Source organism: Paenibacillus sp. 481 (assembly GCF_021223605.1).
Taxonomy (GTDB): domain Bacteria; phylum Bacillota; class Bacilli; order Paenibacillales; family Paenibacillaceae; genus Paenibacillus_B.
In genome coordinates this window covers 461,372-519,042 of the sequence record NZ_CP075175.1, presented here as the reverse complement: position 1 = coordinate 519,042, position 57,671 = coordinate 461,372, and the positions used below count along the sequence as shown (strand labels likewise).

General features: G+C 46.4%; 51 protein-coding genes (2 of these 51 running past the window's edge). 45 read left to right on the top strand and 6 right to left on the bottom strand.

What is annotated here, in order from left to right; translation table 11 throughout:
* The 5 genes from KIK04_RS02165 to coaD form a co-directional block, all read left to right on the top strand.
* Positions 1 to 402, top strand: partial view of a GAF domain-containing protein gene (locus KIK04_RS02165; RefSeq protein WP_232276714.1) — the 3' portion only. 414 nt of this gene lie to the left of the window's left edge; only the last 402 of its 816 coding nucleotides appear in the window; its start codon lies beyond the left edge, outside the window; its stop codon occupies positions 400 to 402.
* A gap of 298 nt (positions 403 to 700) precedes the next feature.
* A complete protein-coding gene (locus KIK04_RS02160; protein ID WP_232276713.1) occupies positions 701 to 1,912 on the top strand; it encodes an MFS transporter in 1,212 nt (403 codons plus the stop codon).
* A 515-nt stretch (positions 1,913 to 2,427) separates the two neighbouring features.
* On the top strand, positions 2,428 to 3,012 hold the full coding sequence (locus tag KIK04_RS02155; protein WP_232276712.1) for an NAD(P)H-dependent oxidoreductase: 585 nt from the start codon (positions 2,428 to 2,430) through the stop codon (positions 3,010 to 3,012).
* Positions 3,013 to 3,212: 200 nt separating this feature from the next.
* Positions 3,213 to 3,770 (top strand): 16S rRNA (guanine(966)-N(2))-methyltransferase RsmD, encoded by a 558-nt coding sequence (rsmD, locus tag KIK04_RS02150; RefSeq protein WP_232278555.1) that lies wholly within the window; start codon positions 3,213 to 3,215, stop codon positions 3,768 to 3,770.
* A gap of 101 nt (positions 3,771 to 3,871) precedes the next feature.
* On the top strand, positions 3,872 to 4,387 hold the full coding sequence (gene coaD, locus KIK04_RS02145) for a pantetheine-phosphate adenylyltransferase (protein WP_232276711.1): 516 nt from the start codon (positions 3,872 to 3,874) through the stop codon (positions 4,385 to 4,387).
* A gap of 38 nt (positions 4,388 to 4,425) precedes the next feature.
* Here the strand turns inward: coaD and KIK04_RS02140 are convergent, their stop codons facing one another.
* Entirely contained in the window at positions 4,426 to 5,712 is a 1,287-nt protein-coding gene (locus KIK04_RS02140) for a nucleoside recognition domain-containing protein (RefSeq protein ID WP_232276710.1), read from the bottom strand.
* Between the two features lie 158 nt (positions 5,713 to 5,870).
* Here KIK04_RS02140 and KIK04_RS02135 point away from each other — a divergent pair, with 158 nt between their 5' ends.
* Complete coding sequence (locus KIK04_RS02135) at positions 5,871 to 6,923, top strand: YlbL family protein (protein WP_232276709.1); 1,053 nt, start codon at positions 5,871 to 5,873, stop codon at positions 6,921 to 6,923.
* Positions 6,924 to 7,215: 292 nt separating this feature from the next.
* Here KIK04_RS02135 and KIK04_RS02130 read toward each other — a convergent pair whose 3' ends face one another.
* Entirely contained in the window at positions 7,216 to 8,601 is a 1,386-nt protein-coding gene (locus KIK04_RS02130) for a tRNA(Met) cytidine acetate ligase (RefSeq protein WP_232276708.1), read from the bottom strand.
* 262 nt (positions 8,602 to 8,863) lie between these two features.
* Here KIK04_RS02130 and KIK04_RS02125 point away from each other — a divergent pair, with 262 nt between their 5' ends.
* The 12 genes from KIK04_RS02125 to ftsY all read left to right on the top strand — a co-directional run bounded on the left by KIK04_RS02125 (position 8,864) and on the right by ftsY (position 21,844).
* On the top strand, positions 8,864 to 9,376 hold the full coding sequence (locus KIK04_RS02125; RefSeq protein WP_232276707.1) for a YceD family protein: 513 nt from the start codon (positions 8,864 to 8,866) through the stop codon (positions 9,374 to 9,376).
* A 47-nt stretch (positions 9,377 to 9,423) separates the two neighbouring features.
* The gene (gene rpmF / locus KIK04_RS02120; protein WP_019424932.1) at positions 9,424 to 9,597 is read left to right on the top strand and encodes a 50S ribosomal protein L32; all 174 of its coding nucleotides are present in this window, start codon (positions 9,424 to 9,426) and stop codon (positions 9,595 to 9,597) included.
* Between the two features lie 478 nt (positions 9,598 to 10,075).
* Complete coding sequence (gene fapR, locus KIK04_RS02115; RefSeq protein WP_232276706.1) at positions 10,076 to 10,705, top strand: transcription factor FapR; 630 nt, start codon at positions 10,076 to 10,078, stop codon at positions 10,703 to 10,705.
* Positions 10,689 to 11,690 carry a phosphate acyltransferase PlsX gene (gene plsX, locus KIK04_RS02110; RefSeq protein WP_232276705.1) on the top strand — a complete coding sequence of 334 codons (1,002 nt, stop codon included), beginning with the start codon at positions 10,689 to 10,691 and terminating at the stop codon, positions 11,688 to 11,690. Before fapR ends, plsX begins: the two co-directional genes overlap by 17 nt.
* 10 nt (positions 11,691 to 11,700) lie before the next feature.
* The gene (locus tag KIK04_RS02105) at positions 11,701 to 12,687 is read left to right on the top strand and encodes a beta-ketoacyl-ACP synthase III (RefSeq protein ID WP_232276704.1); all 987 of its coding nucleotides are present in this window, start codon (positions 11,701 to 11,703) and stop codon (positions 12,685 to 12,687) included.
* Between the two features lie 61 nt (positions 12,688 to 12,748).
* The gene (gene fabD, locus KIK04_RS02100; RefSeq protein WP_232276703.1) at positions 12,749 to 13,687 is read left to right on the top strand and encodes an ACP S-malonyltransferase; all 939 of its coding nucleotides are present in this window, start codon (positions 12,749 to 12,751) and stop codon (positions 13,685 to 13,687) included.
* Positions 13,688 to 13,823: 136 nt separating this feature from the next.
* Positions 13,824 to 14,570: a 3-oxoacyl-[acyl-carrier-protein] reductase gene (fabG, locus tag KIK04_RS02095; protein ID WP_232276702.1), complete on the top strand. Its 747-nt coding sequence runs from the start codon at positions 13,824 to 13,826 to the stop codon at positions 14,568 to 14,570.
* A 104-nt stretch (positions 14,571 to 14,674) separates the two neighbouring features.
* Complete coding sequence (gene acpP, locus KIK04_RS02090) at positions 14,675 to 14,911, top strand: acyl carrier protein (protein WP_232276701.1); 237 nt, start codon at positions 14,675 to 14,677, stop codon at positions 14,909 to 14,911.
* A gap of 190 nt (positions 14,912 to 15,101) precedes the next feature.
* A complete protein-coding gene (fabF, locus tag KIK04_RS02085; RefSeq protein ID WP_232276700.1) occupies positions 15,102 to 16,340 on the top strand; it encodes a beta-ketoacyl-ACP synthase II in 1,239 nt (412 codons plus the stop codon).
* A gap of 12 nt (positions 16,341 to 16,352) precedes the next feature.
* A complete protein-coding gene (rnc, locus tag KIK04_RS02080) occupies positions 16,353 to 17,051 on the top strand; it encodes a ribonuclease III (RefSeq protein ID WP_232276699.1) in 699 nt (232 codons plus the stop codon).
* Positions 17,052 to 17,239: 188 nt separating this feature from the next.
* On the top strand, positions 17,240 to 20,812 hold the full coding sequence (gene smc, locus KIK04_RS02075) for a chromosome segregation protein SMC (RefSeq protein WP_232276698.1): 3,573 nt from the start codon (positions 17,240 to 17,242) through the stop codon (positions 20,810 to 20,812).
* Positions 20,813 to 20,824: 12 nt separating this feature from the next.
* Entirely contained in the window at positions 20,825 to 21,844 is a 1,020-nt protein-coding gene (gene ftsY, locus KIK04_RS02070; protein ID WP_232276697.1) for a signal recognition particle-docking protein FtsY, read from the top strand.
* 67 nt (positions 21,845 to 21,911) lie between these two features.
* On the opposite strand, the gene KIK04_RS02065 is transcribed toward ftsY, so the two are convergent.
* Positions 21,912 to 23,123 (bottom strand): MFS transporter, encoded by a 1,212-nt coding sequence (locus tag KIK04_RS02065; RefSeq protein ID WP_232276696.1) that lies wholly within the window; start codon positions 23,121 to 23,123, stop codon positions 21,912 to 21,914.
* Between the two features lie 215 nt (positions 23,124 to 23,338).
* Here KIK04_RS02065 and KIK04_RS02060 point away from each other — a divergent pair, with 215 nt between their 5' ends.
* The 26 genes from KIK04_RS02060 to KIK04_RS01935 all read left to right on the top strand — a co-directional run bounded on the left by KIK04_RS02060 (position 23,339) and on the right by KIK04_RS01935 (position 54,198).
* Positions 23,339 to 24,301: a GNAT family N-acetyltransferase gene (locus tag KIK04_RS02060; RefSeq protein ID WP_232276695.1), complete on the top strand. Its 963-nt coding sequence runs from the start codon at positions 23,339 to 23,341 to the stop codon at positions 24,299 to 24,301.
* 62 nt (positions 24,302 to 24,363) lie between these two features.
* Positions 24,364 to 25,713, top strand: coding sequence for an ABC transporter substrate-binding protein (locus KIK04_RS02055; RefSeq protein WP_232276694.1), 1,350 nt, complete (start codon positions 24,364 to 24,366; stop codon positions 25,711 to 25,713).
* Positions 25,714 to 25,726: 13 nt separating this feature from the next.
* Positions 25,727 to 26,680: a carbohydrate ABC transporter permease gene (locus KIK04_RS02050; RefSeq protein ID WP_232276693.1), complete on the top strand. Its 954-nt coding sequence runs from the start codon at positions 25,727 to 25,729 to the stop codon at positions 26,678 to 26,680.
* An 11-nt stretch (positions 26,681 to 26,691) separates the two neighbouring features.
* The gene (locus KIK04_RS02045; protein ID WP_232276692.1) at positions 26,692 to 27,561 is read left to right on the top strand and encodes a carbohydrate ABC transporter permease; all 870 of its coding nucleotides are present in this window, start codon (positions 26,692 to 26,694) and stop codon (positions 27,559 to 27,561) included.
* 47 nt (positions 27,562 to 27,608) lie between these two features.
* Positions 27,609 to 28,796 carry an exo-beta-N-acetylmuramidase NamZ family protein gene (locus tag KIK04_RS02040; protein ID WP_232276691.1) on the top strand — a complete coding sequence of 396 codons (1,188 nt, stop codon included), beginning with the start codon at positions 27,609 to 27,611 and terminating at the stop codon, positions 28,794 to 28,796.
* Between the two features lie 166 nt (positions 28,797 to 28,962).
* Positions 28,963 to 30,132 carry an N-acetylglucosamine kinase gene (locus tag KIK04_RS02035; RefSeq protein ID WP_232276690.1) on the top strand — a complete coding sequence of 390 codons (1,170 nt, stop codon included), beginning with the start codon at positions 28,963 to 28,965 and terminating at the stop codon, positions 30,130 to 30,132.
* A gap of 4 nt (positions 30,133 to 30,136) precedes the next feature.
* Positions 30,137 to 31,057, top strand: a complete 921-nt coding sequence (murQ, locus tag KIK04_RS02030) for an N-acetylmuramic acid 6-phosphate etherase (protein ID WP_232276689.1) — start codon at positions 30,137 to 30,139, stop codon at positions 31,055 to 31,057.
* 140 nt (positions 31,058 to 31,197) lie between these two features.
* Complete coding sequence (locus KIK04_RS02025) at positions 31,198 to 32,067, top strand: MurR/RpiR family transcriptional regulator (RefSeq protein WP_232276688.1); 870 nt, start codon at positions 31,198 to 31,200, stop codon at positions 32,065 to 32,067.
* An 81-nt stretch (positions 32,068 to 32,148) separates the two neighbouring features.
* Complete coding sequence (locus tag KIK04_RS02020; RefSeq protein WP_232276687.1) at positions 32,149 to 33,168, top strand: zinc-binding alcohol dehydrogenase family protein; 1,020 nt, start codon at positions 32,149 to 32,151, stop codon at positions 33,166 to 33,168.
* Positions 33,169 to 33,523: 355 nt separating this feature from the next.
* Positions 33,524 to 39,736: a fibronectin type III domain-containing protein gene (locus KIK04_RS02015; RefSeq protein WP_232276686.1), complete on the top strand. Its 6,213-nt coding sequence runs from the start codon at positions 33,524 to 33,526 to the stop codon at positions 39,734 to 39,736.
* 343 nt (positions 39,737 to 40,079) lie between these two features.
* The gene (locus KIK04_RS02010) at positions 40,080 to 41,927 is read left to right on the top strand and encodes a glycoside hydrolase family 19 protein (protein ID WP_232276685.1); all 1,848 of its coding nucleotides are present in this window, start codon (positions 40,080 to 40,082) and stop codon (positions 41,925 to 41,927) included.
* A gap of 92 nt (positions 41,928 to 42,019) precedes the next feature.
* Positions 42,020 to 43,747, top strand: coding sequence for a glycoside hydrolase family 19 protein (locus KIK04_RS02005; RefSeq protein ID WP_232276684.1), 1,728 nt, complete (start codon positions 42,020 to 42,022; stop codon positions 43,745 to 43,747).
* Positions 43,748 to 43,964: 217 nt separating this feature from the next.
* Entirely contained in the window at positions 43,965 to 44,324 is a 360-nt protein-coding gene (locus tag KIK04_RS02000) for a putative DNA-binding protein (RefSeq protein ID WP_232276683.1), read from the top strand.
* Between the two features lie 19 nt (positions 44,325 to 44,343).
* Entirely contained in the window at positions 44,344 to 45,717 is a 1,374-nt protein-coding gene (gene ffh, locus KIK04_RS01995; RefSeq protein ID WP_232276682.1) for a signal recognition particle protein, read from the top strand.
* A 33-nt stretch (positions 45,718 to 45,750) separates the two neighbouring features.
* On the top strand, positions 45,751 to 46,023 hold the full coding sequence (rpsP, locus tag KIK04_RS01990) for a 30S ribosomal protein S16 (RefSeq protein ID WP_232276681.1): 273 nt from the start codon (positions 45,751 to 45,753) through the stop codon (positions 46,021 to 46,023).
* Between the two features lie 23 nt (positions 46,024 to 46,046).
* On the top strand, positions 46,047 to 46,277 hold the full coding sequence (locus KIK04_RS01985; protein ID WP_232276680.1) for a KH domain-containing protein: 231 nt from the start codon (positions 46,047 to 46,049) through the stop codon (positions 46,275 to 46,277).
* Positions 46,278 to 46,380: 103 nt separating this feature from the next.
* Entirely contained in the window at positions 46,381 to 46,899 is a 519-nt protein-coding gene (gene rimM, locus KIK04_RS01980; protein ID WP_232276679.1) for a ribosome maturation factor RimM, read from the top strand.
* Positions 46,899 to 47,666: a tRNA (guanosine(37)-N1)-methyltransferase TrmD gene (gene trmD / locus KIK04_RS01975; RefSeq protein ID WP_232276678.1), complete on the top strand. Its 768-nt coding sequence runs from the start codon at positions 46,899 to 46,901 to the stop codon at positions 47,664 to 47,666. The genes rimM and trmD overlap by 1 nt, the downstream gene beginning before the upstream one ends.
* A gap of 502 nt (positions 47,667 to 48,168) precedes the next feature.
* Entirely contained in the window at positions 48,169 to 48,375 is a 207-nt protein-coding gene (locus KIK04_RS01970; protein WP_232276677.1) for a hypothetical protein, read from the top strand.
* A 210-nt stretch (positions 48,376 to 48,585) separates the two neighbouring features.
* Complete coding sequence (gene rplS, locus KIK04_RS01965; protein WP_232276676.1) at positions 48,586 to 48,927, top strand: 50S ribosomal protein L19; 342 nt, start codon at positions 48,586 to 48,588, stop codon at positions 48,925 to 48,927.
* Between the two features lie 142 nt (positions 48,928 to 49,069).
* Complete coding sequence (lepB, locus tag KIK04_RS01960) at positions 49,070 to 49,693, top strand: signal peptidase I (RefSeq protein WP_232276675.1); 624 nt, start codon at positions 49,070 to 49,072, stop codon at positions 49,691 to 49,693.
* A gap of 30 nt (positions 49,694 to 49,723) precedes the next feature.
* Positions 49,724 to 50,602, top strand: coding sequence for a ribosome biogenesis GTPase YlqF (ylqF, locus tag KIK04_RS01955; RefSeq protein ID WP_232276674.1), 879 nt, complete (start codon positions 49,724 to 49,726; stop codon positions 50,600 to 50,602).
* Between the two features lie 90 nt (positions 50,603 to 50,692).
* Positions 50,693 to 51,343 (top strand): ribonuclease HII, encoded by a 651-nt coding sequence (locus KIK04_RS01950; RefSeq protein ID WP_232276673.1) that lies wholly within the window; start codon positions 50,693 to 50,695, stop codon positions 51,341 to 51,343.
* A gap of 89 nt (positions 51,344 to 51,432) precedes the next feature.
* The gene (locus KIK04_RS01945) at positions 51,433 to 53,520 is read left to right on the top strand and encodes a TrbL/VirB6 family protein (RefSeq protein ID WP_232278554.1); all 2,088 of its coding nucleotides are present in this window, start codon (positions 51,433 to 51,435) and stop codon (positions 53,518 to 53,520) included.
* Positions 53,517 to 53,822, top strand: coding sequence for an EscU/YscU/HrcU family type III secretion system export apparatus switch protein (locus KIK04_RS01940; RefSeq protein ID WP_232276672.1), 306 nt, complete (start codon positions 53,517 to 53,519; stop codon positions 53,820 to 53,822). Before KIK04_RS01945 ends, KIK04_RS01940 begins: the two co-directional genes overlap by 4 nt.
* The gene (locus tag KIK04_RS01935) at positions 53,815 to 54,198 is read left to right on the top strand and encodes a YraN family protein (protein ID WP_232276671.1); all 384 of its coding nucleotides are present in this window, start codon (positions 53,815 to 53,817) and stop codon (positions 54,196 to 54,198) included. The genes KIK04_RS01940 and KIK04_RS01935 overlap by 8 nt, the downstream gene beginning before the upstream one ends.
* A gap of 251 nt (positions 54,199 to 54,449) precedes the next feature.
* Here KIK04_RS01935 and KIK04_RS01930 read toward each other — a convergent pair whose 3' ends face one another.
* The 3 genes from KIK04_RS01930 to KIK04_RS01920 all read right to left on the bottom strand — a co-directional run bounded on the left by KIK04_RS01930 (position 54,450) and on the right by KIK04_RS01920 (position 57,426).
* Positions 54,450 to 55,244, bottom strand: coding sequence for a heparin lyase I family protein (locus tag KIK04_RS01930; RefSeq protein ID WP_232276670.1), 795 nt, complete (start codon positions 55,242 to 55,244; stop codon positions 54,450 to 54,452).
* Between the two features lie 124 nt (positions 55,245 to 55,368).
* Positions 55,369 to 56,928 carry a YifB family Mg chelatase-like AAA ATPase gene (locus tag KIK04_RS01925; protein ID WP_232276669.1) on the bottom strand — a complete coding sequence of 520 codons (1,560 nt, stop codon included), beginning with the start codon at positions 56,926 to 56,928 and terminating at the stop codon, positions 55,369 to 55,371.
* A gap of 285 nt (positions 56,929 to 57,213) precedes the next feature.
* Positions 57,214 to 57,426, bottom strand: a complete 213-nt coding sequence (locus KIK04_RS01920; RefSeq protein ID WP_232276668.1) for a hypothetical protein — start codon at positions 57,424 to 57,426, stop codon at positions 57,214 to 57,216.
* Between KIK04_RS01920 and sucC the strand changes: the two genes are divergently transcribed.
* A protein-coding gene (gene sucC, locus KIK04_RS01915) for an ADP-forming succinate--CoA ligase subunit beta (protein WP_232276667.1) crosses the window boundary here: on the top strand, positions 57,415 to 57,671 show its beginning. Its footprint extends 904 nt past the window's final position; only the first 257 of its 1,161 coding nucleotides appear in the window; it begins with the start codon at positions 57,415 to 57,417; its stop codon lies beyond the right edge, outside the window. The two genes, KIK04_RS01920 and sucC, sit on opposite strands and share 12 nt — an antisense overlap.

Sequence of the window (57,671 nt, the reverse complement as noted above, 5' to 3'; positions counted from 1 at the left end):
CTAGCTACTGAGCAAATGTTGACGCTGCGATTTGCGTCCGCTGGCTTTCCCAAGCACTACGTAGGTGAGCGTCAGTTGCACGTCGATCGTTCGATCGCAGGTCGCTCATTCCGCAAGCAAGTGGTCATTCAATGTGTGGATGTGACAAAAGATGAAGACTGGGAGCGGAATGTCGAGTCAAAAAGTCCGTATCGCTCGCTTATTTCGATTCCACTTGGCGAATATGGGGTGCTGACGATGGATGGTTTGCAGCCATTTAGCGAATCATGCCGTACGATTGGCGAAATGTATGCGGCTGTGGCGACTGGTGTTATAGCTGAGCATGTGGCGGCTTTTGTCCGCTGGTCGCAAGCGAATGGCGTGCAAGAGCCGGATCTCATTAGCGCGGATAGAAGGGTTTAACGTTGCATATCACTGTATGTCGTTGTATAGGGCGATTTGAGCCGAATTGAACAGAATCGAACTAAACTGAACCGAATAAAACCAATTCAAACCAAATCAAACCAAATCAATTTAAACCAAATCAAACCGATCCGAGCCGCAAAACCAATGTTATGTTTGCGGCTTTTTCGCGATCAATTGTGAAAACTGATGCAAACAAATGTACGTATTCTTTTTGTTGCTGCCCATTTTCAGAACTGCTATGATATTGAAAAATACATAAACACGACATGTATAAAAGAATCGGGGACAATTGATCATGTGGAGTAATCGCAACGTTTGGATCTTGTTAGGGGGCGAATTTTTCGCTGGTTTAGGCTTGTGGTCATCGATCATCGCCAATCTTGAATTTATGCAGCGGCATATTCCATCTGATTTTATGAAATCGTTAGTATTATTTGTGGGATTGTTAGCGGGGGTGTTAGCTGGGCCTTTTGCGGGAAAAATAATTGATTCCTATTCAAAAAAGAAAGTGCTCATTTATGCAGGATTCGGTCGTCTCATCAGCGTTTGCTTTATGTTCTTGGCCATCGGGATGGATTCCGTATGGTGGATGGTCATGTTTGCGATTAGTTTGCAAATCGCCTCTAGCTTTTATTTTCCGGCGTTACAAGCCGTCATTCCTCGTATCGTTAACGAAAAAGATTTGTTAACACTGAATGGTGTCCATGTAAATGTAGGAACTTTGGCTCGGATACTAGGTACAACTTTAGCGGGCATCCTGCTCGTCACGATCAGTTTGTCTGAGCTGTATGTCATTTCGTTTGGGATGTATGTGATATTGTTGATATCAACATTCTTTTTAGACATCGAAGAGACACCAGCGGCAGAAGGGGCGCAGCGAAAAGGAAAAGGTAGCGGTAGCTTTAAAGAAATATGGCCGATTTTAAAAGGAATGCCAGTTGTTATTATGATGCTTTGTATTGGCATTGTGCCCACTTTGTTTATCGGTAGCTTTAATTTGATGGTTATCAACATTAGCGAACTGCAAAATGATCCGCAAATTAAAGGTCTTTTGTATGCGGTTGAGGGAATTGCGTTTATTGTTGCCGCCTTTTTAGTAAAACGCGTTTCAGGCAAACATAAATTGCTGAACATGCTGTTTGTGTTCGCCTTTTTTATGGCGATTGCCCAAATGCTGTTGTTCTTTGCAGATATTAAAGTGATGTCCTTGCTAGCGTTCGGGCTATTTGGCTTTGCGATGGGCTGCTTTTTCCCATTGTTCTCAACGTATATGCAAACCGCGATTCCGAAGGACTTTCATGGGCGATTCTTTTCGTTCCGCAGCATGCTAGATCGGGTGCTGTTCCAAGTCGTGCTGCTAAGCGCAGGCTTTTTACTTGATGCGATCGGATTGAAATATATGGTGCTCGTATTCGGCAGCGTTTCTCTTGTGTTTGTCGTATATGCAGCCTTACGTTCAGGCAAAATTATTGCCCGTTTAGAACGTGCAAATGGCAGTGCGTCGTAACAAAAATGATCATTTGATGTATAATTTGGCCCTGATGGGCAATCCTTTAATTATCGACATTTTGAATGTCGTAGACAACCGCGGAGAAGACTTACGTTTCCCCATAAGCTCTTCGTCCGGTTTCTCCTCTCCCATGAGGGCGTCCCGTAAGGGGCGCCCGATTATTTTTTATGGACAACTGTATCTTGCTTAGGTTTTTCAATTGAATCGATGACAAACAAAGATTACGTTGGGGACGGATTGGGGACACACATGGAGAATATGTGTCTTTAAAGATCTACCGCACGGTGATCGCTGAGATGATTATAGTCAAGAAAGAGCCCTAGGGATAAACCTGGGCTCTTTCCATTTTTAAGACAAAATTAAGGAAAAATCAGTTGTGTTCTTGGGTACTCGTCTGAGAAATCGGTAAAAAAATTGACTTACTGTAACTAAATCAGTTATAGTATATGCATGGAATCATCTTTCACCATAAGAAGATGTAGCTAGGCTTAATTACGAGGAGGAAGAACACAATGAAGAACTTAGTCCTATACGCACACCCTAACCCGCAAAGCTTTAACCACGCTATTTTGGAGACGGTAACGAATAAATTAAAAGCAAACGGTCATGAAGTCGAAGTTCGCGACTTGTATGCAATGAACTACAATCCTGTATTGACAGGCAATGATTTTGAAGGATACGCTTCTGGAAATTTGCCGGAAGATATCGCTACAGAGCAAAAATGGGTAACATGGGCCGACCATATTATTGTTATTTATCCCGTATGGTGGACGGGTTTGCCGGCTATTTTGAAAGGCTACTTTGATCGTGTGTTTTCTCACGGTTTTGCTTATCGCTATACGGCTACAGGGATTGATAAGCTATTGTCTGGTAGATCGGCAACGCTCTTTACGACACAAGGCAATGCAGCAGAGCTATACGAGCTGAACGGAACGACTAAAGCGATGCAGCTAACGTCTGATGTAGGTATTTTTGAATTCGTCGGTATGAATGTACTTGACCACCGTTTCTATGCGGCTGTGCCATTGGTGGATGATGCTGCGCGTAAAGAGATGTTGAAAGATGTAGAGCGTGTCATCGACGAGCAAGTGAAGTAATTGTATATAATGGGCAGTTAAATAGCCTTAATGTAGTAAACATAAGCAAAAAACGCTCTTCCACACTAAATAGGGAGGGGCGTTTTTTGTGGTTTAGAAATCGGTTTCTTTTTCAAAATGACGCGAAATATGGTACGATAAACGACGTGAAATGTTATCGTTGTGTAAGCAACGCAGATCAAAGAATGGGTGAAGATATCGTGAGAGTGATTTCGGGAACGGCGAGAGGTCGTTCACTTAAAGCTGTACCCGGTTCGGGCACGCGTCCAACGACAGATAAAGTCAAGGAAGCGCTATTTAGTATGATCGGACCATATTTTGATGGAGGTAACGTGCTTGACTTATTTGCGGGTACAGGTGGATTAGGTATCGAAGCATTGAGTCGCGGTGCTGACAAAGCGGTATTTGTTGATATGGATACGAAGGCGATTGATGTGATCCGCCACAACGTACAAGCAACAGGTATGGAAGGACAAGCTGAAATTTATCGCAATGATGCAAGAAGAGCCATTAAGGCACTCGTTAAAAGGGAAATGACATTTGATTTATTATTTCTGGATCCCCCTTATCGGTTGAAAGATGCTGACGATATGTTGCGTGAAATGTTGGAAAAAGGGCTTATTTCCCCGGATGCCACCGTTGTCGTCGAGCATGACGCACAGCATACTTATCCAGAAAGTGTGGACTCGCTTGTCGTATGGAAGCAGGCACAATACGGCGATATTGCGATAACCATTTACCGCGTCGAAAATGAGTAGCCATTTACGATATATCAGAAATTAAAATTTGCAGCAATACGGAGATGGCGACTTCAGTAAGGTAACGCTGGAGCGCCAAACAGGAAGGAGCAGCACAGAGTATGACACACAATAGCAAACAGCCTTGTGAGCCACGCATCGCTGTATATCCAGGTAGTTTTGATCCGGTAACTTTGGGTCATATAGACATTATTCAACGAGCTGCAAAGCAGTTTGATAAACTAATTGTAGCAGTATTAAACAATTTGAGTAAAAATCCGCTGTTTACCGTTGAAGAGCGCAAGGAATTGCTGCGTCAAACAACAAGCCATATTCCTAATGTTGAGATTGACAGTTTTCGGGACTTACTCGTGAACTATATGGATGACAAGCAAGGTCATGTCATTGTGCGCGGTATCCGTTCCGTAACTGATTTTGAATATGAGTTGCAGCTAGCCTCTACCAACCAGAAGCTCAATCCAAGAGTAGAAACGATTTTTATGATGACAAATCCTAAATATTCGTATCTTAGTTCAAGTATGGTCAAAGAAATTGCTCGTTTTAAAGGTGAGGTAGTCGAATTAGTTACACCTGAAGTCGAAACAGCATTACGTGAAAAATTCAATAACATTGATTAATGCACCTTTCATGAATGTATGACGCATCGTAATATCCGCTAGCGTGAACGCGCAAACAAAGCGATGATTCGTGAAACGATGAATAAGCTTGCGACGAAAAGTACACATAGCGGCATTAATACATACCATTCGCTAACATGAATCCATTCAAGAGCTCCCTCAGGGGAGCTTAAGCTATTTGCGGCCTGATCGTGAACAGAGGCGCTGCTGGCTCCCGCTTCTTCTATCGGTCCAGTTGCAGCGAAGACAGCAGCAGCTTCATCTTCGTGATGAAAAATGGAGCGAAGCGGTCTCCAGAGCACGTAGGTCAATACAAACGCCATGCCGGCGTGTAGCAGACGGGACAACATAAATGTGCGATAGCGTATATCTGTACCTTTAATGATGCTGTGAATTTGTAAATGGGCACTAATGCCACTCCATGCTACGACAGCACCAATTAAGGCAGCTTGAAATATAGGTGAAGTAAACGTTGCTGAACCGAGTGTGTAAGCACCTAAATTCACCTCTAGCAATCCGTTCATCATATAATTGCCGAATTGCTGTGGGATAGCGAGGCGCAAGACTTGAGCGATCACAGAAAACATCATCATATATCCGCCAATCATCATCAGCGTATGGACGGCTGATGTAACCGATTCACCCAGCAACTTGCCAAACGGTCGACCGTCACGGCGATGAGCATGCTCCATCGCTTCTAGTACACGCTGTAACAGACTTGACGACGACTTGGGCTTCATGCTGGTCGCATGTTCTGTTGCCAAGCGATAGGTCGTTATATCTGGAGCGCTCTTATCGCATAGACGCAATACAAAGATGGATAAAAGAGCGGATATCCAGTGTACAATAGCGATAACTAAACCGAGTTCGGCTTGCTGCATAAACCCGACGCCAATAACGGCAATCATAAAAATGGGATTGTTAGCGTGCGACAAGCTCAACAGGCGCTCTGCTTCCCGTCGCGACAGTGCCTCTTGGTGGCGAAGCTTAACGACAGCTTCTGCTCCTGCGGGGTAACCAGCGGTCCAACCGATGGACCAAGCCCAGCCTCCAACGCCTGGTAGACGAAACAGCAAGCGCATTAACGGGTCGAGCAACACGCCGAGACCATGAACCCAGCCGTAAGCGATCAGCATCTCAGATAGCACAAGAAACGGCAGCAGGGCAGGAAAAATAATATTCCACCATATTTTCAACCCCTGTAATGAGGCATTAAAGGCTTGATCGGGATAAGAAACGATGCAAACAACGAGCAATGCAGCCATACAACCGAAAATAAGCGTAAAAAAAGGATGTTGGCTGAACGGAGTGCGAAAAGAGAACATAGAAGTCACCTCACTGGAATATACGTCAACCATTCATGTTCTACACCACATATATGTACGTAAAAAGGACTAGCTTTAGACCAAATGGAAGTTAGGCTACTTAGGCTCTTTCGGATGAAGAGTCTGTGAATAGGTTCATGATAGGAGGTAACAGGACGTTGGAAACTGGTAATAGACAGCATTCGCATACTCATCGAGGGATGTCTTATTTTTGGAAATGGTTTTTTGCTGGCCTGTTCACGATTTATGTGACCGTTTATATGCCAACCCCGTATGTCATTTACACGCCTGGAAGTGCTGAAGATGTAAAGCCAATGGTGAAGGTAGACAAGGGAGATCAGGTTGAAAACGGTACCTTTATGCTCACAACGGTACGACGGGCATATGCAAATATCGCGCTCATCGTGTGGAAAGCATTTGATCCTCATGCTGACTATGGGAAAAAGGCAGACTCGTTGCAAGGGCGATCGGAAGAGGAATATGTGACGGATCAGCTTTTTAATATGACAGATTCTCAATTTGATGCGATTAGTGCGGCGTATAACAAAGCAAAAGTACCTTATAAAGTGATATCAAAAGGCGTATATGTCATTTATAACTACCCAGATGTTGCTAAAAATGATTTTAAAACAGGGGATCGGATTACACATATCGATGGGCAACCGATTCAGCAATATGAAGATTTGAAACGAGCACTTATGCATAAAAAAGCGGGCGAAACGGTTCAGGCTAAAGTGGAACGGGATGGAAAATCCGAGCACGTTAAAGCAACGCTAATTGAATTATCAAGCACAGAGAAACCGCAAAAAAAATGGGTTGGCTTTGGTTTGAAGTACGGGGAAAAGAAAGAAGTTGCTCCCATAGATAGTGGAAAAAAAGTTGGGTTTAAAGAAAGCGACATCGGTGGACCGTCGGCAGGACTTATGTTTACGTTAGAGATCATTAACCAATTAACACCTAATGATTTGACGAAAGGTTTCCGGATTGCGGGAACGGGTACGATTACACCCGATGGTAAGGTCGGGGCAATTGGTGGCGTCAAATATAAAGTGGTGGCAGCAGATCGAGAGCAGGCCGCTTTGTTTTTAGTGCCCGAGCAAAATTATGCAGAAGCTAAGGCGAAGTGGGATACGTTAGATACGAACATGAAGTTAGTTTCTGTGCGTACGCTAGACGATGCATTGGCTGCAATTGCTTCACTTGGCAAGTAATGAAATGCTAATAGGCGCATGAAGAAAGAGCCGCCGTCCATTCGTGGACAGTGGCTCTTTCGTATGTGTGCTCGTATGTGTAGGGGGATTCGCACTTGAAACAGCTCGTGTGCGTTCAAATGAACTTAAGCGAATCCAAATTAATCGAAAAGAACCCAAAAAAACCCAAAAGAACCCGAAAGAACCCGAAAGAACCCGAAAGAACCCGAAAGAACCCGAAAGAACCCGAAAGAACCCGAAAGGAACCGAAGTTATCCCAACGTTACGAGCCGCTGAGATTGACTGTGAATGACTACTCCTTCGAGAACGAGCGACGTGGAGGCTCGTAATAATCCCGCAGAGCCGCCTTTGCGTCCCAAGGAGAGAAAGCGCCTGCGTACACAGCTGTAGCGCGTACATCGGCTGTTAAGCCGTTAGCACCACCTAAGGAACAGTTATCGCGTGTCACTTGACTCACAATAGGAAGCGCTGCGCTGCGCTTCATCTGCTTCAACAACTCTCTTCCCCGTTCTGAGAAGCCTAGGACCCGAATATAGGCTGGGCCGCGTTCCAATGCAGTCCGCCCAAATGCGGACGCATGATGGTTCAGCAGCACGTGCGCAAGCATGCGCTGTAGCTTCGTTCGTGTGTACCGCTTCGTCTTTAACGCTTGTAGCAACGCTTCGACAGTTGGAGTCTCGATGCGTGTTAGCGCTTGCTTCACGCGATGTTCTAGTCCTTCTGTCACTTCTAAATATTGCTTGAGCTCTTCATGCGAAGCGGACGTAAGGCGGTACAACAACTCGCGCGAATAACGCTCCCAGCTAATCGGCGCTCTGCCGTGCGCAAGCTCCCGCTCCAGAAGCGCGAGTGTCGTTGGCGGCACATAACGCGCGATGTCGTTAAAGCCGCCCTCATCAAGCATGAGGCGGCGTATAGCGGTCGCGCTTGCTATGGTACCGGCAGCTGGCGCGGTCATGTCGTGGTAGCCAGCTTGCTGCCTCGCAATCGTAAGCGGCTCGATTGAGCTGCGCAAGCGCCGCAACGCCATTACATAATGCAAGCCTAAGGAATTGTTCGGCTGCTCCATCCAGTGCTGCTCCCTTACGTTGCTTTCCGCAACCGCATCTCCATCCGCATTCGCATTCGCATCTGCACCGACTGCTCCGCCATCATTTATTTTTGCCAAATCATGAGAATTTACCGCTGCTATCTGATCCGTATTCGCATGTTCCTGTGCATGATTTGAACAAGCTGCTGCGGCAGCCGCATAAGCTGCAGGATAGTTGCGGCCAGCTTTCAATTCTGCCTTTAAAAGGGCACTGAACTGTGTCGTCTCTTCCGTCAGATTATCTGCTGCTTGCAGCAGTGGTTGCAAGCTTCCTTCTTCGCTGCCGAAGCAAAGGGAATTCACGACTCCAGTAGCATGTAACGTTGCTACAGCGCCGTATGCGAACCATTCCGCAGGTTGCACTGCATAGGCAACCGGAAGCTCTAGTACGAGATCAACGCCTTGGGCAAGAGCCATTTCCGTCCGTGTCCATTTATCGACAAGCGCAGGTTCGCCTCGTTGTAAAAAATGTCCGCTCATTACCGCGACAGCAGCGTCGGCTTGCGCTAATTTTAGCGATTGTTGGAGATGATAAAGATGACCGTTGTGTAGAGGGTTATATTCGACAACGATACCGACCGTTTTCATCTTACTCTTCCTTTCCGTCATCGAATAAGGTAATATGTTAGCTTAGCCTTTTTGATCAGCTTAAGTTCATTCGATATCTCATTAGATATGTATATCTTATCACGAAGTGAGCAGTAAAGTATTTGATTGAGCCCTTAACGAATGAAATTGTCGACAATGACATCGATAGGCTGCTTTCTCCCAAAAGGAGTGTCAAACGAATTTGGTTGACAAAGCATAACAGAAGTCGATATAATTAATTTTGTTTGTTTGGAGTGATGTTATGTACTTTCATTTTCGGGACGTTTCCGCAAAAGGTCATGAACCCATCGTTCGCGAGACATTCGCTGCCGATACTATCGTGCGCGATCGCAGCGATATTCGTGCCATTAAACCGGTTGACGTCGAATTGACGGCAAAGGCGGAAGACGACGGATTGATCGATGTGCAAGGGCAACTTACTGCAACGGCAGAGCTTACATGCTCACGTTGTTTGGTGCCGCATACCGAAACATACGTTATTCCGTTTCATGAGCAGTTTAAGCTGACGGACTCTACTGATCTTCCCCTAGACGATGAGGGAGATGTCATTTATGTGACAGACGACCGCGTCGATCTAACGCCATTTGTGGAAGAAGCGTTATTCGTTCACTTGCCGCTGACGTCGTTTTGCGATGAAAGCTGCAAAGGTTTGTGCGCAACTTGCGGAACAAACCGAAACGAGCAATCATGTGACTGCTCGAACGAGCGCATCGATCCAAGATTGGCAGGGTTGAAAGATTTCTTTAAGAAATAACAGACGACAGTAGAAGCAATATGTAACTTGGGTAAGGAGGTGTAAACATGGCAGTTCCTCAAAGAAGAACGTCTAAAACACGTCGTGACAAGCGCCGTACGCACTTCAAATTGTCCGTACCGGGCATGGTAAAATGTGAGCAATGCGGCGAGTTGAAATTGGCGCACCATGTATGCAAAGTGTGCGGAACATACAAGGCGAGAGAGATCATTAAGCAATAATTGATTTTTCGACCGACAAAAAAGTAGTATCTCATCCTTGGTGAGATGCTATTTTTTTTGTTTTTTGTCGTTAATAGAAGTTGAAATAAGGCGAATGATAGAGTGAGTACCATATCGCAAAAAAGGTCGAATCCCAGTGTGTGAGCGGCTTTAAACGAGTGCTGGATATAGATGGATGATGTTTTTTTGCAATAACACTTTTCAATGTTGTAAGTTTTATATATAATGTGTTTAGTATCAGGTTCTAAAATCAGACTATAAACGTTTTATATATGAGCAATTTTTTCATTTTTTTCATAAAGTATTTTAAATCCGATGCGAAATAGATACAATTAAGAAGAATTATATCTAAATGATGTAAATTTTCCGAGATGAATCTAGGCGAACTTTGTAGACGCTACCTACAGTGAGGCAACGAGTGTGTTGATTCAGAATGGTCAGCATGGAGTCAAAGCTTCTAAGACAGTAGCATCGCCGCATGAGCAAAGGGGTGCGAAACATCGAACGTTTACCGAAGCGTCAACGTCAGCAACAATTAGTACAGATTATAGAAAACAATCCGTTTATTACGGATCAAGATTTAACGCGATTATTAAATGTGAGTATTCAAACCATACGCTTGGACAGAATGGAGCTGGGCATTCCCGAGCTGCGCGAACGATTGAAATTGATGGCCGAACGTTCCTATGATGAAGTTCGCTCACTTCCACCCGATGAGGTGTTTGGAGAAATTGTAGATATCCAATTGGACAAGAGCGGTATTTCGATATTTGAAATTCGGGAAGAGCATGTGTTTTCTCGCACACATATTGCACGTGGACATCATTTATTCGCGCAAGCGAATTCTTTGGCTGTGGCAGTCATTAATGATGAAATTGCTTTGACGGCGACTGCAGATATCCGATTTATCCGTTCTGTAAAGCTTGGTGAGAAATGTATTGCCAAAGCCTATGTACGTTCTGTTAGTGGAGAGCGGGGCAAGGCGAAAGTGGAAGTGTTAAGCTATGTAGGCGATGAACTAGTGTTCCAAGGCCACTTCAACATTTTCCATTCAGCCGGCGAGGTGAGTGGCAACGAAGGAGGAAATGAGCATGAGAATCGCCATTGATGCGATGGGTGGTGACCATGCACCAAAGAGCATTGTCGAAGGTGCATTGGCTGCTGCTGAGTCATGGAAAGATATAGAAATTATACTTGTCGGCAACGAAGAGAAGCTGAAGCCGTTTATGACGACACAGCCGAGTAACGTTCGGATCGTACACGCGGCTGAACTGATTGAAGCGGATGACGAACCGGTAAAGGCAGTACGCCGTAAAAAAGATGCTTCCATGGTCGTGGCTGGAAGAATGGTACGTGAAGGTGAAGCCGATTGCATGATTTCGGCTGGAAATACAGGTGCATTGATGACGACCGGACTGCTCGTTGTAGGACGAATGGACGGAGTAGAGCGTCCGGCATTAGCACCAATGCTTCCAACGATGGACGGCCGAGGCGTATTGGCGTTAGATTTAGGGGCAAACATGGACGCTAAGCCAGAGCATTTAGCGCAGTACGCTAGCATGGGAAGCGTTTATCGGGAAAAAGTGCACGGTATTGCTAAACCGCGTGTCGCGTTGCTAAATGTCGGCACAGAAGCAATGAAAGGCAACGAATTGACGAAAGCAGCTTACCCGTTAATCGAGCAATTGCCTATTCATTTTATTGGCAACGTTGAAGCGCGTGATATGTTGGAAAGCAATTGTGATGTACTTGTATGCGATGGCTTTGCTGGCAACGTGATGTTGAAGACATTGGAAGGTACGGCAGGCTCATTGTTCAATGTCCTTAAACAAGTATTTACGCGTTCATGGGCAACGAAGTTGGCGGCAGCTGTGCTGATGCCAGGTTTGAAGAGCTTGAAAAGTTCGTTGGACTACAAAGAGCACGGAGGAGCACCGTTGCTCGGGCTGAAGGGCCTAGTCATTAAGGCGCATGGCTCGTCAGATGCTCGTGCAATGACAAATGCAATCCGCCAAGCACGAACAGCGATACAGAACGATCTTATCAAGACCATTTCGGCTGAACTAGAGAGAAATTCAGCTAACGGGAAGTGAGTGATAGACGATGAGTTTGCGTTCGGTAGGCGTCTTGGGAACCGGTAAATACGTACCTGAACGTGTGTTGACCAATGCTGAACTAGAAAAAATGGTTGATACGAATGACGAGTGGATCGTATCCCGAACAGGGATTAAGGAGCGTAGAATTGCTGCTGAGCATGAAGATACATCGGATTTGGCATTCCGTGCGGCGGAAGTAGCTTTAGCTGCGGCAGGGATTACAGCCGAACAGTTGGATCTTATCGTAGTTGCTACGGTGACGCCGGACATGGCATTTCCCGCAACGGCTTGTATCGTGCAAGAGCGGTTAGGTGCAAAAAATGCGGCTGCATTCGATTTGTCGGCTGCATGTTCCGGATTTATATATGGGCTTGCGAATGCGTCGAATTTTATTGCGACGGGTATGTACAACTATGCGTTAGTTATTGGCGCAGAATGCTTGTCGCGTATTACAGACTATACTGATCGCAATACATGTATTTTATTCGGAGATGGTGCAGGGGCTACAGTGCTAGGTCCTGTAGAAGCAGAGCGTGGTTTTAAGTCTTTCGTACTCGGTGCAGACGGAACAGGTGGCGAGTTGCTAAAAGTAGAAAAGGGCGGTTCAAGTTGCCCGACTTCGGAACTAGCAGCGGAAGCGAAGCCTAACTCCATCTATATGAACGGCCGCGAGGTGTTTAAATTTGCTGTCCGTATTATGGGAAGTGCAGCTGAAGAAGCACTCTTAAAAGCCGGTAAGACGAAAGAAGATATCGATTTGTTAATTCCGCATCAAGCCAACACGCGTATCATCCATGCTGCGCTTGAGCGATTGAATTTGCCAGAACATAAATGTGTGATTAATTTACCTTATTATGCGAACACATCTGCTGCTTCTATTCCGATTGCATTGGCAGAAGCGGTTGAGCAAGAGCGCATCTCACAAGGTGATACGCTCGTACTCGTCGGATTTGGTGGCGGCTTGACATGGGGTGCATCTGTACTCGTGTGGTAAATATAATGCAATGGCTATAGTACGCGATTATACGTAACGTTATCGATAAGGAGTGAACGAGTTGGGGAAAATCGCATTGGTGTTTCCAGGCCAAGGCGCGCAAGCAGTTGGCATGGGCCGCGATGTATTTGACAATGTTCCGGCTGCGCGTGACATATTTGATGCAGCTGACCGCGAGCTAGGATTTAAGCTGACGGAGCTTATGTTTGACGGTCCTGATACAGAGTTAAAGCAAACGATTAATACGCAGCCAGCGTTGCTCACAACGAGCTATGCCCTTTACAAGGCGCTACAGCAGCACGAGATTCAACCGGACTTTGTCGCAGGACATAGTTTAGGTGAATACAGCGCGCTTGTTGTCGCAGGTGTAATGAGCTTTGCGGATGCCGTATCCATTGTCCGCAAGCGTGGGCAGTTCATGGAGGAAGCAGTGCCGTTTGGACAAGGAGCGATGGCTGCTGTGCTTGCCGCTGATCGCACTCAACTCGGTGCACTTTGCGATGACATTTCATCACTTACCGATACGGCTACCGTTCAATTAGCAAACGTCAATTGCCCAGGTCAAATTGTCATTTCAGGTACAGTGGAAGGTGTACAAGCTGTAGCTGAACGGGGAAAAGAAGCTGGAGCAAAGCGGGTGAAGCTGCTCGAAGTAAGCGGTCCGTTTCATTCCACGCTGATGAAGCCTGCAGCAGAACGGCTAAGTAAAGAGCTGCTTGAAGTAAGCATGCGCGACGCGAGCATTCCTATCGTCGCTAATGTAACTGCTCGTGCAGAACAACAGGCAGACGCGATCCGTAACCTGCTTGTGGAGCAAGTGTATTCACCAGTACTGTGGGAAGATAGTGTTCGTTATATGATCGACCAAGGGGTTGACACTTTTATCGAGATTGGTTCAGGCAGCGTATTGTCAGGATTAATTAAAAAGATTGACAATTCCGTTCGAATTGTAACTATTAATAGTCTTGCAGCTGTTGAGTCGTTTAAACTCGAATCTTAGCGTTTAATTCTGACGGAGAACGATTAGCACTGAAGTCATAACGTTTATGGTGAGGATGGTAAATTGTCACCGTGCATCCATGCTAGATGAAGATCGTTGTGACTTATGTCCATTACATGTCATAGGAGGGATATCCTTGTCCAATCTTGAAGGGAAAGTTGCGCTCGTTACTGGTGCTTCGCGTGGTATTGGTCGTGCCATTGCATTAGAACTGGCCAATGCGGGAGCGAATGTTGTCGTCAACTATGCTGGCAGCGAGGCGGCGGCGGCGGAAGTCGTAGCAGAAATAACTGCTGGCGGACGCCAAGCGTTAGCCGTAAAAGCAAACATCGGTAAGGTAGATGAAATGGACCAACTCGTAAAAACGACTTTGGAACATTTTGGTCGAATAGACATTTTGGTGAATAATGCCGGCATTACAAGAGATAATTTAATTATGCGTATGAAGGAAGAAGAATTCGATCAAGTCATTGAAACGAACTTAAAAGGCGTATTCAATGGTGTCAAAGCGGTGACTCGTCCGATGATGAAGCAACGTTCTGGCCGTATTATTAATATTTCTTCCGTAGTAGGCGTACTAGGCAATCCAGGTCAAGCTAACTATGTAGCTGCGAAAGCAGGCGTTATTGGCTTGACGAAGGCGACTGCACGTGAGCTTGCCTCAAGAGGCATTACAGTAAACTGCGTCGCGCCTGGCTTTATTGAAACCGACATGACGGATGCTCTGCCTGTGGAATCTCGCGAACAGTTGCTTGGCCAGATACCGCTAGCGCGACTTGGCAGACCTGAAGACATCGCTAAGGCAGTTCGCTTTTTGGCGTCTGAGGACGCACAATATATGACAGGCCAAACGATTCATGTCGATGGTGGTATGTACATGTAGGCTTTCCAGTCTATGAACGTAGACTTTAAGCATATTTTAGAGGCCGTTTTGATATGGCAATTTATGAGTTTATCTCGTATAATACCATGGAGGAGGTGAACCGGATGTCAACAGAAGTATTTGACCGTGTAAAGCGCATCATCGTGGAGCGCCTTGGCGTTGATGAGGCAGAAGTAGCCCTGCAATCATCTTTTAAAGATGATTTAGGTGCTGATTCCCTCGACGTGGTGGAATTGGTAATGGAATTGGAAGATGAGTTTGATATGGAAATCTCTGATGAAGATGCAGAGAAAATTGCTACAGTTGGTGATGTAGTGACTTACATACAAGCTCAAAATTAACTTGTATCTAAAGTCCCGTTCGTTCGTAACGGGACTTCTCCTCATTATAAGTTAAATTATCAGTCCGAGTATTTTCTCTAGACGTTAACGACCTCTGTATGTAAGGTCTAAACGGTCAACACATCCAAGATGGCGGAGGATCAATTAGAGACCATTACTGCGGATAATGCGAATATAGAGGTGATATCGTTTGAAACAAAGAGTTGTAGTGACAGGAATGGGTGTTGAGACCTCTCTTGGCTCGGATATTGAGACGTTTTGGAACAGCTTGCTGGAAGGCAAATCAGGCGTTTCGACGATTGAATCGTTTGACACGTCGGATTATCCGACTAAAATTGCCGCATCGATTAAAGAGTTCAATCCAGAGCTATATATGGATAAAAAAGACGCGCGCCGATTGGATCGCTTCGTACAGCTTGCATTAGCAGCTAGCAAAAAAGCAGTTGCGGATGCAAATCTTAACCTGCCTGAAAATGCAGATCCTGACCGTGTCGGCGTCATTGTTGGCTCGGGCATCGGCGGCTTAGGTACTTGGGAAGAGCAGTTTGAAATCATGCAGGAAAAAGGTGTTAGACGGATGAGTCCGTTCTTTATTCCGATGATGATTGTAAACATGGCTTCTGGTCAAGTGTCTATGGCAGTAGGTGCTAAAGGTCCAAATACCGCAGCGGTTTCGGCCTGTGCAACAGGTACACATTCCATTGGCGATGCATTTAAAATTATTCAGCGTGGCGATGCGGATGTTATGATTTGTGGCGGTGCGGAAGCGACGATTTTGCGTAGCGGAATGGGTGGCTTCTGTGCGATGAAGGCGATGTCGACGCGAAATGATGAACCAACACGTGCAAGTCGCCCATTTGACATTGACCGTGATGGTTTTGTTATGGGTGAAGGTGCGGGTGTGCTCGTTATTGAATCGCTAGAGCATGCGATTAAACGTGGTGCTAAGATCTATGCCGAAGTGGCTGGCTACGGAATGAGCGCAGATGCGCATCATATTACAGATCCAGATCCGGCAGGAGCAGCACGTTGTATGAAGCAAGCGATTGCAGATGCAGGACTCGAGCCGCAAGACATCGATTATATTAATGCACATGGTACATCGACTCCTGTCGGTGACAAGTCTGAGACTGTTGCAATCAAAAAGGCGTTTGGCGAACACGCTTATCAAGTTGCAGTTAGTTCAACAAAGTCGATGACTGGACATTTGCTTGGCGCCGCGGGCGGTGTGGAAGCAGCCATTTGTGGCTTAACGTTGTATCATGGCATCATCCCACCGACGATTAACTTGGAAAACCAAGATCCAGAGTGCGATTTGGACTATGTACCTAACGTTCCGCGTAAGGCCGATGTGCAGGTGGCGATGTCGAATTCGTTTGGATTCGGTGGACATAACGCCACAATTATATTAAAGAAATACGAAGCGTAAGGGGTTAAACGGGTGAGTGCAGAATTGAAACAGTTACAGCAGAAGCTGAACATTCATTTTCGAAATCGACAGCTGTTAAAACAGGCGTTTACCCATGCTTCCTACGTGAACGAACATCGCTTTGGTCATCATCAAGACAATGAGCGTTTAGAGTTTCTTGGTGATGCTGTGTTGGAATTGACGGTATCTGAATATTTATTCCATCAATGCCCGACACGGCCTGAGGGAGAGCTGACGAAGATGCGTGCTTCCATTGTATGTGAGCCGTCACTCGTCAAGTTTGCGCATCAATTAGATTTTGGACAGTACGTTATGCTTGGCAAGGGTGAGGAACTTACCGGTGGGAGAACTAGGCCGGCCTTGTTGGCAGATGTGTTTGAGTCATTTATTGGTGCCCTTTATCTTGATCAGGGGCTGGACATCGTTAGAGAATTTTTGCGAGTGCATATTTTCCCGCAAATTTCACTTGACGGTAAATTGCAGACGAACGACTACAAGACACAACTACAGGAATTGACACAACATCATAACTTGGGTGTATTGGAATATCGCATCGTCGAGGAACGTGGTCCAGCGCATGAGCGAGAGTTCGTATCCGAGGTAATTATGGGCGATGACTGTCTAGGTCGCGGTATGGGTCGCTCGAAAAAAGAAGCGGAACAGCATGCGGCAGCACAGGCGCTTCAGCATATAGTCATTCCGAAATTATAACGTACTGTATGGCCGGCGGGCTGACGCCGGCCGGTTTCGCAGAAAGAGCAAAGAGCAGCGTGCGAGCCAGCTGGTTTTTGCTCTTTCTTTGTCCCCATCCATTTATTGGATGGGGCATCTAGGGGCGAGATACGACGTCATGACAATAGACGATATGGTACAATAGACGTTGAGGTGAATGAACGACAATGTTCTTGAAACGGTTGGAACTGACGGGCTTCAAATCGTTCGCTGATCGAACGGAAATGGAGTTCGTGCAAGGAATTACTGGTGTCGTAGGTCCGAACGGCAGCGGTAAAAGTAATATATCGGATGCCGTTCGCTGGGTACTTGGCGAACAAAGTGCGAAATCGTTGCGCGGTGGCAAAATGGAAGACATTATTTTTGCCGGTAGCGATGCGCGAAAAGCAGTCAACTACGGTGAAGTGTCACTAACGCTGGACAATAGTGATCAGGCGTTATCACTTGATTTTAATGAGGTTACCGTCACACGCCGCGTGCATCGTAGCGGAGACAGCGAATATTTTATTAACAAACAGGCGTGCCGATTAAAAGATATTACAGAACTGTTTATGGATACGGGTATCGGTAAAGAAGCGTACTCGATTATCGGACAGGGACGTATTGAGGAAATTTTGAGCACACGTTCAGAAGATCGTAGAGGTATTTTTGAAGAGGCATCAGGTATCGTAAAATACAAAACGCGTAAGCGCGACGCTCAAAAAAAGCTGGATGAGACCGAGCTTAATATGCTGCGTATCCACGACCTTGTCGTCGAGTTAGAGGAGCAAATCGGTCCGCTGCGCGAGCAGTCAGAAAAAGCACGTCATTACAAACAGTTGCGTGAATGGTTAAAAACGAAAGAAATTGCCGTTTACGTACATCAAATCGAACAGTTGCATCTGGCTTGGCAGCAAGCAAATGCTAAATTGAACGAATTGAAAGAGCGCGAATTAGGGCTTGCAGCTGTTGTTAGTGAGCATGATGCTCAGTTAGAGGGGCATCGCTTAGCACTGCGTAAGCTAGAGGAAGAGCTCGAACGATTGCAGGCGTCGCTTCTTCATTACAGTGAAGAATATGAGAAATGCGAAGGTCAAGGTGAGGTACTGCGCGAGCGTAAGCGTAATTTAACAGCTAATGAGCAGCAGTTAAAGCACTCGCTGGCGACAGCTTCAGAGCGTATGCAGCTCAAGCAGTTAGAAGCTCAAGGCGTACGCGAGAAGCTTACAGCCGTAGAACAAGAGCTAGCTGAGACGCGTCGCCTCATTCAAGCGGAGGAAGCAACGTTAGTTGGGGTAGTCGGTGGAACAAGTTCCGACGCGGAAGAAAATTTAAAAGGCCAGTTGCTTGAAGTCATGAATCAGATGGCGCAACAGCGCAATGACATCCGTTACTATGAGCAGCAAAAAGAAGCACTGCAAAAGCGGCTCGATAAAATGCGTACTGCTCGTTCTAAGCGTGAAGGAGAGCGGCAGGAGCTGAGTAAGCGTATGGAAGATACCAAGCGCCGTATGGAAACGTTGACGGATGACTTGGCTTACATACGTAACCGCTATTTGCAGGAAAGCGAGCAAATTAAGCAAGACGAAAAGTTGCTTGAAGAAACGCAAGTGGCGACACGTAAATGGCAGCAAAAGGCAGATGCACTCGTCTCACGTCGTGATACGATGCAAGAGCTGCAGAACGACTTTGACGGGTTTATGCTCGGTGTACGTGAAGTGTTGAAAGCTTCGCGGCGCACGAATGGCCTTCAAGGTGTGCACGGTGCTGTCGCGGAGCTTATCCGCGTACCGGAAGAGTTGGAAACAGCGGTAGAGACCGCGCTCGGAGCAGCGTTGCAGCATATCGTCATGGAGAACGAGGCGATGTCCCGAACTGCGATTCAATTTCTGAAGCAGCGTCAGCTTGGACGAGCTACGTTCTTACCATTGGATGTTATTCGCCCTCGTTCGATTCATGACACGGATCGTCGAATTGTAGAAGGAATTGAAGGCTTTGTTGGCGTAGCTGCCGATCTCGTAACATCAGACAAGCCTTACGCTCACATCGTGGGCAGTTTGCTTGGCAACGTCCTTATCGCCGAGACATTGGAAGACGCGAACCGCATTGCAGCCAAGCTGCAATATCGTTACCGTGTCGTCACGCGTGAAGGCGATATCGTCAATGCAGGTGGTTCGATGACGGGCGGTAGCTTAAACAAAAAGAGCGCGAATATTCTTGGCCGTCAGCGTCAAATTGAGCAGTTGGCAGCGGAAATTAAAGACACAGAGTCTCAATTGACGCAGTTGACCGAATCTGTGGCGGAGCTTAAACATCGTACGACTACGGGTGTGAAGCGATTAGACGACTTGCGTGAGCAGGGTGAAGCGAAGCGGATTCATGAACAGCAATTGTCGACCGAATACACGCAGCTAGAGAAGGAAGCCGTTCAACTCGGTGAATTGCTAGCCATGGAAGCGCAAGAATTAGGGCATGCGCAAGAAGAGTTGACGACGCTGAATGCAGGCACGATGACTGCGGAAGCTAGGCTAGCTGAACTCAAGGTGGATGAGGATCGTTTGCACGTATCTATTCAAACTGCTGAGGTAGCGCGTAAAGCGAATGAATCCGCTAAGGAAGAGCTGCAATCGAGTTTGACGGATATGAAAGTACGTCAAGGGAAGCTCGATCAGGAGTCGTTCTCGCTGACCGAGCAGTTGAAGCGGGCTGACTTGGATGCGACTGCGTATGAACGTGAGTATACGCAACTGACTCAATCGCTTATCCAAGTTCAGATCGACTTGGAGACGGTGGAACGCGAAACGATGAAGCAAACCGAAGATCTCAACCACTACGGTGTGAAAAAACAGGAATCGTCGAAGCAAATTGAGTTCAAGCGTGCGGACCGAGCGGAAATGGTTCGACAGCTGGAGCTGGCTGAAAGCGATACTCGCGAGCAGCGTACCGAGTTGAAACAGGTTGAAGAGTCGATGCGACAAACGGAAATTCAAGCAACTCGTCTTGACGTGGAGCTGGATAACATTCTTCGTAAGCTTAGCGACGAGTACGAAATTAGTTATGAGTTGGCGAAGCAGCGCTATCCGGTGCCTGAAAATATAGATGAAGCGCAAGACGCGGTAAAAGACTTGAAGCGTCAAGCTTCTGCGCTTGGTGAAGTGAATTTAGGCGCAATTGAGGAATTTGAGCGTGTTAATGAGCGCTATCAATATTTGAGCGAGCAAAAAAATGACTTGATGGAAGCGAAGTCGACATTGTATCAAGTCATTAAAGAGATGGATGACGAAATGTCGAAACGGTTTAAAGCGACATTTGAAGCGATTCGAAAGCAATTTGTCATCGTGTTTGCGAAGTTGTTCGACGGAGGACGGGCTGATCTTGTGCTCATTGATCCCGAGCGTGTATTGGATACGGGGATTGACATTGTTGCGCAGCCACCAGGCAAGAAGCTGCAGAACTTGCAGCTATTATCTGGCGGTGAACGTGCCTTGACTGCGATGGCGCTGTTGTTTGCGATCTTGCACGTCAAGCCGGTTCCATTCTGCGTGCTGGATGAGGTCGAAGCGGCGCTGGATGAATCGAACGTTACCCGTTTTGCGTTATATTTGCGTGAGTTTGCGGAAGAGACACAATTTATCGTCGTCACGCATCGCAAAGGAACGATGGAAGAAGCAGATGTATTGTACGGTGTGACGATGGAAGAAGGCGGGGTATCAAAGCTCGTCTCCGTCAAACTGGAAGATGACGAAGCAATCATTGCATAGCGGAGGGACACTATGAGCTTTTTTAAAAAGTTAAAAGAGAGCATTGCAGCGAAAACGGAGCAAGTGACGAATATTTTCAAAGAAGGACTAGAAAAGACACGCAAAGGCTTAGTTGAAAAAGTTACCGAACTTATTACACGTCGTAAAAAAATTGATGAAGCGTTCTACGAGGAATTGGAAGAAATCTTGATCGGTGCTGACGTTGGCGTGACAACGGTAATGAACTTGATCGATGAGCTGCGCGACGAAGTCAAGAAGCGCAAAATCGAAGAAGCGGCAGATTTGCAGCCGATTTTGTCTGAAAAACTGATTGGCTTGTTACGTAGTGATGAAGCGAATAAGCTGAACATGAACCCGAACGGGATGACGGTTATATTGTTCGTCGGTGTGAATGGCGTTGGTAAAACGACGACGATCGGCAAATTGGCACATCGCTTTAAGAAGGAAGGGAAGTCCGTTTTGCTAGCTGCGGGCGATACGTTCCGTGCTGGTGCGATCGAGCAGCTTGAAGTGTGGGGTCAACGCGTCGGTGTTGATGTTATTAAGCAGCAAGCGGGATCTGATCCCGCTGCGGTTATGTTCGATGCTGTTCAAGCAGCGAAGCAGCGTGGTGTAGACGTATTGTTATGTGATACGGCAGGACGTTTGCAGAACAAGTCGAACTTAATGGAAGAGCTAAACAAAATTTTCCGTGTCATTCAGCGCGAAGTTCCTGATGCACCACACGAGGTGTTGATGGTATTGGATGCGACGACGGGACAAAACGCATTGTCGCAAGCGAAGTTGTTCGGTGAGAAGAGCGGAGTTACAGGTCTGGTCTTGACCAAGTTGGATGGAACCGCAAAAGGTGGTATCGTCATTGCGATTCGTCAAGAGCTGAACTTGCCGGTTAAGTTCGTCGGCTTAGGTGAAAAGATGGACGATTTACAGGAGTTTGACTCGGAGCAGTTCGTGCACGCGTTGTTCGCAGGGCTTGTTCAAAGTGAAACGGACGAAGAGGCTGCAACTGAAGACGAGCAAAAAACGGAGTAACAACTATAACATCAAGGGGCATGCCGAATTTGTATGATTCGAGCATGCCCTTTTTTTTGCACCTTTTTCAACTGATGTCGGACTGTTGTTGCGAGCGTCGCAGTACGAATGCGGACGCAGCAGAGAGAAAATAAAGCGTTCCACCTAGTATGTATACGACACGAGGGCCGAATAAGTCTGCTAACGTTCCAGCGATTAAGACGGACAAACCAAATGCGATAAAGGAAATCGTATGTTGAGCGGCAAATACGTTGGGCTGATCGTCAAGCGGCGTATGTTGCTGAACATACGTACTTTGCGCGATGTCCCGCAACTGATAGAAAGGTCCCATAATGAGGACGAGTGTTAAGGCTACATACGGATTTGAAACGAATGCATAGGCAAACACGAAAATACTAACACCAAATGAGCCGATAATGATCGTTGGGATAAGCTGTTTATTAATACGCTGAGATAGCTTCATCGTGAGAATTCCGCCTAATATGGTTCCCATATAGTAAGCGGTGTTAATATACCCCCACCATGCTTCATCTTGTAACAGAGCCTCTTGCACAAAGACGAGCGTAATACCGCCGATCCATATGCCCATCGTCAGTCCTTCAACAATGTCCATCCAAGTAATGATGCGTAACTTGGGGTGCGTAAATAAAAAGCGCCAGCCATCCCAAGTGGACGAATTTGCTTTAGCTGCTGGTTCTGCATGTTGTTTATCGCGAACGATACTACTAATGATATAACCAATGAGTAAAAGTGCTGTGGACACTTGCAGGACGAACACATTACCAAGCTGAGCGACGAGTATGCCGCCTACGGTCCAAGCAAACATCGATAACATTTGTCCTGTTGTGGAAATAAGGCTATTACCTTGAACGCGCTTGTCATCAGGCATAATACGAACATAAAGGGCTCTTGCAGCAGCGGAGGAACAGCCTTCCATGTAAGCAATTAACGCCATTGCGACAAAGATAAAGACCATAAATGCGGGTCCGGTAGGTGTCTCTGATAGGAAAGGCAAGCTTAAAGTCAGCGTAGCTGATAAACTAAAATTGACGAGTAAAAAAAGGTTCGCTACCGTAGATAAGCCGAATTTTTTATACCAATAAGGGAGCGTCAGGCCGCTGCATAAAATAGCTATTGATCGAACAAATGATACGAGTCCGGAAAGTGCCGCAGAGCCAGTAAGGGTGTATACGGTGGCGACAATCGTCATTAAATAGAGTGAGCTTGCTAAATTAGCGAGGGAGCGTCCTGAGAGCATGGTGTAAAAGGTTCGATTCATAGTCTCTCTCCTTGATGATAGTTATTATTAAAAAATTATAATTTTCAAAGTATAGCATAAATCTTAGAAGTGAAGTGGGTAAAATTGGGTGTTGTTCAAAAATAAAAATAGAAATTAAAAAATAAATGACAAAACAGGAATTGAAATAATTAATCGAAATAAATATAATATATATGAATTAATATTTTATAACTTGTTGTGAGGAGGAGTTACTTGTGCAATGGGGTCCACTGGAAGAGAGTTGGCTTGACGCGATCTGCGAGTTATGGAATCGCGAGCTGGGACAACATTTTCCGATGCGTAAGGAACTTTTCATGCAAAATTGCTTTCGCGATGTAAATGTTTACGCACCTGCTTCTCGAATTGTTCGAGATGACGCGGGGGAGCTATGTGGGTTTATTGTCGCCAAACAGTGGCAGGAGAGTACATATGACGTACAGTATGGAGAAGGCTCCGGTTGGATTCAAGCACTCGTCGTACGCGCAGATACACGTAATAAGGGGCTTGGTGGACAACTGCTGCTCCATGCGGAGGCCTCATTACGAGAGGCGGGGGTAGAGCGAATTTATTTGGGGCGCGATCCGTGGCACTTTTTCCCTGGAGTTCCGAAAGCGCTATCACACACGCGGCCTTGGATGGAGCGAAGAGGATATACGGCTTTATATGACGTGCACGATTTAGTTGCTACGTATCATAAGAATGAACATATAGTAGAACCTACTGTGGCAGAAGACATTCAGCTACGTTTGCTAGATCACACAGATAAGGACAAAATGATCGCATTTTTCCGCGCCTGCTTTCCGGGGAGATGGGCTTATGAGGCTCTGCGTTACTGGGAGTTGAATGGCTCAGGAAGAGAGTTTATCGGTTTAGTGAAAGGTGAGCAAATGATCGGTTTTTGTCGCGTCAATGATGCTCGTTCGCCTTTTATCGCACAGAACACATACTGGGCTCCTAGCTTTGATGAGGAATTGGGAGGTATAGGCCCACTTGGGGTAGATCCGGCCTATCGAGGCCAAGGACTTGGAGTAGCTCTTGTGGAAGCGGGAGTTGCTGAACTTCGTCGTCGGGGTCTTACGAGCATCGTGATTGATTGGACGGAGTTAGTTGATTTTTATGCCAAATTTGGGTTCCAGCCATGGAAATCGTACGATCTGATGGTCAAATCGTTCAAGTAGTCCAATTGCTGTGCAAGTTGAAAGCGCAATCATAAATACGTATACGTTAAGGGGAGATTGAAATGATGATGAAGCAACCTGTGCGTACGTCGCGCAAACTTATGCTCATTACGCTTGTGTTCGTTATGTTTGTATTTTCGATTGTAATGACGGGCTGCGGTTCTGGTTCTAAAAGTGAAGATGGTGACGCGGTAACGATATCGTGGCTAGTCACCTCGAATCCGGCGAAAATGCCTTGGTATGAGCAGACAGTGAAAGATTTTGAGGCGAAGCACCCGAACATTAAAGTAAAGCTAATGACGTTCCCATACGCACAAATTGATCAAAAAATTCAGACGATGATTTCGGGCAAATCGATGGCTGACGTATGGTCAGCGAACTGGAGTCAAGCGGGCTTTGCTAGCTTTAAGCAGCTGGATGTGCTGATGGATTTAACGCCTTACGTGGAAAAAGAGCCGAACGTGGTGAAAGGCATCGATCCACGCTTGCTGGACATTTATAAAATGGACGGGAAGATGTACGGTTTGCCGATGCTGAACTACGGAACGTTCTTGTTCTACAACAAAGATTTGCTGGATGCTGCCGGTTTGCCTTATCCGCCTGCTGACTGGGAAGATAAGTCTTGGAATTGGGATAAGATGGTCGATTATGGCAAGAAGCTGAACGATAAAAGCAAGCAGCAGTACGGATTGTTGTATGATGAAATGCCGAATAAACGGGCATGGCTGTTCGGTGGAGATTTTTTCAGTGCGGAAGCTTATAAGACAGGGAAAATGGGCGAGCCTGCTATTTTGAAAAATCCCAAAAATATGGAAGCGATGCAAAAAAATGCGGATCTGGTGCTGAAGCATCAAATTTCACCTAACCCATCGCAAATCGAAGCGATGAATCAGTTAGGCAACCCATTTATGACAGGAAAAGTGGGGATGATGATTGGCGGAGGCTGGGGCTTCCAGAACTTCAAAAAGGCAGAGTTCCGTTGGGGAGCGGCTGCACTGCCATATGTGGAAGGACGTCAAATTTCACTTTACGTCGACCCATGGAACATTTACAAACATACGAAGCATCCAAAGGAAGCGTGGACATTTGTGAAGTTCTTGATGGACCCGAAAGGCGCTGCCAAAACGTATGCTGAAAATACAGGTGCTACACCTGTGTTCGATGAGCTGTTGAAAAAATGGTACGAAGACACAGCAAAGGCGATGGAAATGAAACCGGAAGATGTTCGACGCTTGAATGAGGGTGTGATTCAATATGGACGGGAGTCGGATAATCATCTGATCGCCAAGTTTGAAAGCATTTTAAAAACGACGAATCAGACGATGGGTGCTGTAAACAGCGGCACAAAATCGGTGGAAGAGGGCCTCAAAGATATTGATCGAAATTTACGTGCATTGAAGCTGAATGAGTGAGGAGGGGAGCCAATTGAACAGTCCGCAACAACTTGCAACAGATCGTACAATGAAGGTGCATAAAAAGAGTCGGCGTAATTCGGAGCGGGCCAAGGAAGAGCGGGCGTTTTGGTTGTTTACATCACCATGGATTATCGGCTTTCTGCTGTTTACGGGAGGGCCGATGATCGTATCGCTCTGGTTAAGCTTCACCACATATGATGTGGTAACTGCCCCGAAATTTGTCGGCTTGGAAAACTTTACTGCCTTGTTCCAAGATGCGCTCTTTTTCAAGTCGCTCACGGTGACGACTTATTACGTCGTGTTAGCTGTTCCGTTTACGATTATTTTGTCGTTAATTATCGCGGTGCTACTCAATCAAAACATAAAAGGTTTAATGTTTTTTCGCACGATGTTCTATGCGCCGTCTATCATATCCGGTGTTTCGGTCGCTTTTTTATGGTCGTGGTTGCTTAATCCGGACTTTGGTTTTGTGAATAACTTGCTACAGCAATGGTTTGGAATTCAAGGTTTAGGTTGGTTTTCCGATCCTGATCTTGTCATACCTTCCATGGTGCTGATGCAGTTGACAGGGCTCGGTGGTACGATGGTTATCTTTTTGGCGGGGCTACAATCTTTACCTAAAGAATTGTATGAGGCAGCCGATTTGGACGGGGCAGGAAGTGCTCGGAAGTTTTTCCGCATTACCGTTCCGTTGCTCTCGCCTGTTATTTTGTTCAACTCGATTATGGCGATTATTGCTTCTTTTCAAATTTTTACGCAGGCTTACGTGATAACAAAGGGTGGGCCAGAGTGGAACTCGTATTTTTACGTGTACTATTTGTTTGATACGGCGTTTTCACAGTTCCGTATGGGATATGCGTCAGCACAGGCGTGGATCTTGTTCTTCATTATTTTTGCGCTGACGATGTTGTCGCTCTATGTCTCGAAACGCTACGTCTACTATGAATATTCGAGCCGCAAATAGGGGGGACAGTGATGAAACAAAATCAGATGAAGCCAAAATCGTATGCCTACGGTGAGTTGTCTATTATGCAAAAGACGGTGCTATATACGGTATTAATGCTGTTGCTAGTCCTATTCTTGTTTCCGTTGTTCTGGATGGCTTCGACCTCGCTCAAAACGATTGGTCAAGTGTTTAAGCTGCCCATGGAATGGATTCCGGCTGTACCACAGTGGAGCAATTATGTGGAAGTGTTTAACGTCTCGCCATTTGGTACTTATTTATGGAATACCGTATGGTATACCGGAATAACGGTGTTTGCAACGGTACTATCTTCCTCGCTTGTGGCGTTTGCATTTGCTAGATTACGTGCACGAGGAAGTAAAGTTATGTTTGGACTTGTGTTGAGTACGATGATGCTGCCGCCGCAAGTTGTTATGATACCGCAATATATGTTTTTTAATAAATTAGGCTGGGTTGACTCGTATTTGCCGCTTGTCGTGCCGTCGTTTACCGCGAGTGCATTTTTAATTTTTTTGCTCCGTCAGTTCTATCTAGGTATTTCGCAAGAACTTGACGAAGCGGTCAAAATGGATGGCGGCGGATATTTTACGCTTTATGCGCGTATTTTGCTGCCGTTATCATTGCCTGCGTTGGCAACGGGGGCTATTTTGGAGTTTATGTACCGCTGGAACGATTTGATGGGGCCGCTTATTTATTTGAATAGTGCTGAGAAGTATCCGCTGTCGCTAGGCTTAGCGAACTTTACAGCTTCGTATGGCTCGACACCGTGGCACTTGTTGATGGCTGCCTCGCTCATCGCTGTAACTCCGCCGCTGCTGTTGTTCTTTTTTGCACAAAAACATTTTATACGCGGAATTGTCATTTCAGGCTCCAAGGGCTAGGTTATTGCCTCGCTTGGTTGGATAAAGGTGTAGTAGGAGGAATCGCGATGAAGCTGGGCTTGGAATGCTTGTTAGAACATTCGATGTCGCGCTTACAAGGAAAGCGGATCGGTTTAGTTACGAATCACACGGGTGTAAACGCCCGGTTAGTGTCGGTTATCGATCTTTTTCATGAACGTACAGAACTGCAATTAACGGCATTGTTCAGTCCAGAGCACGGCATTCGTGGCGATGCGAAAGCAGGAGAAGATGTGCGGTCATCTATAGATAAGCATACTGGTCTGCCTGTGTACAGTTTATATGGAGACACGCGTAAGCCTACTCCCAAAATGCTAGAACAGATTGAGCTTATGGTCGTTGATTTGCAGGATATTGGTACGCGTTACTACACCTATACGTACACGATGGCGAATGTGATGGAGGCGTGTGGAGAGCTGGGCATTCCTATCATCGTCTTGGATCGTCCGAATCCACTGAATGGGCTTTCAATAGAAGGAAATATCGTGGAGTTATCGTGTCGTTCCTTCGTTGGTCAATACCCGCTTCCGGTCAGGCACGGACTTACAATCGGTGAACTTGCACAGTTGTTCTGTCATGAATTCGGCGTACGCTGTGAGCTAGCGGTTATTCAGATGGAGGGGTGGTCACGGAGTGATTATTTTGACCAGACAGGGCTGTTGTGGGTTCCACCATCACCGAATGCAACGGGATTGGACATGTGTTTGCTATATCCAGGAACGTGTTTGTTGGAAGGGACCAATTTGTCTGAAGGCAGGGGAACGTCTAAGCCTTTTGAGATGATTGGAGCGCCTTTTATGGATGGATATCGTCTGGCTGCACAGTTAAATGAACGGACAATGCAAGGAGAATCAGCTAAACGAGAAATGAATGGAGCTATGAGCGGAGCAATGGACGGGGTAATTGCTAGACCTGTGTCATTTGTGCCTACTTATCAAAAGTATGCAGGTCAATTGTGCGAAGGTGTTCAGCTGCATATTCACAATCGTGATCGCGTACATCCATTTGCCCTTGGTTTGTATGTGCTGGAGACGCTTTTGCGGTTGTATCCAGAGCAGATTCAATTTGCGGAGGCAACGCATTTCCAGCAGCTTGCTGGAACGAGCGAATTGCAAGGGATACTTCAACGAGGCGAGGCTGAACGATATTTGGCTGGACTGGATAATGAATTGGCACAGTTCCGGCAGATGTCGGCACCTTATTTGCTATATCGGTAAGGGTAGTGAATAAGAAGCAGGAGCTCGCTGACTACGTGAAGAGGAATAGCTCGCAGGCGGAAAAAGTGTACGGAGATAGGCAAAAGATTAAGTATGAAGCTTTAAAGTAAGGTTGAGTTCAGAGTCATGCTTGGATGAGAGTCGTGTTGAGATAGAGGTGTAAAAAATGGCTGTTATCGGTGTTGATGGTGGAGGGACGAAGACGGTTGGTGTGCTGTGCGCATTAAGCGGAGAGGTGCTTGCATACTGTGCTGCTGGTCCGTCCAATATGAATGGACCGGATCGCAACCATGCCATGGAGCAGGTGGGGGCTGTTGTTAGGCGCTTGCTGCAGTATGCAGAGCGATCGGCTGTACAGGTACAAGGAGTGTTTGCAGGAATTGCGGGCATCGAACAGGGAGATAACCGTGACGAATTGTATCGATATTTAGGGGAACTCGACGATTTAAGGAGACTAATAGAACTAAGAGAACTAAGTGAGCTAAGGGAACGGATTCCTGCAAGGCCTATATTTATTGTGATCGACAATGATGCGGTAACTGCCCTTTATGCAGGTACGTATGGTCAGCACGGCATTGTACAAATAGCGGGTACAGGGTCGGTTACGTACGGCATTGATGAGAGCGGAGCACGCGCGCGAGTCGGCGGATGGGGTTATTTGCTCGGTGACGAGGGGAGCGGCTACGCGCTGGGTAGGGAGGCGCTTGCAGCTATATTTGCAGCGCTAGACGGTATAGGACCGCCTACGGCGCTAACGGATATGTGCCTCCGTGCGGGAGATTGGCTTCACGTAAGAGAGATTATTCCGTTTATATACGACCATGCTGCGCGGCTGCGTATTGCTTCCTTTGCACCTTGTGTGCTGGAAGCAGCGGAACGGCATGATGAAGTAGCGCTGGGAATTGTCCGGCACGCAGGGGAGCAAATGGGGCGTTCGATCGTTGGATTGCGCCGTAAGTTGTTCCCGCAGCAGCCTGTTCTATCGATTCCAGTCGTGCTAGCGGGCGGACTTTTCAATTGCGCGCATTTGTTTGTACCTCATATTGAGCGAGTGTGCAAGGAACTAGGGGAGCTGCATGTTCATTTTGTTATTCCGGCAATACCGCCTGTAGGTGGAGCGGTCGTGGCAGCGCTTCTGCAAACGGGCACTACATTTCAAAAGAGCACGGTCGTTCAGCAGGGTGAACGGTTAAGTGAACAGTTAAATGAGCAATTAGGTGAGCAACAGAGTGAACAGATAAGTGAGCGATTAGATGAGCAGATGAAAGTGCGGTTAAGTCAGCAATTAAGTGAGGACAGCTTGGCCGCCAAACGACTAACAACGGATGGGATGTGAGGTTATGGAAACAAAAAATACGGGGCGCATCATTTCAGAGCTGCTAACCGAACAGCGAAATCCGCGCACGATGCAAATTGATACGTGGGATACAGGCGCGATTGTACGTGCGATTCATGAGGAAGATCGCTTCGTGATGGAAGCGGTAGCGCAGGTGCTGCCACAGGTTGAGGCAGCTGTAGAGCACGTGTATGCTGCTTTGGGTCAGGGAGGGCGGTTATTTTATGTGGGCGCAGGGACAAGCGGGCGTATTGGCTTTGTTGACGCATCGGAATGCCCCCCAACTTACAGCACTGCGCCGGAAATGATTCAAGCGCTAATCGCAGGTGGAAACAGCGCTCTCTTTGCCGCTGTTGAAGGCGCAGAAGACGATGTAGAGCAAGGCGCAGCCGATTTGCGCAGTCGTAACCTGAGCGCAGCCGATGTGGTCATTGGTATTGCTGCAAGCGGACGCACCCCGTATGTAATCGGTGCCTTGACGTATGCCAATCAAGTAGGCGCGGCCACAATCGCACTATCGTCTAACAAGCAGGCGGCGATTAGCAAGCAAGCGACTGTTGCGATTGAAGTGCTCGTCGGTCCTGAAGCCGTTACAGGTTCTACGCGGATGAAAGCAGCGACGGCACATAAATTAATTTTGAATACCATTTCAACGACCGTAATGATTAAATTGGGTAAAGTGTATGAGAATTTAATGGTAGATTTAAAGGCGAGCAACTTCAAACTTATGGAACGAGCGAAAAGCATTGTGATGACCGTAACGGGCGTAGGGCAAGAGATGGCTGAAACGATGCTGGAGCAGGCGGATTATGAAGTAAAGACAGCAATCGTGATGCTGCTCATTCATACAACGGCTGAAGAAGCGCGTCGCAAGCTTGCTGCTTCCAATGGTTTTGTGCGACGTGCCATTATAGACGTTTGTTAGGCGGATTTTTTTGAAATTGTACATTTGTTCACGTATTGAGATAGGCTGTACTCCGTGTTAACATGATCGAGACGACAATTGTGATTCGCGAAAGAGGTAAGAAAGCTAATATACACATACTGCTAAAAGGAGGAGGATAGATGAACGGTTCAACGACTAAGGGTGGGCTCATTATGCTGTCAGACATTCTAACTAGCTTGCCGCAATCTGAACAGAAGATTGCGCGCTATATTCTCGAGTTTCCGGAAGAAGCAGTAACCTATACAGCTTCTGAATTAGGAGAAAAGTGCCATGCAAGCAGCGCGGCCGTGATTCGGCTCTGCAAATCTTTAAAGTTAAAGGGCTTTCAAGAATTGAAGCTGCGCATTGTTGGTGATTTGCACAAAAGTGAGGTAGAAGGCTACCGCGACATTAAACCACATGAGTCGATCGCTTCTGTGCTCGCCACGACAACGAACAATGGCATTCAAGCGCTGCGCGAAACGTCAGAGATCGTTAATATGGATGCCGTCTCGCAAGTGGTAGACGCTTTAATCAAAGCGCGCCAAATTTTATTTTTTGGGGTAGGCGCTTCTTCCATTATTGCATTGGACGCACAGCAAAAATTTTTGCGTATTAATAAGCCCGCTTCCGCTTTTACGGACGTGCATATGGTTGCGATGCAAATTGCCAATATGACGGCAGAAGACGTCATTTTCGGCATTTCGTATTCAGGTGAAACGTCTGAGGTTGTGGATGTATTAAAGTTGGCCAATTCAAAAGGATGCCGCACAGTTAGCCTTACTCAATTCGGAAACTCTCCCGTCGTAAGCATAGCGCACATGAATCTATTTACGAGCGCATCGAAGGAAGCGACTTTTCGCAGTGCAGCGACATCTTCACGTCTCGCACAACTGCATATGATTGATGTGCTATTCATGTGTGTGGCATCCGAGCAGTATGAAGAGACGATACAATACTTGGACGGCACACGTGAGGCTATTCGATTTATGAAGACGCAGCGGCGATAATGAACGCTCTAATTCTATTCTATGGCATACGATAATCAGTCTATCAGGAGAGGGATGATCTTAACATTGACTACACAACGAATGAAAGCGGTAGGATTGCATCGTTACTTGCCTATTTCAGATGAGGATAGCTTGCTGGATGTAGAAGTGGCAAAGCCGACACCTAACGGACACGATATTTTAGTTCAAGTGAAAGCGATTTCGGTTAATCCAGTCGATACAAAAGTCCGGAAGCCGAAGGACACGGTTGAACAAGAACCGAAAATATTAGGCTGGGATGTAGCCGGAATTGTGGAACAGGTTGGACCGGGAGTGACGTTGTTCAAGTCTGGTGATGAGGTGTATTACGCGGGGAGCATTACTCGAGCGGGTGGCAATAGTGAATATCATTTAGTAGACGAGCGTATTGTCGGAAAAAAACCTGCATCGTTGGACTTTGCCCAAGCAGCGGCGCTTCCACTGACAGCGATAACAGCTTGGGAGTCGTTGTATGACCGCCTCGGTATATCAGGTCATCAGGATCTTAATCAGCAAAAAACGATATTAATGATCGGTGCGGCAGGTGGAGTAGGCTCCATTGCTACGCAGTTCGCTCATCTTGCTGGCCTGACGGTGATTGGAACGGCTTCGCGTCCGGAATCGGTAGAGTGGGTTAAACAGCAGGGCGCTGCTCATGTTATTAATCATTTTGAACCCTTTATGCCGCAATTACGTCTGCTTGGCTTCGAGTCTGTCGATTATATTTTGTGCTTAAGCCATACCGATCTCCATTGGGCAAACATGGTGGATGCTATCGCGCCACAAGGGAAAATTTGCTCGATTGTCGATTCGCCTGTACCGCTTGATCTATCACAGCTCAAAAACAAAAGTGCAACCTTCGTTTGGGAGTTCATGTTTACTAGGCCGATGTACAATACGTTGGATATGATAGAGCAACATAAGCTGCTAAACGCGGTGGCTGATCTTGTGGACGCAGGTAAAGTGAAGACAACGGTAACGGAGCGGTTAACGCCAATTAACGCATCTAATCTTCGCCTTGCCCATGCCAAGTTAGAAATAGGTCGAACGATAGGGAAAATAGTGCTAGAACATTTTGAATAGATGTTTACTATCCCAAGCAAGAGGTGTCATTTATGTCAAGTTGGAAAGTATCGACTTGCGAAATGGCGCCTCTTTCGTGTTCGTTTTGCTTATAATCCATACGATCTGTCGTGACTTTAATCAACAAGAAAGGTCTTCCTTATTGTTATTTACTCTATTTACGTAGTAGGTTTACGGGCTTTCTTTATGCCTGTTCACAAAAATAATATAACTAGATATTGCCTTAGTATAATTTACATATTATTTTAGATACCTGTTCTTAATTTTCATAAATATGTTGGAGGTGATAAATGTATCAAAAATATATGAATATTTACTTATATGATCACTAAAGAAAACAAAAGGGGAAGACTACATGCTAGAAAGAAAAAAGAAAAAGACAAAAAAAGCAGTCGTGGCATTAATGCTTACGGTTTTAATGTTATTAGCGTTACCGATAACATCTGCTTGGGCCACACAGGCTACATACGTTAGCCAAGATGGAAGTTTGATCCTAGTGAAAGATCAACGCGGGGATTACATCGTAAACGGAAGTCAAATTTCGTCTGGGCAACAGATGTCATGGTCTAGGGCGTTCTCAAATAGCTGGAGAGGCGGTTCGATTTCTCGTTCCCAGACGGTGTCCTTTATTGGCGACAGAAGTTACGTTTCAAAAGTGGAGTTTGGCGAATATACATCTCCACATGCAGGTCAAATTAAAAATGCGGTTCGTTTAAAAGTAGAAGAAGTTCATTACATGTACAATGAACGTAGCTACTCTCAGTCCGGAATGGAAGTTGGACAATGGCAATCCAGTACTACTGATGTGACAGGGCAATCTACACCTAGACACACGAATTATTCAGACCCTGCTGCTTATTTCATTGTCAATGCAGATACAGGTAGTGTAGTTGATTTTGACTCTGAACTCAATTACTACTATGGCAATGATATTGAAGGTAGAAAAGGAATATTTACACCTGCGCTTAACGAAATTAAGCCTGTTGATACTGCCCCTCCAGTTGTAGAGGAGCCTGCCTTGTTTGATACAAAGATTCAATTGAAATGGTCTCTAGTGCCGTTTGCTGAGTCTTATGATATCGATGTAAACGGAAGCGTAGAGAACTCTATTTCACGTTCTCGTATGATTTCTGGTTTACAGCCTAACACAGAGTATCAAGTGAAAATTCGTGCTAAAAACAGATTAGGCGAAGGTACATGGAGCAAAGTCAACACATACAAGACTAAAATGCTTACTCCTACTGTGCAAGGATCCAGTACAACGAATTCGGTTTCGCTAAACTGGAATGCAGTTCCTGATGCACAAAGCTATGAAGTGGATGCAAACGGTACGATCGTAAATATAGGTAACGCTACTACCTATACAGCTGATAGTTTACCAACGAACACCAACTTTACATATAAAGTAAAAGCAAAAGGTGTGGACAACGAAAGTAATTGGACAAATCCTATTGTAATTTCTACGTTTTTCCCGAAAGTTACAGGTGTGACATCGACACCACTATTCAATACCGTAGATTTTAAATGGGATGCTTTGAAAGGTGCTTCTGCCTATGATATTGAGGTAGATGGTGTTGTTAAATCTTCTCCAACTACGAATCAGTATAAATTGACAGGATTAACACCAAATCAAGAGCTCTCCATTAGAGTGAAAGCTAAAAGTGGAAAAATAGATGGAGAATGGTCTGACCCGATTAAGGTCAAGACACTATTGGCAACACCTGTTGCTAAAACAACATCAGCAAGCAGTGAAATTACAGTAGCTTGGGCTGATATTGTAGGTGCTACATCTTATGAAATCGAGGCAGATGGTGTTGTTCAGACTGTAAATGGCCCGAGCTACACGCATACAGGCCTGACTCCAGCAAGCACACATAAGTACAAAGTGCGTGCAAAGAATGATACGAATGAGAGTACATGGAGCACCGTGATTACAGCTAACACTGTACCTGCAGGAACTGGAACGGTTACAGGGAAGGCAACAAGCAATTCGGTTGTACTGAATTGGACAGCGGTTCCAGGAGCAACGAAGTATGAAGTTGAGCGTAACGGAGTAGTTGTACAGACTGTAACGGGTGTTACAACTACACAAAGTGGGCTTCAGCCGAACACGGATTATACCATTCGTGTGCGTGCCAATAACACAGGCGGCGTAGGTGAGTGGAGCGCACCGATTAAGGTGAAGACGCTACTTGTGACTCCAGTAGCGACAGCTACTTCCACAAGTACAGATGTAACAGTGACATGGCCAGCTATTGCTGACGCAGCATCGTATGAAATCGATGCGGATGGTGTAGTACATGTCGTTAACGATACAAGCTATATGCATACGGGCTTAGTGCCAGCTAGTTCCCATACGTACAAAGTACGTGCAAAGACTGATAGCAACGCAAGTGACTGGAGCAAGCCAGTTACTCGTTTCACAGTACCGACAGTCGTTACAAATGTGACGGCAGGAGCGACGACATTTAATACCATTAGTGTATCTTGGCCAGCTGTTACGGGAGCAACGTCTGGATATGATATCGAGTACAATGGGAAATTGATTGGTTCGAGCGCTGTGACGTATGTACTGCGCAGCTTAACGCCGGATACGGATTACACGATTCGCGTGCGTGCGAAAAATGCAGGTGGAACAGGTGAGTGGAGCACGCCGATTACGGCTAAGACACAATTACCGACGCCAGTTGCTAAAGCGGCAGCTACTTCACCGAATGAAGTAGCGTTAACGTGGGCGGAAGTTCCAGGCGCAACATCATACGATGTTGATGCAGATGGTATCGTCCATCATGTTAAAGGAGCGAGCTATTCGCATATAGGTTTGATACCTTCAAGTGCACACACATATAAAGTGCGTGCAAAAAGCGATACCAACGAAGGCGCATGGAGCGCTGCGATTACAGCACACTCATTGCCGGCAGCAGCGGAGCAAGCCAAAGGCACAGCAACAAGTACGACCATCGTGCTGAGCTGGCCAGCAGTGCCAGGCACGACAAGATATGAAGTCGAGCGCGACGGAGTACTTGCTGCGACTGTATCTACTCCAGCTTCGACGTTAAGCAGCTTGCAGCCGAACATGGACTACGTGATTCGAGTACGTGCTAAAAATACAGGTGGCAACGGAGAATGGAGTCAGCCAATCACGGTAAAAACGTTACTGGCAACCCCAGTTGCAACGGCTACTTCTACGAGTACAGAAGTTACAATAACGTGGCCTGCGGTAACAGGTGCAACATCTTATGAAGTTGAAGCGGATGGCTCCGTACAGATTGTAAATGGTCCGAGCTATACGCATACAGGATTAACACCAGCAAGCTCACATACGTACAAAGTACGTGCGAAGAGCGATAATAACGTAAGTGATTGGAGTAAACCTGTAACTCGTTTCACTGTACCAGCAGCTGTTACAAATGTTGCGGCAGGGCTATTGACGTTTAATAGCGTTAACTTGACTTGGGTAGCAGCTCCAAGTGCAACATCGGGATATGAAGTCGAGTACAACGGAAAGACAATTGCAGCGAGCACAACACCTTATGTGCTGCGCAGTTTAACCCCAGATGCAGACTACACAATCCGCGTCCGTGCAAAAAATGCAGGTGGTGCAGGTGAATGGAGTGAGCCAATTATGGCTAAAACTCAACTCACAACACCAGTACCAAAAGCGACATCTACAATTCCTAACGAAATTACACTAGCTTGGGCAGAAATACCAGGAGCAACATCGTATGAAGTTGAAGTCGATGGCGTGATCCAAACGGTAAATAGTGCGAGCTATACGCACACAGGCCTAGCGCCAGCAAGCGCACATAAGTACAAGGTGCGCGCGAAGTCCACGGTGAATGAAGGTGCGTGGAGCACATTAATTACAGCTCATTCTGTACCTACTGGAACAGGAGTCGTGACAGGAAAAGCAACAAGCAACAGCATCGTTCTAACTTGGACAGCGGTTCCTGGGGCAACTAAATACGAGATTGAACGCAATGGAGCAATTGCACAGTCTGCAACGGGAGTGACAGCTACATTAGGCAGCCTAACACCGAATAAAGACTACACAATTCGTGTACGTGCAAATAATACAGGCGGCTTCGGAGAATGGAGTCAGCCGATTACAGTTAAGACATTGCTGACTACGCCAGTTACTACAGTTAAATCAACAAGTACGGAAGTAACTGTGACATGGGTAGCAATTGCTGATGCAACAGCTTATGAAGTTGAGGCGGATGGAGTCGTTCATGTTGTAAACAGCCCATCTTATACCCATGCAAACTTAGCGCCAGCAAGTTCTCATATGTACAAGGTACGTGCTAAGAATGATAATAATGTAAGTGACTGGAGCAAGCCGATTACACATTTCACAGTGCCTGAAACAGTTGCAACTGCTGTAGCAGGAGCTGTAACGTTTAACAGTGTTCATTTAACGTGGAATGCTGTACCAGGCGCAACAGGTTACGACGTTGAGTTCAACGGAAAATTGGTAAGCCCAAGCAAATCTCCATACCTACTTGGCAGCTTAGCACCGAATACGGATTATACGATTCGTGTTCGTTCCAAGAATACAGGTGGAGTAGGTGAATGGAGTGCACCGATTATGGTGAAGACACAATTGCCTACACCAACAGCTAAAGCGGTATCTACATCAACTTCCGAAATCACAGTGACGTGGGCAGCAATTCCTGGGGCCACTTCATACGAAATCGATGTGGATGGAGTCATACAGGCGGCAGCAGGAAACAGCTATACGCACACAGGATTGACTCCTGCGAGTGCACATACATACAAAGTGCGTGCAAAGAATGATTCCAATGAAGGTGCGTGGAGTGCAGCAATTACGACTCACACGTTGCCATCAGTAACAGGACAAGTAACAGGAACTGCTACAAGTAATACAATTGCCTTGAGCTGGCCAGCTGTTCCAGGAGCTGCTCGCTATGAAGTTGAGCGTGATGGAGCGGTAGTGTCAACTGTAACTACTGTATCGACAACAGTAAGTAGCTTGCAGCCGAACAAAGACTACACCATTCGTGTCCGTGCGAAAAATACAAGTGGCAACGGTGAATGGAGTGCACCAGTAACTATAAAAACGCTTCTCCCAACACCAGTAGCAACTGCTGTATCAAAAACGAGCAATGAGATCACGGTGACATGGCCGGCAATTGTCGGCGCAACATCGTACGAAGTTGAAGCGGATGGTGTTGTCCAAGTTGTTATGGGTAACAGCTATACGCATACAGACTTGAATCCAGCAAGCTCCCATACGTACAAAGTACGTGCAAAGAGTGATAACAATGTAAGTGACTGGAGTAAGCCGGTAACGCGTATTACTGTACCAGGTGTAGTTACAAATGTAGCGGGTATTGCAACACTAAATAGCATCAATGTAACTTGGACGGCAGTAGCCGGAGCTGCAAGTTATGAAATGGAGTATAGCGGTAAAGTAGTTAAAACAAGTAGCGCAACTTACAACTTAAAAGGCTTAGTAGCTAATACGGACTATACCATTCGTGTACGCGCAATTAATGCATCTGGAATTGGAGAGTGGAGCACCCCACTTATTATTGCTACCGTATTGCTGCCACAAGGGCCTGCAATAGATTCTATTACACCAGATGCAACATTCATTTCTGAAAATGTTACAGCTGCGATTAATGGTAAGAATTTTGCAAGCGGTGTGAAAGTGCTATTTGGAGACGTTCAGGTTGCCTCAACATTTGTGAGTGCAAACCAAATTAACATCACAATGTCTGCTTGGAACAAGGAAGAAGCTGTAGACGTTACAGTTATTAACCCAACTAATCAAAAGAGCACATTAGCAAAAGGATTTAAATTCAAGTTAGGACCTGCACCGACTATTACAGAAATGACGCCGAACACGGGACTGTTGGAAGGTGGTAATCTCGTGTCCATTAGGGGCTCGAACTTTAGCATCGCGTCAAAAGTGTATGTAAACGGAATTGAAGCATCAACGACGTTCACTTCAGCAGGAGAACTGCAAGTGCGTATTCCAGCTACGACTATGCCAGGAGCGGCAGATATTAAAGTCGTAAACGGAAATGGACAAGAAGCTCATCTAATGGCTGCATACACTTACATTGCAGATCCACCGAAGCCAGCGCTAGTAATTACGGAGGTAACTCCAAACAAAGGACCTCTGGCGGGCGGCAACATCATTGTTATTAAAGGTATGAACTTTAATGACACGTCCAAAGTGAGTTTTAACGGAGTAGATGTTCCTACCACTTATGTGGACCCTACTCAACTGGAAGTGAGTGTTCCTGTAGGAACAGTAGCTGGTCCAGTTGAAGTGAGAGTAACGAATGGTGACGGGCAAGTATCCATCCTTATGCATGGATACGAATACGAACAACCAGTATTACCAGTTCCAGCTATGATTAATATGGAGCCTGAAAAGGTGGAGTTACCTAAATCAATTGAAGAAAACAGTGTTGAGCCATCTACACCAACTGAAGTAAAAAGTGTTGAGCCAACTACACTAACTGAAGTCAATAGTGTAGATCCATCTGCACCTTTTGATGTGAAAGTAGAACCTGTAGTAGCAGATATTATTTAATTTGTAAAATAGTAAACTAAACCCTCCCGTTCATGCGTGTTGTATGAATGGGAGGGTTTATTCATTGAATGATTCTATTAATTGATGTAGTTAGTAGATGCTTTTCGAGATCGGCTTTGAAAAGGTATAGTACGTCAAAATATAGTGGGCGCTATATACTTAGCTACGTAATTGCCTGCTATGTATGAGCATATATTATCCTTCCTTGATAGTTCCTCTGAGTCTGTTCGGCACATTGAGAAAAAAATGTTTCTTTTCATACTCAAAACCTATGGTGATTATCTATTTATTTTAATATAATAGAGTTGTATTCCAAATTCATCCAAAAAGGAGTTTTTGATTTATGAATTCAAAGTACCCTTTTTCGCGCAAATTTTTGCTGCGCACGATGACTGCTGCGCTTAGCGCAACGCTCTTTGTAGGTGTCTTCCCGGTTGGACCATCCGCGTCTGCCCAAGCTGGGACAAGCCCAGCTCCGGTAACGGTACCGGAAGTGCCGCAACAGACTCCAGAGGTACCTAAGCTTTCCCCAGAAGCCGGCACGCCAAAGGAAGCGCTTCCACCAGTTGAGGGGCAACTGCCACAAGATCCGAATCTTGTAGCTCCACCTGCTCCACTAGTACCTGAACAACAGCCGAATGCTCCACTGGCAACAGCTCCACAATGGGATGCTGCGAAGGCGTACAGCGCAGGTCAGATCGTGTCTTACGCATCCAAGTTGTACAAAGCGAAATGGTGGACACAAGGAGATAAGCCGGACAAGCCAGTCACGAATCCGTGGGAATCACCATGGGAGTTTGTTGGCAATGACTCAGGTCCGGGTCCAGTAGATACGACCCCACCAACTGCGCCGACAGGCTTAGTATCAACGGCTCAATCCGACGTCACGATTACCCTATCATGGGGTGCAGCGACGGATAATGTAGGTGTGAAGCAGTATGATGTATTTCGCAATGGCGCTAAAGTAGGAACAACGGCAGAGTTGACCTACAAAGACAGCGGATTGCAGAAGCTTACTTCATATGAGTATGTTGTGAAAGCTGTTGATGCAGCGGGCAACACAACAGCAAGCGCTGCAATTACTGCCAAGACATCCGATGGGCCAAGCATTGGCGATGATCTTAAAGTCGGACAGAGTCGTGTACTCAACGACGTCCAAATTCAGTCCCTGTGGCAAGGTATCGATCCACAATACGGTCCTGACAAAGCAGTAGCGGCCGTTCAATCTGCACTGCCTAAGGCCGAATACGAAGCATATTTCCCAATGCGTCTTGGATCTACGGCATGGCACGCATTTGCTAAAGACAAGAATTACTACGCTAAAAAGAGCACTCTCGGCGACTATTTCTCCTACGACAACTTGATTTCAGCTGTGCGTGACATTTCGAACATTAAATATAAAGTTGTACATCGTGTGCTTCCAAATAGTAATAGCGAGTTTAATAAACAAATTTATCGTCTAGATAAAGCGACAAAAACGGAAACGCTCGTGTATGAAGAACAAGATTTCAATGCTGAATGGAACCGCAATAAACCGATCAAAGCGAAAATTGTTGATTTCGGAACTTTCTTGAAAGAAGGAACGGATAAGGATCGCAAACGCGAACTGGCTGGATTTTTGGCTAATATCTCGCATGAAACAGGAGGGGGAACCGCAGGCACACCAAGCTTCTTGACGTGGGGTCTGTACTGGAATGAGGAAATTAATTATATTAACGGGGGTATCGGTTACGTAGACGGAGCAAACAAGGATTATCCAGCAGTACCAGGCAAGTCCTATCATGGACGGGGTGCCATTCAATTAAGCTGGAATTATAACTATGGATTAACAAGTTCGATTATTTACGGTGATAAAAATGTACTGCTGCAAGCACCAGAAAAAATTGAAAGAGACGGTAGACTCGGCTTTATGTCCAGTATCTTGTTCTGGATGACGCCACAATGGCCGAAGCCGTCTGCGCATGACATTATGGTTGGCAATTATGTGCCAACACCTGAGCAATCGGCAAAAGGGCTTGTTCCAGGATTCGGCGCTACCATTATGGTTATTAACGGTGCCTTAGAAGGAAATAAAGGCGAAGATGATTACCGTATTGCTCGTCGTGTCGGACACTACCGTGACTTGACGAACAAGAGCGGCGTGAACATTTCAGGCGAGAAGCTGGACACACTCGGCATGCAGCCATTTTAACGTGTTCATATTGTTCTCGTGACTCTATCAGGATTCAAACTCATCGTGCTAGATGATTTCAGCTAACTGGATAGGAGAAGGGAAGGTATTACATGTCCTTGCAAAAGTATCCGTATTCACGCCGTTTTTTGGCGCGTGCTTGCTTGGCAGCCTTAACCACTTCACTGTTGATTCTACCGATCAGTCCAACGCTTGAAGCACTTGAAGCAAATCCTGTTGTGAACCAAGAACAAGTTGTACAATCAGTACAACTAGTACAACCAACACCACAACAAGCGCCAGACCTACAACAAGCGGTTAAACCAACACCTTGGCAAGCTGATAAGGCTTACCAGGCAGGTGATATCGTATCGTATAAAGGCAAACTTTACAAAGCCAGATGGTGGACGCAAGGCTATAATCCGGAAACGCCTGCCACGAATCCAGCGGAATACCCGTGGGAACTGATCGGCAACGATCCTGGCAATGGCGGTGGTAATCCGGGTACGCCAGACACAACGGCACCTACTGCACCAACCAGCCTTCAAGCTACAGCGCTGACATCTCAATCGGTTACGATTTCGTGGACCGCGGCGACGGATAACGTCGGAGTCGTGCAGTACGAGATTTATAGAAACGGTGTAAAAGTTACGTCAACCGCTGGATTGACCTTTGCTGATACAGGGCTTCTAGCAGACACTGCTTATACGTACACCGTTAAAGCGTTGGATGCAGCTGGGAATGGGACGTTAAGTGCGGAACTGGCCGTACGCACAAGCATCGGCGACATTGCTGTCGGACAAAGTCGCGTGCTGACAGATGCGCAGATTCAGGCGCTATGGCAAGGGATTGATCCTAAGTTCGCGCCAGAATCGGCTGTGCAAGCTGTTGAGGCTGCATTGCCGCAAGCGCAGTACGAAGCGCTGTTTCCGATGCGCATCGGCTCGCCCCAATGGCATCAGCATGCGAAAAAAGAGAAGTATTACGACCCGAATCAGACGGACTACTATTCCTATGACAACTTAAAATCCGCCGTGCGGGAAGTAGCAAATATTAAATACAAACTGGAGTATCGCGCAGGCCAAAAATGGCTACAGCGCATTTATCGTCTGGACAAGACGGGCAAGAAGGAAACAAAGCTACTAGAAACGAAGGGCTTTAACGACGATTGGGTCATCAATAAGCCAATCGTCTCCCAAGTTGTTGACTTCGGTACATTTCTTAGAGAAGGTACCGCACGTGACAACAAGCGGGAGTTGGCTGGATTCTTAGCAAACATTGCACATGAAACAGGTGGTGGCTGGCCTGCTGCACCTGGAGGAACACTGCGCTGGGGTCTGTACTGGAATGAGGAAGTTGGCATTGGAACAGCCCCAGGCTATCGCGATGAACAACACGCTGACTATCCGCCGGCTCCTGGTAAGTCCTATCATGGACGTGGGCCGATTCAGTTGAGCTGGAACTATAACTATGGTTTATTTAGTTCCATTATTTACGGTGATAAAAATGTGCTGCTGCAAACGCCTGAATTAGTGAAGCAAGATGGTAAACTCGGATTTGTGACTGGCATTTTGTTTTGGATGACACCACAGCCGCCAAAGCCATCTTGTCACGATATTATGGTAGGTAAATGGATTCCTTCTGCTGAGGAAAAAGCGAAAGGCTTGGTACCAAGCTTTGGTGCAACCATTATGGTTATTAATGGTGGCCTCGAAGGAAATCGTGGTGAAGAAGACGGTCGAATTGCACGACGCGTCGGACACTACCGCGATATAACAAGTAATATTGGCGTTGATATTACAGGAGAAAAGCTGGATACGCTCGGTATGCAGCCCTTCTAAACATGAGCGCCTCATGAACACATAGCGAGCAAATAATCCCCCTGAACGACTTGGCATTTGCAGCCGGTTGGAGCAGGGGGATTTTAATTTGTCCCGCTGAACTTTTTTTATTTCTAATTGTTAAGGTAAACCCCTTGACATCGTTAACGTATTTAGATATGATTAGGGACGTTGATGGGCTGTAAAGTGTTTTTCCTTGACGAAAGGAGTGGCCCGGATGAACGAAGAACACGTACTGGCGAAGACGAATCGCATTAATATGCTGTTCGACTTTTATGAGCATCTCTTAACGGAGAAGCAGCAGACGTTTCTGAAATGTTATTTTCATGATGATTTTTCCTTGGGTGAAATTGCAGCGGAGTTTGGCATCAGCCGTCAGGCGGTGTACGAGCATATTAAGCGAGCAGAGCAGACGCTTGAAGCGTATGAAAGCAAGCTTGAACTGATGGTGAAGTTCGAACAACGAATGAAGCTGACAGTGATGCTGCACGACGCATTAACTAATATAACAGGCATGCCCGACCCGCAGCGTGCGGAACTGCAGGCGATTGTCCGTGAACTGCAGGCGTTGGATTAAGGGAACGGGGTGAATTGAAATGGCATTTGAAGGATTAACAAGCCGATTGCAGAACGTATTTAGTAAACTACGCGGCAAAGGCAAGATAACAGAAGACGACGTCAACGAAGCGATGCGCGAAGTGCGACTAGCTCTTCTCGAAGCAGACGTTAACTTCAAAGTAGTTAAAGAATTTATCGCCAAAGTAAAAGAGAAGGCTGTCGGCCAAGAAGTGATGAAGAGCTTCACACCGGGCATGGTTATCATCGACATCGTCAATAAGGAATTGACGGATTTGATGGGGGGCTCGGCTGCGAAGCTGGCTAAAGCAAACAAGCCGCCAACAGTCATTATGATGGCTGGTCTACAAGGTGCTGGTAAGACAACGACATCTGGTAAACTGGCAAAGCTGTTGCAGAAGCAGAATCACAAGCCTCTTCTCGTGGCTGCCGATATTTATCGTCCGGCTGCGATAAAGCAGCTTCAAGTGCTAGGTGAGCAGATTAAAGTTCCGGTATTCACGCTTGGTGATCAAGCGAATCCGGTCGATATTGCACGCCAAGCGATGGAGCATGCGAAAGAGAATCACTTGGACTATGTCATTATCGATACTGCGGGTCGACTGCATATCGATGAAGCTTTGATGGATGAGCTGAAGCAGATTCACGCGACAGTGAAACCGGATGAAGTGCTACTCGTCGTCGATGCGATGACAGGACAAGACGCTGTAAACGTAGCAGAAAGCTTTAATTCACAGCTTGAGCTTACGGGCGTTGTTCTGACGAAGCTTGACGGGGATACGCGTGGTGGTGCTGCACTATCGGTTAAAGCTGTTACAGGCTGCCCGATTAAATTCGCAGCGTTGGGCGAGAAGATTGATGCGCTCGAGCCGTTCCATCCAGAGCGGATGGCTTCACGAATTCTCGGTATGGGCGACATGCTCTCCCTGATTGAGAAGGCGCAAGCGAACATTGATGCTGATATGGCGAAGGAAATGGAACGCAAAATGCGCAACGCGGACTTTACGTTCGATGATTTTCTTGAGCAGATGCAGCAAGTGAAGAAGCTTGGTCCAATCGACCAAATTCTTGATATGATTCCGGGCATGAACAAGATGAAGCAGACGGCTAACTTGAAAGTAGACGAACGTCAAATGGGACGCATTGAAGCAATTGTACGTTCCATGACGACCGCTGAACGTCAAGATCCGGATCTCATCAATCACAGCCGTCGCAAGCGTATTGCGACAGGCAGCGGTACGGCGCTTGCTGACGTTAATCGTCTCATCAAGCAATTTGACGAGATGCGCCGTGTCATGAAACAGTTCTCAGACATGATGGGACCTAAGGGTCCTAAAATGATGAAAAATATGAAGAGCAAAGTGGGTAAAGGAATGAAGTTTCCTTTCCGCTAAGCCTTACAGTATTCCGTTAAGGAGGTGAATGTCGTGGCAGTACGTATTCGTTTGAAACGTATGGGTGCTCATAAAGCACCTGCATACCGTGTCGTTGTATCCGATTCCCGCTCCCCTCGTGATGGTCGTTTTATCGAGGAGATCGGTTTCTACAACCCGGTTGCTCAACCTGCAGTAGTTAGCATCAACGAAGAAAAAGCGTTGAAATGGCTGCAAACAGGTGCTCAAGCTTCTGACACAGTTCGCAACTTGCTTAGTCAAGCTGGAGTTCTGAAGAAGTTCCATGAGCTAAAATTGCAGAAGTAATCTCATCTTTCGGAGGGTCGTGAATGAAAGAGTTAGTGTCAGTTATTGCACGCGCTTTGGTCGATCATCCGGATGAGGTCCGTGTGGAGATCGTGGAAAAAGACAACGTTGTTGTCTACGAGCTTCACGTCCATCCTGATGATGTCGGGAAGGTAATTGGGAAGCAAGGGCGCATTGCCAAAGCGCTCCGCACGGTCGTCACGTCGGCAGCCGTTAAGGTTCCGAAACGAGTTGCCGTGGACATTATTTCTTAACATGAGGAAATGGGTTAGGATGAATATCCTAGCCCTTTTTTCGTATGTAGATAACTTTTTGTGTTACACTAGGGGCACACGTAAATGTGCAGGAGGATTCAATATGGCTGAAAAAATGTTTACGGTCGGCAAAGTTGTTAACACACAAGGCATTCGCGGCGAAATTAAAGTGTACCCGCAGACCGACTTTCCAGAAGTTCGTTTTGCAAAAGATAGCGAACTGCTAATGATTAATCCCGAAACGAACCAAACGATTCCAGTTAAAGTAGAACGGTCACGTGAACATAAAAATATGTATGTCGTGAAGTTAGAGCAGTTTGATAACATTAATGATGTTGAAAAATATAAAGGCTGGATTTTAAAGGTAACAGAAGCGGACTTATTGGAATTGCCAGATAACGAATATTACTATTTTGAAATTGTGGGCTGCCGCGTCGTTACAGACGAGGGTGAAGAGCTTGGAACGATTAAGGAAATTCTTGCACCAGGTGCGAACGATGTGTGGGTTGTCAAACAACCAAAAGGTAAAGAATTGCTTATTCCGGTTATTGATGAAGTCGTGCTTGATGTAAACGTACAAGAGAAGCTCGTAACGGTTCATTTGATGGAGGGCTTGGTGTAATGCGAATTGACGTACTCACCATTTTTCCAGAAATGTGTGAAGGGGTTTTCGGTGCAAGCATTTTAGGGAAGGCACAGGAAAAGGGCATTGTGTCGTTGAATGCGGTCAATTTCCGTGACTATTCCCCGAACAAGCATTCGACAGTAGACGACTATCCATATGGCGGCGGAGGCGGCATGGTGTTAAAGCCAGAGCCTATCTTTGCAGCTGTTGAAGCTGTTGTGGCGCAAGGACAAGCTGGTGCTTCTACAGACAAACGTCCTCGCGTCATCCTTATGTGCCCGCAAGGTGAAACGTTTACGCAGGCGAAAGCGGAAGAGCTTTCACAAGAAGAGCACCTTATTTTTATTTGTGGGCATTATGAAGGATATGACGAGCGTATTCGCGAGTACTTAGTTACCGATGAACTATCAGTTGGGGATTACGTGTTAACGGGCGGTGAACTACCAGCAATGGTCGTCGTTGACTCGGTTGTCAGACTATTGCCAGGTGTACTGGGCAATGAATCGTCAGCAGTTACGGATTCCTTCAGCACAGGATTACTGGAGTATCCGCACTATACACGTCCAGCGGAGTTCCGTGGGTGGAAAGTACCTGACGTTCTATTATCAGGACATCATGTGAATATTGAAAAATGGCGCAATGAGCAAGCGCTCAAGCGCACGTTAGACCGTCGTCCTGATCTGTTAACTAACATCAAACTTTCTGATCAAGATCGGAAACTGCTACAGCAGTTGAGAACTGTGGATGTGGATGGGAACGCGTAGTGCTCTACACGTATTTGGATATAGAAAGGCCCTGTGTTAAGCGGGAAAGCATTGGTTCGTTGTACACTTGCGAACTTGCTTGTCCAGCACACAGGGCTTTTTTACTTGCCTCTCGTTCCTAACGGCTGAATATATGATTATCATCGTTATTGTATTCTAAAACAACAGAAGCCCTACCTCTCTTCCGTCCTTGCGGCTCCGAAGACCGCGCCAGTGTGATTCAGTAATACTCTTCTTACTTCAACATTTCTTCAACATCCAGTTGGGTTATCCAGTTTGGGTTAAAAATCATAAAGGAAATGGATACTTCAGAGTGGGAGAATCACTATTCAATATGAGGAACTATTTGAGGGTTAAAATGTTGCAACTCCACTATTATAACGTATTCCACTAAATAAGTCCAGTTTATCATGATCATGAGCAGGGAACGCGCTTGTCGAAACTGAAATGCAACGTCTATAATGGAAATTATCATAATTAAACGAGAAGGCGGATTTATGCCATGATAGAACCAATGTTGACCAGTTACAAACAACGAATCGGCAGTGTCGAGCAGACGTTGAATCCCGAGTCGAAGCAGTTGATGCTTGAATTACTTGAACAAATTGAACAGCTATCAGGTGAAAATGAGCGGCTGCGCAAGTCGATTTTGAAGCAGGTACCTAAAGCAACCATGTCCTCCAAATTAAAAGATGCACTTTATGAATAAACGTGGATTACATCATGAAGAAGAATACATTTTTTTCATCATGCGTAGTACAAGTGATGGACAGATAAAAGCCTTGTATTAATTCCTGCTATATGTTAAAATAATCTCTGTTGTTTGGAATACGGTGGTCCTCTGTTATCAATGAGATGCGCACCTATTGCATAGCGCATTGAGAGGCAAGAACACCTGTGTGGAAGGAGGGAGTCATAGATGAATATCGTACAAACGATTACTCAAGAACAGCTTCGCAAGGATCTTCCGAGTTTTCGCCCTGGTGATACTTTGAAAGTTTTCGTAAAAGTTATCGAGGGAACTCGTGAGCGTATCCAGTTGTTTGAAGGTGTTGTAATCAAGCGCCGTGGCGGTGGTATTAGCGAAACGTTTACAGTTCGTAAAATTTCCTACGGTGTAGGAGTTGAACGTACGTTCCCGCTTCATTCGCCAAAGCTCGATAAAATCGAAGTGGCTCGCCGTGGTAAAGTGCGTCGTGCGAAGCTTTATTATCTTCGTAATCTTCGCGGTAAAGCAGCGAGAATCAAAGAGATCCGTTAAGGAACGAACGGGGGCTTGCTTGCAAGCCCCTTTTGCTATTTGTGCGGCGTTTATTCGTGCGACGAAACGTGCTTTTTTAAAGCAAACGATCGCATGAGGTGAACACATAATACGCATCCTAGGAGAAAGCGGGGCACGGCTGATGGATCAAAAAGATCAATTGTTACAACCGAACGCGCCGGATCAACCGGAAGCAAAGCCGACAGGTAAAAAGAATGAGTTGCTGGAATGGATCAAAGCGATAGCGATTGCAGTTGTGCTTGTTGTAATCGTCCGCTGGTTACTGTTTGCGCCGTTTATTGTGGATGGCCCTTCGATGGAGCCTAATTTTTGGACGGGTGAACGACTGATCGTTAATAAAATGTTGTACGATTTCCGTGATCCAGAAGTGGGAGAGGTTGTAGTATTCCACGTACCGCGTGAAAATCGTGATTTAATTAAACGTGTTATAGGTGTAGCAGGAGATACGATTGAGTATCGAGATGACGATTTACTCGTAAATGGTAAAAAGGTTGCAGAGCCTTACATACAACAAGCGTTAGATGAAGCTCACAAAAATGGAAAGCTGTACAGTAATCGCGATTTCCCGAACGAGATGGTAACTGAAACGAAAGTTCCAGCAGGCCATATTTTTGTAATGGGAGATAATCGTGGAAATAGTACAGACAGCCGCTCATTAGGCTTTATTCCGCTTAAAGATGTGATTGGACGGGCGGACGTTATTTTCTGGCCGCTGTCACAAATGAAGCTTATTGAACATTATTAGCATATAACGGCTAAATGGAGGTGGATAGCGATGTCAATCCAATGGTTCCCTGGGCATATGACCAGAGCGAGACGTCAAATCCAGGAGAAATTAAAGCTTATCGATGTGGCTATCGAGCTATTGGATGCGCGTCTGCCGATGTCAAGCCGCAACCCGATGATAAACGATATTTTAGGGAATAAGCCACGGCTCATTATTTTGAATAAGACCGATTTGGCAGACCCGGATGTAACGGCTAAATGGATGCGCGCTTTTCAGAATGAAGGACACGCAGTGTTGGCTGTGGATTCCTCTTCGGGTACAAACGTGAATCAGATTCCTGTCGAGGCTCGTAAGCTGCTTGCAGATAAAATTGCACGGCAAGTTGCAAAAGGAATGAAGCCTCGTCCTGTGCGGGCACTCATTGTCGGCATTCCTAACGTCGGTAAATCAACACTAATCAACAAACTTGCTGGTCGTAGCGTAGCAGCGACGGGTGACCGTCCTGGTGTTACGAAGGGACAGCAGTGGATTAAGGTTGAAGGTGAAATGGAATTGCTCGATACGCCAGGTATTTTGTGGCCGAAATTTGAGGATCAAACGGTGGGCTATCGCCTGGCAGCAACAGGTGCAATTAAAGAACAATTGTTAAATGTGGAAGATATCGCGTTTTACGCGCTCAAATATTTAATTCCTCAATATGGGGAGCGTTTTGTGGAACGATTTGATTTGCCGGGATTGCCGCAAGATCTTGATAATTCTGATGAAATTGTACAGATTATGGAGCATATCGGACGAAAACGTGGCTGCTTAGTAAGTGGCGGTGGCGTTGATTTGGAAAAGGCGTCCAGCTTGATTTTGCGTGAACTGCGTGCAGGGAAGATGGGACGACTTACGTTTGAAGAGCCATATTCATTTATGGCAAAATAGAAATGTATCAAGTAGCGCTGGTTACGCCTTTATGGTGTACGGCGCTATTGTTATATATATGTGTTGTTTGCAGAGGAGGAGAGCTGTGTAATGGGGATGAAAAAAGCAGAATCGCAACCGCCCGTAGATTTGTTTGCATGGGAACGACAATACTGGGAGAAAGGCTACCAGTATATTGCTGGCATTGATGAGGTGGGACGAGGTTGCTTGTTCGGGGACGTTGTAGCTGCAGCTGTTATTTTGCCAACTGATTGTGTGATTGATGGAATTAATGATTCTAAGAAGCTATCTGAAAAAAAGCGGGATGCCCTTTATGAGATCATTATGGAGCAGGCAATCGCTTGGGCAGTCGCACATGTGGACGCGCAGACGATCGATCGTATTAATATCAAGCAAGCTGCGCGCTTAGCGATGAAGACAGCGGTCGAACAATTAGCAGTCTCTCCAGAAGTGCTACTTGTGGATGCAGAGAAAATTGAAATCCCATTACCGCAAGAAGCGATTATTAAAGGGGACGCCAATAGCCAATCGATTGCGGCAGCTTCGATTATTGCGAAAGTGACACGCGACAGATTATGTGCAGGAGAATGGGATGAGCGCTACCCTGAATACGGTATTGCCACTCATAAAGGATACGGTACGAAACTGCATTATGAAAAGCTTGAACAGTATGGTCCTACTTCCATGCATCGAAGATCTTTTCTCAAATCACTTGTGCAAGAGCAACTCACATTATTTTAAGTCTCAAGTGAAAGTGATGGATGCCGGCAGCTTATGTTCCGGCTTCGTTTTGCCGATATAGAGGTATAGGAATCGGAATGAACGGAGGAATGATCGTGAACATAACAAATTTGGTACGCGGACTTATTGGGGAGGCGAGTCCCGGAGAGACGCGTGCATTAGAGCTGAAGACCGGACAAGTTGTGCGCGGTGTTGTGATGAACGTAGCGGAAAATGGCCGTGAAGCAACAGTCAACATTAACGGTGTTCCTGTGCGTGCGACATTGGAAACACCGTTAACGCCCGGGCAAACGACTTGGATGCAAGTTCAGGGGCAGCAAGCAGACGGTGTCGTCATTTTAAAGCCGACAGACGGTGCAGGCATGGCTTCTTCCCAGACGGTTGGAGATACGTTAAAGCAAGCGGGTCTACCGAACGAGCCTTGGGCACGTTCTTTAATTATGGACCTTCAGCGGGCGGGTGTGCCTATGACGAAGGAACTGACTAACAAGCTTGCGCAAGCTTTTGCGATGAAGCCGCCAAACGTAGCGGCCGATGAGTGGATGCAGGCGGCAAGTGTAGCTGTGCGACGTCAACTACCGTTAACGGGTGAGACGGTTCGCGGGCTGCATCAGGCTATGTTTGGCAAGCAGCTGCATGAATTGCTTGCTAATTTCCAGCGCGTAAGTGATACGGTACTTGGTGCGGATGGAAATGGCGGACGTACAGGAGCTGGTGTTGGTGGAGGTGGCGCGCCATGGTCAGGTGCGCTACGTGATGCGCAGGCGCTTGTGCGCACCTTACTGACACTTATACCAGGATCAGCGGGAGCCTCAGGATCTCAGCAGGGCAGTGCGGCAGGAAATGGCGTTGCTGGTCATTTCAATAGCAGTGCTGCTGGGGCTGGGCAAAATGGAGTGGGCACAGGTTCAGCGGGCGGTGGAGCGAATTCCGGTACTGTTGCTGTGGCTAGTCATGCAGCACAAGCAAATGGATCGGCAGTTGGGCAAGGCTCGTTAGGGACTGGCAGTACTGGCATGTCAGGCAGCGCTCCAAGTAGTGCGACCGGAGTAAGTGCTGGTGATGTCAGCGCCAGTTCTAATCGCGCTGCGCCTCATTCGGCTAGCCATTTAAATCAGAGTAGTCAAGCTGCTACTGCAAAAAGTGCTGCAAGTGGTGTTGCGAGCGCTCAGGTTGCTGCGGGTGATTCAATAAAGGCTGGTGCCGGTTCGGGGCCAGCATCTAATGGAAGTCTTGTAGGTGCGGGTAATGCGAACACTGCTCATGCAGGACAAGCATCCGGAAACGCAGCGGACAGCGCTTTACGTGCGGCAGATGGATCAGCTGCACGTGCGCAAGGATCGGCAGGCTCAGGATCAGGTGCTTGGCTTGGGCGTATGCTCACTTTGCTCGGTGTAACACATGAGCAGCAAGTTCATCGCATGCCGTTAACCCAGCAGCAAACGGCATCGGCGGCGGGAAGCGCTTCTGCCATGGCGGCACAGTCGAACAGTGCACCTGCTACAGCAGGGGGCTCTAACGTTGCGGCAGGCACATTCGCTAGCATGCCAGCGCAAATGATGGCAGACGCCTCTTTACCACAGGCGGCAACTGCTCAACTAAGCGCTGCGTCGGCTGGGGCTGCGCAAGCGGATTCGCTGAAGAGTGCGTTGCTTCAGCTGATGCAAAGCGAGAACGTGCCGCCGGCACTGCGTGAGGCGGCGCAGCAACTCGTGCAGCAAGTGACAGGGCAACAGTTGCTGCTCGCCAGCGATCGGCAATCCCAGTTTGCTCACGTCACGATGTTCGTACCTTTAATGACACCAGACGGCAAACAAACGGCTGCCGTACATATTCAGTCACGGCAAGGTCGTCGGGGCGAGTTAGATGCGAATAACTGTCGGCTTTGGTTTGACTTGGACATGAAAGCGATGGGGCGAACATTAGTCGATGTACAAGTCGTTGATCGGGCAGTAGCGTTAAATATACATCATCCCAATCCAGAGCTTGGTGATTGGTTGATTAGCTTTCGCGATGAAATAGATGCAGCGATTGAAACCGTGGGCTACAAATTGTCAGCGTTTCGCGCACTTCCGCCTCCAGAGCAGAACGAGGTGGAGAGCGAGTCGCCGTCTGCTCGGTTCAATGCAGACGATTACGCGCTGAAGCCGTACAGAGGAGTGGATATGCGCGTATGAGTACGTCAGGAGAACAGCCTTACAAACGCGCAAAGGCGGTAGCACTTAAATACGACCCGAAGCAGGGTGAGGCACCTGTCGTCGTAGCTAAAGGGCAGGGATTGCTTGCGGATCGTATTTTGGATAAGGCTCGTGAGAGTGGAGTGCCTGTACAAGAAGATGCATCGTTAGTCGAAGTACTTTCTAAAATCGATATCGACCAGCAAATCCCGCCTGAATTGTATCATCTTGTCGCAGAAGTGCTTTCATTTATTTATCGTACAGACCAGCGTGCCACAAAGGGGTGGAAATCGCGTGACTGAGAAGTTGCGGGTTGTTGTCGATCATCGGCGCCAGCGTGGCGCTGAGGCGGAACGGCTTGCAGTGGAGCTGCTGCAAGCGCAACAGATTGAGATCTTGCACTGCAATTGGCGCTGCCGAAGCGGTGAACTTGATATTATCGCGCGTGATGGTGGTTGTCTGGTCTTTGTTGAGGTGCGGAGTCGCAGCGGAGCTCAGCGAAACGGTACGGCAGCTGAAGCTTTCGATGCACGTAAAATTCAACAAGTACGCCGTACGGCGCAAGTGTATATTTATCAACAGCAGCAGTTTGACGTGCCTACTCGATTTGACGCGATAGCGGTTACTTTTCAAAAAGATGGTACCTATGATGTGAAGTGGTATCAACACGCATTTTAATATTCGTATTATAAGCGTTACATACGTATTGCAAATATACATTTCATATTTATACAGTCAGTATGCAGTGAATATACACTACTTATTCAAGTTATCCCGCTCTACTAGTTTTACTATTTTTTTAGTTCTTTAGGACTAGCTTGATAGCTGTCGTATCGTAAAAGCCCCCTTAGCCTGAATAGCGGAACCCGTCTGGAAATTCCACTATTCATGTAAAGGGGGCTCTTATATGGACGATGACTAAAAAACGATTAATGCTTCATGATTTGGAAATTAGCGAATTGAACTTTTGCTTCAGGTATGCCTACGTAATGTCTACGATATATGCCCCATTTTGGCCGGATAATCGACGTTCCGTCAATCCACATGTCTTGATTACCGCTATAAGGCGGTAGTACGTTTGCGCCGTCTAACGTTGTCAAAGTCATTGCCACTTGTCCATTATCTGAATTTATAACAGATACCGTTGCTTCGACCCACACATCCTTATAAGGAGTAAAGTCGATTTGACTTAATACTTTACGCTGTGTGTTATCAGAGCCTTTTGGGTTATGGTAAAATTTTAAGAATTTACCGTCCAAACTAAACGTCAGTAACGGAATATCATCATTTTCCCCGCCGATTGCTTTGTATTGAAAGAGGGCGAAAAACTTACCGTTTTCAGGGAATTGAAACTGTTTATCCAATTTAAATTTCCATTTATACGTATAATTCGAGTTTTGGGGTGCTTTTAGCTCAGCACGGGAAGCATTGTATACTTTAACCTCGTTGCGTTGGCTGGCGTTATTTTCGAGTGGATCGTCGCTTTTAACAACAAATTCAAACGCATTGCCGACGATAGGGGAGGAGACTTCAAAGATACGATCTTGATCAGCGCCATCGACTGGATCTTTACCAAAAGCATCTTTGAAAATTTGGTAAGTATCTTTGCCTTGATTAGGTCCGTCAGCATCGACTGTCAAGGTGTACGCCGCAGCGGATACAACAGACGACATCAATCCGATTAGCATAGTCAATACTACGAGTGTAAATGCATTTTTTCTCATGTTGAGATACCCTCCCATATGTTTCCTAGGTATGATGTTCCATCTATGACGATAGTTTAATATACATAAAAAACAATATGCAATCAAACTATTTTAAAGATATTTTAGGTAGAGATAATGGATATTAATGCGTAATAGGTCGATCCAAACTTCGATATTGAATTGCTTCTGCAATATGAGGCGCATGAATTTGCTCACTATGCTCAACGTCAGCAATCGTGCGCGCCAGTTTCAGGAGTCGATCATGTGCGCGTAAGCTTAGACCGAGCATTTCATAGGCTTGGCGAAGCATATGTGCTGCTTCGGTGTCTAAGCGGCTAAAACGTTTTAGCCAAACGCCATTCAGCTCACTATTAAAGCTAATCGGCAACTGCTTGTATCTCGCATGTTGCCTCGCTTGTGCTTCCATGACTTGTGAGCGCATCGTAGCTGAGGTCATGCTCGGTTGGTCCCATTCATGCAAAGGCAGCCTTGGCACATCCACTTGCAAATCGATGCGGTCGAGTAGCGGGCCCGATAGCCGCGCGCGATACTGTTGCAGCTTAAATGCAGAGCATTGGCAGCGTTGTTGGCTACCACCGTGAAATCCACAAGAACAAGGATTCATAGAAGCAGCCAGCATAACGTGAGCTGGAAAACAGAATACAGCCCGTGCTCGGGCAATCGTTACACTGCGATCCTCTAGTGGCTGGCGGAGCGCTTCGAGAGCGGGGCGCTGAAACTCAGGCAGTTCATCTAGAAAGAGAACCCCACGATGGGCGAGGCTGACTTCACCGGGTTTAGGTATGGAGCCACCGCCAATAAGCCCTGCTGCTGAAATGGAATGGTGTGGCGAACGGAAAGGACGGGTATTCATGAGCTGCTCGGAATGGCGATCCCATTTGCCTGACACGCTATATATTTTCGATACTTCAAGCGCCTCTTTCTCGTTCAGCGGTGGCAAAATAGTGGGCAGACGACGGATGAGCATCGTTTTTCCGGTTCCAGGAGCGCCACTTAAAATAATGTTGTGCATGCCTGCCGCGGCAATAGTCATAGCCCGCTTTACATGCACATGACCAACAATATCGGCATAGTCTTCGCGCAATGAAACCTCGTTACGATCGCCAACAGATATCCTTGCACCCTGTTCTTGTTGGTTCGTTTGTAACAAATGATCAAGCAAATGTCCGTCATTGGAATCGTATTCCTGCCGTAATTGGGTCAAATGGGATAAAGCGTAAACTTCAATGCCACCAACGAGCAGGGCTTCCGCGGCATTTTCGGCAGGGACAAGCACTCGCTTAAATCCATTCCGCTGCGCCTCATCAATCAATGACAATATACCGGGAATCGGTCGTGTCTGGCCGTCCAACGCTAATTCACCGACAATAAACGTATTTGCAAAATGTGCTTGCTCAAGCTGCTTGCTAGTCGTTAACACGGCTATCGTCATAGCCAGATCAAACGAAGTTCCCTCTTTACGTAAATCTGCTGGGGCTAAGTTTATCGTGATACGCTCCATCGGGAATTTCCAGCCGCAATTTCGAATAGCAGCTCGCATCCGCTCAACTGACTCACGTATTGCTGCGTCAGGTAAACCAACAACATTGACTTGAGGCAATCCAGAAGCAATATCGACTTCAACGTGTACAATTCGAGCATCTACTCCGTAGAGCGCTGCGCTCCACATTTTACCGAACATACAAAAACACCTCTCCATCATCACATTCTTACAGAAAATGGTTGTGAAAACACTTGAACCACGTTGCTGCAGAATGCGCGGGAAAGGTGCTTCCTTATCGCCTGCGCTATTTTTTATACTAAAATTATATGTAACAACATGACGGTGCGTCAACTGGTGGAACGATAACAGTATTTACGTTTATTTTACAATCTCTTTTTGAGATGAAATTCATATCAAAAAAATGTACATTCTTGACGAAAAGGGGAGGAAAGCGTTTTAAAATCATGTTACAATGTGTTCGGATTACAATGTATGATTTTTCCGTTGAACACCAAGGTGATGAAGCGGCGGAAGCGCTTCCCCAAGCTCACGGACGCGCCGCACAGGCATATGTAACAGTTCGGGCTTGGCTACGAGTATACAAGCAGATGAATGCAAGCTTAGCTCGGCTTCACGTCGAAACCAGCCAATTATAGGCTGACGATTCGGATAGGGGGATGCACGATGAATATTCATGAGTATCAAGGCAAAGAAGTATTGAAGCAATACGGCGTTGTCGTTCCGAATGGTAAAGTTGCTTTTACAGCGGATGAAGCAGTGGAAGCTGCTAAAGAATTAGGTACACCTATCGTAGTCATTAAAGCTCAGATCCATGCAGGCGGACGCGGTAAAGCTGGCGGTGTTAAAATCGCTAAAAGCTTGGATGATGTGCGTACATACGCGCAAGAGTTGCTTGGAAAGGTGCTTGTAACTCATCAAAC

Bases quoted from the DNA above. Each gene is read 5' to 3' on its own strand.
- KIK04_RS02160 (WP_232276713.1), top strand. From the start codon at position 701: ATGTGGAGTAATCGCAACGTTTGGATCTTGTTAGGGGGCGAATTTTTC.
- KIK04_RS02155 (WP_232276712.1), top strand. From the start codon at position 2,428: ATGAAGAACTTAGTCCTATACGCACACCCTAACCCGCAAAGCTTTAAC.
- coaD (WP_232276711.1), top strand. From the start codon at position 3,872: ATGACACACAATAGCAAACAGCCTTGTGAGCCACGCATCGCTGTATAT.
- KIK04_RS02140 (WP_232276710.1), bottom strand. From the start codon at position 5,712: ATGTTCTCTTTTCGCACTCCGTTCAGCCAACATCCTTTTTTTACGCTT.
- KIK04_RS02130 (WP_232276708.1), bottom strand. From the start codon at position 8,601: ATGAAAACGGTCGGTATCGTTGTCGAATATAACCCTCTACACAACGGT.
- KIK04_RS02125 (WP_232276707.1), top strand. From the start codon at position 8,864: ATGTACTTTCATTTTCGGGACGTTTCCGCAAAAGGTCATGAACCCATC.
- rpmF (WP_019424932.1), top strand. From the start codon at position 9,424: ATGGCAGTTCCTCAAAGAAGAACGTCTAAAACACGTCGTGACAAGCGC.
- fapR (WP_232276706.1), top strand. From the start codon at position 10,076: ATGAGCAAAGGGGTGCGAAACATCGAACGTTTACCGAAGCGTCAACGT.
- plsX (WP_232276705.1), top strand. From the start codon at position 10,689: ATGAGAATCGCCATTGATGCGATGGGTGGTGACCATGCACCAAAGAGC.
- KIK04_RS02105 (WP_232276704.1), top strand. From the start codon at position 11,701: ATGAGTTTGCGTTCGGTAGGCGTCTTGGGAACCGGTAAATACGTACCT.
- acpP (WP_232276701.1), top strand. From the start codon at position 14,675: ATGTCAACAGAAGTATTTGACCGTGTAAAGCGCATCATCGTGGAGCGC.
- smc (WP_232276698.1), top strand. From the start codon at position 17,240: ATGTTCTTGAAACGGTTGGAACTGACGGGCTTCAAATCGTTCGCTGAT.
- ftsY (WP_232276697.1), top strand. From the start codon at position 20,825: ATGAGCTTTTTTAAAAAGTTAAAAGAGAGCATTGCAGCGAAAACGGAG.
- KIK04_RS02065 (WP_232276696.1), bottom strand. From the start codon at position 23,123: ATGAATCGAACCTTTTACACCATGCTCTCAGGACGCTCCCTCGCTAAT.
- KIK04_RS02055 (WP_232276694.1), top strand. From the start codon at position 24,364: ATGATGATGAAGCAACCTGTGCGTACGTCGCGCAAACTTATGCTCATT.
- KIK04_RS02045 (WP_232276692.1), top strand. From the start codon at position 26,692: ATGAAACAAAATCAGATGAAGCCAAAATCGTATGCCTACGGTGAGTTG.
- KIK04_RS02040 (WP_232276691.1), top strand. From the start codon at position 27,609: ATGAAGCTGGGCTTGGAATGCTTGTTAGAACATTCGATGTCGCGCTTA.
- KIK04_RS02035 (WP_232276690.1), top strand. From the start codon at position 28,963: ATGGCTGTTATCGGTGTTGATGGTGGAGGGACGAAGACGGTTGGTGTG.
- murQ (WP_232276689.1), top strand. From the start codon at position 30,137: ATGGAAACAAAAAATACGGGGCGCATCATTTCAGAGCTGCTAACCGAA.
- KIK04_RS02025 (WP_232276688.1), top strand. From the start codon at position 31,198: ATGAACGGTTCAACGACTAAGGGTGGGCTCATTATGCTGTCAGACATT.
- KIK04_RS02020 (WP_232276687.1), top strand. From the start codon at position 32,149: ATGAAAGCGGTAGGATTGCATCGTTACTTGCCTATTTCAGATGAGGAT.
- KIK04_RS02015 (WP_232276686.1), top strand. From the start codon at position 33,524: ATGCTAGAAAGAAAAAAGAAAAAGACAAAAAAAGCAGTCGTGGCATTA.
- KIK04_RS02010 (WP_232276685.1), top strand. From the start codon at position 40,080: ATGAATTCAAAGTACCCTTTTTCGCGCAAATTTTTGCTGCGCACGATG.
- KIK04_RS02005 (WP_232276684.1), top strand. From the start codon at position 42,020: ATGTCCTTGCAAAAGTATCCGTATTCACGCCGTTTTTTGGCGCGTGCT.
- KIK04_RS02000 (WP_232276683.1), top strand. From the start codon at position 43,965: ATGAACGAAGAACACGTACTGGCGAAGACGAATCGCATTAATATGCTG.
- ffh (WP_232276682.1), top strand. From the start codon at position 44,344: ATGGCATTTGAAGGATTAACAAGCCGATTGCAGAACGTATTTAGTAAA.
- KIK04_RS01985 (WP_232276680.1), top strand. From the start codon at position 46,047: ATGAAAGAGTTAGTGTCAGTTATTGCACGCGCTTTGGTCGATCATCCG.
- rimM (WP_232276679.1), top strand. From the start codon at position 46,381: ATGGCTGAAAAAATGTTTACGGTCGGCAAAGTTGTTAACACACAAGGC.
- trmD (WP_232276678.1), top strand. From the start codon at position 46,899: ATGCGAATTGACGTACTCACCATTTTTCCAGAAATGTGTGAAGGGGTT.
- KIK04_RS01970 (WP_232276677.1), top strand. From the start codon at position 48,169: ATGATAGAACCAATGTTGACCAGTTACAAACAACGAATCGGCAGTGTC.
- rplS (WP_232276676.1), top strand. From the start codon at position 48,586: ATGAATATCGTACAAACGATTACTCAAGAACAGCTTCGCAAGGATCTT.
- lepB (WP_232276675.1), top strand. From the start codon at position 49,070: ATGGATCAAAAAGATCAATTGTTACAACCGAACGCGCCGGATCAACCG.
- ylqF (WP_232276674.1), top strand. From the start codon at position 49,724: ATGTCAATCCAATGGTTCCCTGGGCATATGACCAGAGCGAGACGTCAA.
- KIK04_RS01950 (WP_232276673.1), top strand. From the start codon at position 50,693: ATGGGGATGAAAAAAGCAGAATCGCAACCGCCCGTAGATTTGTTTGCA.
- KIK04_RS01945 (WP_232278554.1), top strand. From the start codon at position 51,433: ATGATCGTGAACATAACAAATTTGGTACGCGGACTTATTGGGGAGGCG.
- KIK04_RS01940 (WP_232276672.1), top strand. From the start codon at position 53,517: ATGAGTACGTCAGGAGAACAGCCTTACAAACGCGCAAAGGCGGTAGCA.
- KIK04_RS01930 (WP_232276670.1), bottom strand. From the start codon at position 55,244: ATGAGAAAAAATGCATTTACACTCGTAGTATTGACTATGCTAATCGGA.
- KIK04_RS01925 (WP_232276669.1), bottom strand. From the start codon at position 56,928: ATGTTCGGTAAAATGTGGAGCGCAGCGCTCTACGGAGTAGATGCTCGA.
- KIK04_RS01920 (WP_232276668.1), bottom strand. From the start codon at position 57,426: ATGAATATTCATCGTGCATCCCCCTATCCGAATCGTCAGCCTATAATT.